The sequence below is a fragment of the Paenibacillus zeirhizosphaerae genome, assembly GCF_030705605.1.
GTDB lineage: Bacteria > Bacillota > Bacilli > Paenibacillales > Paenibacillaceae > Paenibacillus > Paenibacillus zeirhizosphaerae.
On record NZ_JAPCKK010000016.1, the window covers coordinates 230,686 to 288,356 of the forward strand.

46 protein-coding genes, 1 tRNA gene and 1 pseudogene (2 of these 48 only partly in view) are annotated in these 57,671 nt (G+C 51.2%); 14 read left to right on the forward strand and 34 right to left on the reverse strand.

Annotation, left to right across the window (positions count from 1 at the left end):
* Positions 1–284: the end of a glycoside hydrolase family 127 protein gene (locus OIN60_RS10860; protein WP_305754886.1), read on the forward strand. It extends 1,681 nt beyond the left edge of the window; only the last 284 of its 1,965 coding nucleotides appear in the window; its start codon lies beyond the left edge, outside the window; the stop codon is at positions 282–284.
* A gap of 80 nt (positions 285–364) precedes the next feature.
* On the opposite strand, the gene OIN60_RS10865 is transcribed toward OIN60_RS10860, so the two are convergent.
* A complete protein-coding gene (locus tag OIN60_RS10865) occupies positions 365–1,231 on the reverse strand; it encodes a helix-turn-helix transcriptional regulator (protein WP_305754887.1) in 867 nt (288 codons plus the stop codon).
* Positions 1,232–1,374: 143 nt separating this feature from the next.
* On the opposite strand from OIN60_RS10865, the gene fabF reads away from it, so the two are divergent.
* The 4 genes from fabF (at position 1,375) to OIN60_RS10885 (ending at position 5,417) form a co-directional block, all read left to right on the forward strand.
* Positions 1,375–2,619 carry a beta-ketoacyl-ACP synthase II gene (fabF, locus tag OIN60_RS10870; protein ID WP_305754888.1) on the forward strand — a complete coding sequence of 415 codons (1,245 nt, stop codon included), beginning with the start codon at positions 1,375–1,377 and terminating at the stop codon, positions 2,617–2,619.
* A 106-nt stretch (positions 2,620–2,725) separates the two neighbouring features.
* Entirely contained in the window at positions 2,726–3,604 is an 879-nt protein-coding gene (locus OIN60_RS10875) for a carbonic anhydrase (protein WP_305754889.1), read from the forward strand.
* 122 nt (positions 3,605–3,726) lie between these two features.
* Complete coding sequence (locus OIN60_RS10880) at positions 3,727–4,203, forward strand: C40 family peptidase (protein WP_305754890.1); 477 nt, start codon at positions 3,727–3,729, stop codon at positions 4,201–4,203.
* 284 nt (positions 4,204–4,487) lie between these two features.
* Positions 4,488–5,417 (forward strand): aldo/keto reductase, encoded by a 930-nt coding sequence (locus OIN60_RS10885; protein ID WP_305754891.1) that lies wholly within the window; start codon positions 4,488–4,490, stop codon positions 5,415–5,417.
* Positions 5,418–5,561: 144 nt separating this feature from the next.
* Here the strand turns inward: OIN60_RS10885 and OIN60_RS10890 are convergent, their stop codons facing one another.
* Together OIN60_RS10890 and OIN60_RS10895 are read right to left on the reverse strand one after the other, a co-directional pair.
* On the reverse strand, positions 5,562–6,173 hold the full coding sequence (locus OIN60_RS10890) for a TetR/AcrR family transcriptional regulator (RefSeq protein ID WP_305754892.1): 612 nt from the start codon (positions 6,171–6,173) through the stop codon (positions 5,562–5,564).
* Between the two features lie 35 nt (positions 6,174–6,208).
* Complete coding sequence (locus OIN60_RS10895) at positions 6,209–6,631, reverse strand: VOC family protein (protein WP_305755526.1); 423 nt, start codon at positions 6,629–6,631, stop codon at positions 6,209–6,211.
* A 202-nt stretch (positions 6,632–6,833) separates the two neighbouring features.
* Between OIN60_RS10895 and kduI the strand changes: the two genes are divergently transcribed.
* From kduI to kduD, 3 genes are all read left to right on the forward strand, one after another.
* The gene (gene kduI, locus OIN60_RS10900) at positions 6,834–7,667 is read left to right on the forward strand and encodes a 5-dehydro-4-deoxy-D-glucuronate isomerase (protein ID WP_305754893.1); all 834 of its coding nucleotides are present in this window, start codon (positions 6,834–6,836) and stop codon (positions 7,665–7,667) included.
* A 135-nt stretch (positions 7,668–7,802) separates the two neighbouring features.
* Positions 7,803–8,561, forward strand: a complete 759-nt coding sequence (locus OIN60_RS10905; protein WP_305754894.1) for a DeoR/GlpR family DNA-binding transcription regulator — start codon at positions 7,803–7,805, stop codon at positions 8,559–8,561.
* Positions 8,562–8,608: 47 nt separating this feature from the next.
* Positions 8,609–9,361, forward strand: coding sequence for a 2-dehydro-3-deoxy-D-gluconate 5-dehydrogenase KduD (gene kduD / locus OIN60_RS10910; protein WP_305754895.1), 753 nt, complete (start codon positions 8,609–8,611; stop codon positions 9,359–9,361).
* Between the two features lie 94 nt (positions 9,362–9,455).
* On the opposite strand, the gene OIN60_RS10915 is transcribed toward kduD, so the two are convergent.
* From OIN60_RS10915 to OIN60_RS10970, 12 genes and pseudogenes are all read right to left on the reverse strand, one after another.
* Positions 9,456–11,414 (reverse strand): endonuclease/exonuclease/phosphatase family protein, encoded by a 1,959-nt coding sequence (locus tag OIN60_RS10915; protein ID WP_305754896.1) that lies wholly within the window; start codon positions 11,412–11,414, stop codon positions 9,456–9,458.
* Positions 11,415–11,774: 360 nt separating this feature from the next.
* Positions 11,775–12,299, reverse strand: coding sequence for a hypothetical protein (locus OIN60_RS10920; RefSeq protein WP_305754897.1), 525 nt, complete (start codon positions 12,297–12,299; stop codon positions 11,775–11,777).
* A gap of 147 nt (positions 12,300–12,446) precedes the next feature.
* On the reverse strand, positions 12,447–12,854 hold the full coding sequence (gene flgB, locus OIN60_RS10925) for a flagellar basal body rod protein FlgB (RefSeq protein ID WP_305754898.1): 408 nt from the start codon (positions 12,852–12,854) through the stop codon (positions 12,447–12,449).
* A 132-nt stretch (positions 12,855–12,986) separates the two neighbouring features.
* A complete protein-coding gene (locus tag OIN60_RS10930) occupies positions 12,987–13,304 on the reverse strand; it encodes a hypothetical protein (protein WP_305754899.1) in 318 nt (105 codons plus the stop codon).
* Positions 13,305–13,347: 43 nt separating this feature from the next.
* Positions 13,348–13,608, reverse strand: a pseudogene (locus OIN60_RS10935) (MFS transporter); the annotation flags it as partial.
* A gap of 294 nt (positions 13,609–13,902) precedes the next feature.
* Positions 13,903–16,779: a GAP1-N2 domain-containing protein gene (locus OIN60_RS10940; protein ID WP_305754901.1), complete on the reverse strand. Its 2,877-nt coding sequence runs from the start codon at positions 16,777–16,779 to the stop codon at positions 13,903–13,905.
* Entirely contained in the window at positions 16,776–18,041 is a 1,266-nt protein-coding gene (locus OIN60_RS10945; protein ID WP_305754902.1) for a TRAFAC clade GTPase domain-containing protein, read from the reverse strand. Before OIN60_RS10945 ends, OIN60_RS10940 begins: the two co-directional genes overlap by 4 nt.
* A 15-nt stretch (positions 18,042–18,056) precedes the next feature.
* On the reverse strand, positions 18,057–18,698 hold the full coding sequence (locus tag OIN60_RS10950) for a beta-mannanase (RefSeq protein ID WP_305754903.1): 642 nt from the start codon (positions 18,696–18,698) through the stop codon (positions 18,057–18,059).
* A 23-nt stretch (positions 18,699–18,721) separates the two neighbouring features.
* Positions 18,722–20,011 carry a vWA domain-containing protein gene (locus tag OIN60_RS10955; protein ID WP_305754904.1) on the reverse strand — a complete coding sequence of 430 codons (1,290 nt, stop codon included), beginning with the start codon at positions 20,009–20,011 and terminating at the stop codon, positions 18,722–18,724.
* 42 nt (positions 20,012–20,053) lie between these two features.
* Positions 20,054–22,408, reverse strand: coding sequence for a transcription initiation factor TFIID (locus OIN60_RS10960; RefSeq protein ID WP_305754905.1), 2,355 nt, complete (start codon positions 22,406–22,408; stop codon positions 20,054–20,056).
* Between the two features lie 3 nt (positions 22,409–22,411).
* A complete protein-coding gene (locus OIN60_RS10965) occupies positions 22,412–25,801 on the reverse strand; it encodes a tubulin-like doman-containing protein (RefSeq protein WP_305754906.1) in 3,390 nt (1,129 codons plus the stop codon).
* 51 nt (positions 25,802–25,852) lie between these two features.
* Positions 25,853–27,646, reverse strand: a complete 1,794-nt coding sequence (locus OIN60_RS10970; RefSeq protein ID WP_305754907.1) for a vWA domain-containing protein — start codon at positions 27,644–27,646, stop codon at positions 25,853–25,855.
* 370 nt (positions 27,647–28,016) lie between these two features.
* Here OIN60_RS10970 and OIN60_RS10975 point away from each other — a divergent pair, with 370 nt between their 5' ends.
* Positions 28,017–28,946 (forward strand): hypothetical protein, encoded by a 930-nt coding sequence (locus OIN60_RS10975; protein ID WP_305754908.1) that lies wholly within the window; start codon positions 28,017–28,019, stop codon positions 28,944–28,946.
* A gap of 155 nt (positions 28,947–29,101) precedes the next feature.
* Here OIN60_RS10975 and OIN60_RS10980 read toward each other — a convergent pair whose 3' ends face one another.
* Positions 29,102–29,704 carry a TetR/AcrR family transcriptional regulator gene (locus tag OIN60_RS10980; RefSeq protein ID WP_305754909.1) on the reverse strand — a complete coding sequence of 201 codons (603 nt, stop codon included), beginning with the start codon at positions 29,702–29,704 and terminating at the stop codon, positions 29,102–29,104.
* A 169-nt stretch (positions 29,705–29,873) separates the two neighbouring features.
* Between OIN60_RS10980 and OIN60_RS10985 the strand changes: the two genes are divergently transcribed.
* Entirely contained in the window at positions 29,874–30,854 is a 981-nt protein-coding gene (locus OIN60_RS10985; RefSeq protein ID WP_305754910.1) for an NADP-dependent oxidoreductase, read from the forward strand.
* A 77-nt stretch (positions 30,855–30,931) separates the two neighbouring features.
* Here the strand turns inward: OIN60_RS10985 and OIN60_RS10990 are convergent, their stop codons facing one another.
* From OIN60_RS10990 to OIN60_RS11000, 3 genes are all read right to left on the reverse strand, one after another.
* Positions 30,932–31,225, reverse strand: a complete 294-nt coding sequence (locus OIN60_RS10990) for a DUF6509 family protein (RefSeq protein WP_305754911.1) — start codon at positions 31,223–31,225, stop codon at positions 30,932–30,934.
* A 22-nt stretch (positions 31,226–31,247) separates the two neighbouring features.
* A complete protein-coding gene (locus OIN60_RS10995) occupies positions 31,248–33,158 on the reverse strand; it encodes an ATP-dependent DNA helicase (protein WP_305754912.1) in 1,911 nt (636 codons plus the stop codon).
* A gap of 181 nt (positions 33,159–33,339) precedes the next feature.
* Positions 33,340–33,412 (reverse strand) — tRNA-Lys (locus tag OIN60_RS11000).
* Between the two features lie 595 nt (positions 33,413–34,007).
* Between OIN60_RS11000 and OIN60_RS11005 the strand changes: the two genes are divergently transcribed.
* Positions 34,008–34,853, forward strand: a complete 846-nt coding sequence (locus OIN60_RS11005; RefSeq protein WP_305754913.1) for an alpha/beta hydrolase family protein — start codon at positions 34,008–34,010, stop codon at positions 34,851–34,853.
* Here OIN60_RS11005 and OIN60_RS11010 read toward each other — a convergent pair.
* The 6 genes from OIN60_RS11010 to OIN60_RS11035 form a co-directional block, all read right to left on the reverse strand.
* Entirely contained in the window at positions 34,848–35,729 is an 882-nt protein-coding gene (locus tag OIN60_RS11010; RefSeq protein WP_305754914.1) for an ABC transporter permease subunit, read from the reverse strand. The two genes, OIN60_RS11005 and OIN60_RS11010, sit on opposite strands and share 6 nt — an antisense overlap.
* Positions 35,726–36,709 carry an ABC transporter ATP-binding protein gene (locus OIN60_RS11015; RefSeq protein ID WP_305754915.1) on the reverse strand — a complete coding sequence of 328 codons (984 nt, stop codon included), beginning with the start codon at positions 36,707–36,709 and terminating at the stop codon, positions 35,726–35,728. The genes OIN60_RS11010 and OIN60_RS11015 overlap by 4 nt, the downstream gene beginning before the upstream one ends.
* Positions 36,706–37,815, reverse strand: a complete 1,110-nt coding sequence (locus OIN60_RS11020) for a hypothetical protein (RefSeq protein ID WP_305754916.1) — start codon at positions 37,813–37,815, stop codon at positions 36,706–36,708. The genes OIN60_RS11015 and OIN60_RS11020 overlap by 4 nt, the downstream gene beginning before the upstream one ends.
* 26 nt (positions 37,816–37,841) lie before the next feature.
* Positions 37,842–38,360: a sigma-70 family RNA polymerase sigma factor gene (locus OIN60_RS11025; RefSeq protein WP_305754917.1), complete on the reverse strand. Its 519-nt coding sequence runs from the start codon at positions 38,358–38,360 to the stop codon at positions 37,842–37,844.
* 252 nt (positions 38,361–38,612) lie between these two features.
* A complete protein-coding gene (gene modB / locus OIN60_RS11030; RefSeq protein WP_305754918.1) occupies positions 38,613–39,287 on the reverse strand; it encodes a molybdate ABC transporter permease subunit in 675 nt (224 codons plus the stop codon).
* Positions 39,288–39,404: 117 nt separating this feature from the next.
* The gene (locus OIN60_RS11035) at positions 39,405–39,728 is read right to left on the reverse strand and encodes a hypothetical protein (protein ID WP_305754919.1); all 324 of its coding nucleotides are present in this window, start codon (positions 39,726–39,728) and stop codon (positions 39,405–39,407) included.
* Positions 39,729–39,850: 122 nt separating this feature from the next.
* Between OIN60_RS11035 and OIN60_RS11040 the strand changes: the two genes are divergently transcribed.
* A complete protein-coding gene (locus OIN60_RS11040) occupies positions 39,851–41,626 on the forward strand; it encodes an ABC transporter substrate-binding protein (protein WP_305754920.1) in 1,776 nt (591 codons plus the stop codon).
* An 86-nt stretch (positions 41,627–41,712) separates the two neighbouring features.
* Here the strand turns inward: OIN60_RS11040 and OIN60_RS11045 are convergent, their stop codons facing one another.
* The 3 genes from OIN60_RS11045 to OIN60_RS11055 all read right to left on the reverse strand — a co-directional run bounded on the left by OIN60_RS11045 (position 41,713) and on the right by OIN60_RS11055 (position 46,044).
* Positions 41,713–42,690 carry an aldo/keto reductase gene (locus OIN60_RS11045; RefSeq protein ID WP_305754921.1) on the reverse strand — a complete coding sequence of 326 codons (978 nt, stop codon included), beginning with the start codon at positions 42,688–42,690 and terminating at the stop codon, positions 41,713–41,715.
* 164 nt (positions 42,691–42,854) lie between these two features.
* Positions 42,855–43,244, reverse strand: coding sequence for a MerR family transcriptional regulator (locus tag OIN60_RS11050; RefSeq protein ID WP_305754922.1), 390 nt, complete (start codon positions 43,242–43,244; stop codon positions 42,855–42,857).
* Between the two features lie 124 nt (positions 43,245–43,368).
* Entirely contained in the window at positions 43,369–46,044 is a 2,676-nt protein-coding gene (locus tag OIN60_RS11055; RefSeq protein WP_305754923.1) for a YhgE/Pip domain-containing protein, read from the reverse strand.
* Between OIN60_RS11055 and OIN60_RS22620 the strand changes: the two genes are divergently transcribed.
* Positions 46,043–46,165: an MBL fold metallo-hydrolase gene (locus tag OIN60_RS22620; RefSeq protein WP_370872465.1), complete on the forward strand. Its 123-nt coding sequence runs from the start codon at positions 46,043–46,045 to the stop codon at positions 46,163–46,165. The genes OIN60_RS11055 and OIN60_RS22620 overlap by 2 nt on opposite strands.
* Before the next feature lie 124 nt (positions 46,166–46,289).
* Here OIN60_RS22620 and OIN60_RS11060 read toward each other — a convergent pair whose 3' ends face one another.
* Positions 46,290–47,792 (reverse strand): FAD-dependent oxidoreductase, encoded by a 1,503-nt coding sequence (locus OIN60_RS11060; protein ID WP_305754924.1) that lies wholly within the window; start codon positions 47,790–47,792, stop codon positions 46,290–46,292.
* Between the two features lie 221 nt (positions 47,793–48,013).
* Here OIN60_RS11060 and OIN60_RS11065 point away from each other — a divergent pair, with 221 nt between their 5' ends.
* Positions 48,014–48,874, forward strand: a complete 861-nt coding sequence (locus OIN60_RS11065) for a hypothetical protein (RefSeq protein WP_305754925.1) — start codon at positions 48,014–48,016, stop codon at positions 48,872–48,874.
* Here the strand turns inward: OIN60_RS11065 and OIN60_RS11070 are convergent.
* From OIN60_RS11070 to OIN60_RS11090, 5 genes are all read right to left on the reverse strand, one after another.
* Entirely contained in the window at positions 48,861–49,325 is a 465-nt protein-coding gene (locus OIN60_RS11070) for a VOC family protein (protein WP_305754926.1), read from the reverse strand. The two genes, OIN60_RS11065 and OIN60_RS11070, sit on opposite strands and share 14 nt — an antisense overlap.
* Positions 49,326–49,905: 580 nt before the next feature.
* The gene (locus OIN60_RS11075; RefSeq protein ID WP_305754927.1) at positions 49,906–50,808 is read right to left on the reverse strand and encodes a transposase; all 903 of its coding nucleotides are present in this window, start codon (positions 50,806–50,808) and stop codon (positions 49,906–49,908) included.
* Between the two features lie 371 nt (positions 50,809–51,179).
* Complete coding sequence (locus tag OIN60_RS11080) at positions 51,180–53,966, reverse strand: alpha-mannosidase (protein ID WP_305754928.1); 2,787 nt, start codon at positions 53,964–53,966, stop codon at positions 51,180–51,182.
* A gap of 4 nt (positions 53,967–53,970) precedes the next feature.
* On the reverse strand, positions 53,971–57,153 hold the full coding sequence (locus OIN60_RS11085) for an alpha-amylase family protein (protein ID WP_305754929.1): 3,183 nt from the start codon (positions 57,151–57,153) through the stop codon (positions 53,971–53,973).
* On the reverse strand, positions 57,150–57,671 hold the final stretch of the coding sequence (locus tag OIN60_RS11090) for a glycoside hydrolase family 125 protein (RefSeq protein WP_305754930.1). The gene runs 798 nt beyond the window's last position; the window shows 522 of its 1,320 coding nt (coding positions 799–1,320); its start codon lies beyond the right edge, outside the window; the stop codon is at positions 57,150–57,152. Before OIN60_RS11090 ends, OIN60_RS11085 begins: the two co-directional genes overlap by 4 nt.

The following is a 57,671-nucleotide window of genomic DNA, read 5'->3' on the forward strand; positions in this document are numbered from 1 at the left end:
TCGTCTACTGCCTTGAAGAAGTGGACAACGGTGCCAACCTGCAGGATATTGAATTGGCGGTAGGCTCCAAGCTGGAAGCCGTTTACGATGATGAGCTATTCGGAGGATCGGTCGTCATTTGCGGTACGGCAACCCGGTCCGATGCTATTGCGGCAGGTTCGGATGCGCTCTATGCCACAAGCCCTGCGGCGCGGATACCAGTTCAGATCAAAGCCGTTCCGTATTATGCCTGGAGCAACAGGGAGCCGGGAGAAATGACGGTTTGGAGCCGGTACCGCTCATAGACCAAAATGCAGGGAAAAAGCGGGTGTTGGAAATCGTCCACCAACACCCGCTCTTTTAATTGACAAGCAAATCTCCACATCTAAAATGTTTCATCCGCACTCATGTTCCCCTGATCATTCATCAATTTTTGCAGTTTCTCTTCTGTTCTTGCATCCGGTGTATATATACTGCAGCGAAGATCATGTTCACCATAGACCTGAAGAGAAGTAAGCTCGAATACCATCTTCCCTGCCCTCGCATGCCTGAATTCGAGATGAACATCCGGTGCATAGCTGACCCGGCTCTGTTCCCACATCTGTTCAAAAGCCGGATGACGTTGTTTCATCTCCTCCAAAAACTGCTCATACCATTCGTCTTCAACATACTGTCCGTAGTACGAACGAAACATTGCAAGATAACCGTTAGCGAAATGCTCCCAATTCACCGCCAGACGCTTGAATTCCCTGCGGGAGAACAGCAGAGAGATCATATTGCGCTCCTCCCAGGGAATAAGCTCAAAGTCAAGAAATACATAAGCAGCAGCGACATTCCACCCGACAATACGACAGGTGCGATCTGAAATAATCGCCGGACAATAGCGCAGCTCAGTTATGATTTTTTCCAGAGAGGGGGTCATGAGAGGCGCTGCTTGCCTTGTCGGATAAGATAATGTTGACTGCCCTGTATCCAGAGCCAGTGAAAACACATATTTTCGCTCGTCGGCCGTTAACTGGAGCGCTGCAGCTACGCAATCCAAGACAGAAGAAGACACCTTGATATCGCGTCCCTGCTCCAGCCATGTATACCAGGTAGTGCTCACCCCTGCCAGTTGCGCCACCTCTTCCCTGCGCAGCCCTGGAGTTCTCCTTCTCATGCCTGTCGGCAACCCGGCCGCTTCGGGAGAAAGCTTGGCTCGTTGCGCCTTTAGAAAAACGGATAACGCCTGCAGTCTGGTTTGGGAATTCATTCGTATCTCCTCTTTTCAAAGCGATGGTAGGATAATCTGGTACTAATTATACTAGCATAAACGATATCTTGTAATAGGATAATATTCATGACATTCTAACCCTAGCAGCAGAAATTATTCAGCTCCAAGGAGGGTTACTTTTTATGGAAAAAGAAAGAGTTGTCATTACAGGTATGGGCGTCATATCGCCGATGGGCAATGATGTGGAGACGTTCTGGTCCCGTCTTGTGCGTGGAGAATCTGGAATTTCAAAAATAGATACTTTAGACACGTCAAGGCACAAAGTAAAAATTGCGGGCATTGTCCGGGATTTTGATCCGAACGCGCTTTTTGGAGTCAAGGAAGCGCGCAAAATGGACCGTTTTTGCCAGTTCGCTCTGGCGGCCGCAGAAGAAGCTATCCAAAATTCAGGACTTAATCTCGAGGATATCAATCAGGAACGGCTGGGAGTATACGTCGGCTCCGGGGTGGGAGGTATTCAAAGCCTGATGAACCAAGGCAGTGTTCTTGCCGAACGTGGACCGGAACGGGTGAGTCCAGTCCTCGTGCCCATGATAATCTCTAATATGGCAGCCGCCATGATCAGTATCAGATATGGTGCGCTTGGCCCCTCGCTGTCACCGGTGACAGCCTGCTCCATAGGAAATACCGCCATTGGAGAAGCTTTCTTCAATATACAAGCAGGACGTTCGGATCTCATTATTGCAGGCGGATCAGAAGCGGCCTTGACGGATATTGCTATAGCCAGCTTTGCTAATGCGACCGCCCTCTCCACCCATAACGAGGAGCCTGAGCGTGCCAGCCGTCCGTTTGATGCCAGCCGGGACGGTTTCGTCATGGCAGAAGGAGCTGGCATGCTCATTTTGGAATCCCTCACCCATGCACAACGCAGAAACGCTACAATCCTGGCAGAGGTCATCGGTTATGGTGCCAGCTCGGATGCTTATCATATGGTAGCTACTCCACCTGACGGTCGTGGGGCAGCCCGGGCCATGGCAGCGGCATTGTCCGAGGCCGGAATTTCACCGGAGCAGGTTGATGTCGTCAGCGCCCATGCTACGAGTACTGTGATTGGTGACCGTTCGGAAACCGCAGCGCTCAAGCAATTATTCGGAGAACATGCTTACCGCATGCCGGTCACTGCGAACAAATCCATGACTGGCCATATGCTGGGCGCTTCAGGCGCTATAGAAGCGGTTGCATTGGTGAAGTCTCTTCAGGATGGCGTTATCCCGCCAACCATTAATTTAGTGACCCCCGATCCGGAATGCGATCTCGATTATGTGCCGAATCAAGCAAGGTCAGTTGATGTGAAGATCGGAATGTCCAACTCTTTCGGCTTTGGAGGGCATAATTCCGCCATTCTTATCAAAAAATATGTGTCATAATATCATCCAACACTATGGCCGTCCGTCCGCAAGGTGATTCTGAGACGGCCTTTAACAATATACAATTCCACAAGCTATCTACAAATGCAGAAAGAAGGACAAGCCGATGATCAACAAGTTACAACTCGCTTCTACATCTGTGCTTACCCTTATTTTTGTGGCAGGATGTGCTCAGCAACAGTCCAATCAGACTACAAGCAACGGAATAGGCAGTCAAGTTCCCAGTATTCTAACAAGCACTACCTCCCTAGTTCCTCCCGCTCACTGGTCGTATGAAGGGGACACCGGCCCGGAGCATTGGGGCGAGCTAGAAGCAGATTATCTAGCATGCGGCAACGGCACACAACAGTCCCCCATCGATATTAAACATGCCCATCTGACAACCTCCGAAATCCTCAAACCGATAGACATTCATTATGGTAATGCGAAGGCAAGCATTCAAAACAACGGATATACCATTCAAGTCAGCTTGAAGGATAACAGCAATTATATCGTGCTGGACGGTACCAAATTTACACTGACCCAGTTTCATTTCCATCATCCGAGCGAACATCAGATTAACGGACAGAATGCGGATATGGAGCTGCATTTTGTCCATAAGAGTGAGAATAACCGTACTGCTGTGCTTGGCATTTTGATTGAAAATGGCTCTGAACATATGGCGTTCGAAAGCTTCTGGGACAACCTTCCCACAGACGAGACGAAAAAAACGGTTGAACTGGAAAGTGCGATTGACCTCACCTCTTTGCTGCCTGCCAATCTGCAGTCCATCCACTACAGCGGTTCTCTTACAACTCCTCCGTGCACCGAGAATGTAAGCTGGACTGTGCTCGAACACCCGATTGAGATGTCCCAAGAGCAAATTGCTAAATTCGCAGCCATATTCCCGGACAATCATCGTCCGGTACAGCCTCTGGGAGATCGTGAAATAGACTCAGTACTTCTCAAGCTGCATACCTTTTTATCTCGACAGAAGACAGAATGAGATACTCATAGTTGGTCAATATTTCCTCCATACCCATACATCTACTAGGGAATTTCTTATGGAATATGTGCTAATGTACACCTGTAAGACTATTAAATACCAATTTGGAAAGTGAGATGGCAATGAAAAAACTAGTTACTGCTGCTCTAACGTTCTCCATGTTATTCTCTGCAGCCAGCTTTGCAGCACCGGTCCCGGCCTCGGCTCAGGAAACTTATGCAACCAACGGACATAAAATCGTCAATACGGCCAAATCCTATCAGGGTAGAGTTACATACAAGTGGGGCGTCCGCAATCCTGCTCAGTTGATCTTCGATTGCTCCTCCTTTACGCAATTTGTGTTCCAGAAGAACGGAAAAAAGATCCCTTGGGGGTCCAAAGCCCAGGCTAAATGGGGTACACCGGTTAACAGCAAGAGCAGGCTGGCCATCGGTGATCTTGTCATGTTCAGCGTGAACAAGCCCGGTCAAATTGACCATGTGGGCATTTATTCCGGAAACGGCAAATTTATCGGTAACTCGCCGGGTGGCGGGGTTACGATTTCCAGTTTGAAAACAGGTTACTGGGCGAGCCGTTACATCACAGGCCGTCATTACTGATAACGCTCCTATATTGCCGAGGGGATGTCCCAAAAGGTCTTTTGACCTGGGACTCCCCTTTTCATGCTCTGAGGCGCTTCGGAACGAGCCATTTTCCAATTGCTGATGCTGCCCGCTCCAGCAGTTCCTCCCTCGGGATATAATAAAAAAGAAACGTTTGCGGCAAATTTTGCTTCGTATTTCTTATATGGAACCGCTTTCCATCCAGTGATAATATTACTTTTAAGAACACGTTTAGTAGTTATCCGTAAAGAATATTATTGATCCTAGGAGGCGTCAGCATTATGGAATATATTCGGATTGAAGGAACCCATAAATCGGTGTCACGTCTGATTAAAGGCTCCGATTATTTCACCCATGAGGACTACGACACAGCCGCACGGAATCTGGATGCTTTTCTGGAGGCCGGCGGCAATACGATTGATACGGCTTACATCTATACCGGTGGTCAAAGTGAAGAGGTCATCGGCAGATATATGAAGGAAAAGGGAAACCGCGATCAATGGGTCATTCTGACCAAAGGAGCGCACCATGATCAAAACGGACCGCGTGTACACCGCGCAGCCATTGATGCGGATTTGGCCCGCAGTCTAGAGAGGCTGCAGACACCTTCAGTGGAGCTCTACGCGCTGCACCGGGATGACCCCTCCGTACCTGTCGGTGAGATCCTTGAAGCGTTGAACCGTCATATCGAAGCCGGAACTATTGAGGCCATCGGTGCCTCCAACTGGACCTGGCAGCGTCTGCAAGAAGCGAACGAATATGCAGCAGCACACGAACTGCAAGGCTTCTCCTTCAGCAGCCCGAATCTCAGTCTGGCTAAAGCCAACGAGCCCTTCTGGTCCGGCTGTGTCTCCGCTGATCAGGAGACCTGCGATTGGCATGAACGGCAGCAGCTTCCGCTATTATCCTGGTCTTCGCAGGCCCGAGGATTTTTTACCGGACAATTCACGCCGGAACGGCGCGATAACGAGGATTTGGTGCGCGTATTTTACAGTGAGGATAACTGGGAGCGCCTCCGGCGCGCGGAACAGCTTGCTGACCAGAAAAATGCAAGCACGATTCAAATCGCCCTTGCGTACGTGCTTAATCAGCCGTTTCCAGCCTGTGCGGTCATCGGTGCCCGGACCCCGGCAGAGCTGGAATCCTGTGCCGAAGGTGCGGGGATTAAGCTGACACAGGAGGAACTGCAATGGCTGGATCTGCGAAAATAAAAATTTCCCGCCCATCCGGGTTATCAACCGGAACGCTCTGACCACGAATGGTCGAAACCTCCTCGCCGAACAGGAAACCTGTAACATCTGCAGGCAGCATCTGCTTTTGCTCAGATGCTGCCCGGCGAGGAAGGCCTTTTTTGGTCAAACCACATCGGGGGATTGAATTGTACGTTGTTTAATTCCTTCCAAGAATACGGTAAGGACCTTCATGGTTTCATCCAGAGCGGACGGATGCACAGACTCATTTGCAAGCCAGAGCGCTGTCTCATTCAAAGCTCCTGAAATGAAATGCGTCATAGCGTGAAGGGGAACCCCTTGAAAGGAGCCCTGGTTTTGCATGGTATCAAGCTGTTCACGCAATAAACGCATGGAATGCTTGTTATCCATCTCCCTCCAAACTTCCCATCCAAGAATGGCCGGCCCATCGATCAGCATGATTCGCCTGTTACGCTCTTCGACGGCGGACATAATGAATGTACGGCATCCCAGGTAGAGCTGCTGCCACGGATCATCGCTTGTCGAAGCCTCTTGTTCCACCCTCTCGGCAACCTCTCGCTGGACATCTTCAAGAACAATTCGAAACAAATCCTTCTTGCCTCGAAAATGGTGATAGATCGCTCCGCGAGTCAGATTCGCTTCATGAACAATCGACTCCATTGCCACATTCGCATAACCATGCTTGGTAAAATGAGCTCTGGCAATTTCAATCAGTTTTCGTATCGTTTCCGTTGTCTCCGTTCTGCTTCTCCTCACGGTACATAAGCCCCCATTCAAACATTCCCTTGGTTCTACAGCTCTTTAGCATATTGGTTGCTGAATTCATGGGTTGGAGGAATAACGGTAATAACATCGATCAAGACGCCATTGGGATCTGAAGTAATGAAGTGCCGTTGTCCAAAATCCTCGCTCCGAATATCAAGCTCCAGGGGAAGCTTGGCCTCATGAATGAGACGGTTGTACTCGGCATCAACATCGTCTACCTCAAAGTTAAGAATCAGCCCACTTACCCTCGTCCTATACCTGTCGGGAATAGTCGAATGAGCGGAGTCAAGAATAGCCAATTCGAACGGAATGTTATTGCCGGACATTTTCAAGCTGACGTACCAATCCGCTTCGAACACCTTTTCGAACCCAAAATGTTCTACGTAAAATGCGGCTGTTCCAACAACTTGATCTGTTAAAATGACGGGATAAAAACTGGATACTTTCATCATGTCCTCCCCCTTTAATTATGGTATTCACACTTTAACATACAGACAGAATGTATGTAAATGAACAAGTGAACAATCACTGCCTCCGAATTTACTTCCATTAAAATTTTATTTATTCACTTGTCAAATGAACTTATCTGGAGTAATTTAAACTTATATAAACCCTATTTTAACTAATGTGCACACAAAGGAGACGGTAATTATGGAAAACCGCCACGCCTCACATCCCAATGAAGTGAAAGCTTTCGACACTGAACGATTGCGCCACGAGTACGTGATCGAGTCTTTATTCGTTCCCGGCGAGCTAAAGCTGGTGTATTCCCATGTAGACCGTTACATTATCGGAGCGGCTGTTCCGGTTCAGGAAACGATTGAATTGAAAGCGGATTCCAAGACCATTGGAGCAGACACTTTTCTGGAACGCCGCGAAATCGGAATCATCAACATCGGCGGACCCGGCACAATTACCGTGGATGGCAGTGACTACGAGTTGGACACACGAGAGTGTCTATATGTAGGACTTGGAGCCAAGGAAGTGCTGTTCAAAAGCAGCGATTCCGCAAGTCCGGCCAAATTTTATCTGAATTCAACACCTGCCCACAAAACCTATCCGACGGTGAAAACAGGACCATCCGATGCCTTTAATGTTCACCTGGGATCTATTGATCATTCCAATGAGCGCACGATTTACCGCTATATCCATGATAAGGGCATTCAAAGCTGCCAATTGGTTATGGGCATGACTGTACTGGAGCCGGGCAATATGTGGAATACAATGCCGGCCCATACCCACAACCGCCGCTCCGAGGTATATCTGTACTTCAACCTTCCGGAGGATGCTGTCGTATTTCATTTGATGGGAGAACCACAGGAGACCCGCCATCTCGTTATGCGTAATGAGCAGGCTGTCATCTCTCCGAGCTGGTCCATTCACAGCGGCGTAGGCACACATAACTATACATTTATATGGGGAATGGCCGGGGAAAACCAGGTTTTCGAGGATATGGATGGCATAGCCATGAAAGAGTTAAGATAAGAAAAACGTTTATCGATGTAATTCAAAGAAGACAGACCACGTTTAGCGGAAGTTTTTCTTGCGATTCCAGGAAGCTTGTACCAAGAAGTTTATACATTCTAGAATCTTAAGCAAAAAAGAACGGATGAATGCTTTATGAACCCTCTTAGAAGATATGAAATTATTATGGAGGCCCTGCTGCGTGACAAGGAAGTCACAGTAAATGAGCTTAGCGAGCGCCTGAATGTCACCGGCAAGACGATCCGCGAGGATCTTACCAAGCTGGAGGAACAGGGGTTGGTGGTTCGTGTTCACGGTGGAGCCATGCTGGCCAATCGTGAGCAATACGGGGTTCTGCCCGAGCAGGAGTCACAGGTCAAGCATCTTTCCGAGAAAAAGCAGATTGCTGCCGCCGCCTCATCGCTGATCGTCGAGAACGATATTATCGCTCTGGACGGCGGCAGCACGACACTGGAAATTGCGAAGCAGCTCGGACCGGAACCCATCACGGTCATCACCAATGATGTTTATATCATCAGCGAGCTGGCTCCGAAGGATCATATTCGGCTTGTCGTACCCGGCGGTTACCGTATCCGCAATGTGCTTGCAGGTGCGGAAGCGGTGGCCTTCATTCAGGGGCTGAATGTCCGGAAAGCATTCATCTCCTCTACCGCAATTCATCCAGAGAACGGCTTGTCCGTATATACAAGCGATCTGATTGATTTCAAGCGGGCGTTGATCGCGGTCTCTACAGAGGTGTACGCTGTAACGGATCATCATAAATTCGGCCAGACCGCTCTGCGTACGTTTGCCTCCCTGTCGGATCTGACGGCCATGATTACGGACCGGATACCGGATAACCAGTATGGGCAGCGTATCAGGGACACAGGCGTCCGCATTATTAGCTATACCTAATCTCTATCCTATCAACCTGACATCGATTAAAGGAGTGACATCATTTTATGCAATGGTTTCAACTTGAAGGAAAAACGGCGCTCGTAACCGGCAGTTCAGGCGGAATCGGAGAAAGCATCGCGATCGGTCTGGCCGAAGCCGGTGCCGACGTAATTACCGTATCCAGATCAGGCAGTGAGCAAGCGATCTCCGCCATTCGTGATCTGGGCAGACAGGCTTTCGATATCAAGGCCGACCTCGGCGATACCGACGGCATTGAACAGGTGTTCACAGATGCTTTGGGCTTGACGGGCAACATTGATATTCTCGTCAATAACGCGGGCACGATCCGCCGCAATCCGGCAGCAGAGCACAGTCTGCAGGACTGGAACGATGTGATCAATTTGAACCTCAACTCCATTTTCATGCTGTCGCAGTTGACCGGCCGCCATATGATCAGCCGCGGCAGCGGCAAAATTATTAATATCGCCTCCATGCTCTCCTTCCAAGGGGGTATCAACGTCCCGGGATATACCGCGAGCAAGCACGGCATTGCGGGTTTGACAAAAGCGCTGGCCAACGAATGGGCGCAAAAGGGCATCCAGGTTAACGCCATTGCGCCAGGCTACATAGATACGAACAATACGGCACCGATTCTGCAGGACCCTGACCGGACACGTTCCATTACAGAACGTATTCCGGCAGGCCGCTGGGGAACGCCCGAGGATCTGAAAGGACCGGCGGTATTCCTCGCTTCCGCCGCCTCTGATTATATGAACGGGCATGTTCTGTGCGTAGATGGCGGATGGATGGCGCGTTAATTCTCCGAATCATTTTCTATTCTCAGTATTGAAGAAGGATAGACCCCCGCACTCCATGAGTACGGGGGTCACGGTCCTTGCTAAATATTAAGGCTCATAACCTTGAGTTCAACTTCATCCTTTGCTCCGCGTAAGGCTCGTCCGTTATCGTAATGTAAATCCGCTCAGCATTTTCCTGGTAACCGTCGTTAAGCAGCAAGGTAACAAAATATTCGCCCGGCGCAATATCTGCCATGGTAGGTACTTTGCCCTCGCTGTTGTCATCCAATGTCAATTTACCGTCAGGAAGACTTGACACATAGTCCCATTTCTGTGAAGCGGGACCGCCTGGACTTTCATCCTTCTTATAAATCCCGATCCAATCCGTCAGACTTTGGGCACCTTTGTAGCTGACTGTAATCGGTTCGCCATGAGCGAAAACGGTTTTTTCCAGACTAATCGTCGCTTTGTCGATTTCCGGATCTTTCGGCAGCTCCAAGTCATTGTAACTGCGCGGAGTTACGGTGAAAGTCGAAACCACGGCTCTGTGGTCAGATACCCAAGTATCCAATTCTACATCGGATTTGGTAAAGGAATTAGAGTTTCCTCCGACCACCTGCTTCTCTCCATAGACTTGGCTGTCCTTTACAACAACGGGACCGCTATTGTAAACATAATCGATTCGATCATACATTTCCGGGTTCCTCCACTCCGTTCCTTCAACAGCCCAAGTCATGGTAGGCTTTGCTACAGGATCGGGATGGATGGCACGATAGGAATCTTGGAAACCAAGTTCCTCCAGCTTCTTGGATACCGGCCATTCGACAGCTTGACCATTATGGCGATTTTTATTGCCTTCAACCCAATCCAAGTGTGACGGAACGTTGAAATCGCCAGTGAGGAATACCGGCATGCCTTGGGCAGCCAAAGCCGGGAGCTTGTTGAACATACTCTTCATTTCTGTCATATGAAACATATTCTCTTTCTTTAATACTTCTTCGACCGTTTTGCCATCTTGGATATCGTATGGGCCATAAGGAGAAGAAGACAAATGGATATTGCCGATGGCCACTGCCTTGTCCGGCACCACTTCGATCAGATAATAGTCATTCGCTTCATCAACCTCAATGATTGGATATTTGCTGATCAGACTGAGGTCGCTGTTGGCTTTGATGGCTGCATGAAACCCGAGCAATTGCGCTGCTTTGATGACGATATTCCTATCCGTTTCCTGAATACCCGCTACATCAGCTCCGCTTTCACGGATGGCGTTTGCGATATGCTGCGCGGCACCGTCAACACCGTATTTGGATTTGACCGGTCCTTGCCATATATTAAAGCTCATCACGGTCAAATCAACCTCGTCCGGAGTCACATATCCGGGAAGCAGCGCTCTCGCGAAAGATTGCGATTGCAGTCCTTCATGTTTGGAATAGGCCAGAAGTGAAGTGGCTCCATCAGGCACGACGGTACCCGGTTGAAACGAGAACACGGCATCCTCCTGATAAACAGCGGTCGTTACCGTGGCCACTTCCGGTACGCCAGAGAGCAAACCGCTCGCTCCACCCCAATACAATTTATAATTTTGGATGATCTTATGATCTGCAGGCGGTTTAATCGTGACATCACCGGTAATGGTTTTATCGCTGCCTACCACTGCGTCCAGAGACAGACCGGAAGGTGCCGGTAACTCTTCAATGGTAAACGAGGTGCTTGTCGCAACTTGATACCCGTTGTCAATCAAAAAATGAAGGGTATAATCCCCGGGTTTCAAGGAGTTCGTATTGAATGTTAAGGTTCCGCCTCCTGCTCCCGTGTAATGCCAGTCCAGGTAGTCATCCTGATTCGGATCATCATTGGAAGCTTCATATACAGCTATCCAATCTTTTTCATTAAGCGCTCCCGTATAGGTTACCTCAACGCTTTCACCCTGCCAGTAAGCTGACTTGTCCGTAGCCATCGCATAACCAGACGCATAAGCCTCTTGTGCAAATAAACCTGGCGTCGGTATGCCAAGGATAACTGCAAACATGGCACACATTAGACGACTAAATAATGATTTTACTTGAGACACAGTATGTTCCCCTCCCTTTCAGGTCGATACAATGATGTCTTGCCTGCATTATTTTGACAACCTCTTCGGATCTCAAACCATGAATCTTCTTAAGGCGGGAATCCACTGCGAAGACGTTTCGACATGGGCTAGTGACATTCACCTCGATTCTTAGATATCTATTTCAAGCTTAAAGCCGAATTCTCAAATCAATATAAAATACAAGTACATAAATTGTTAATTGTTCCATATTCCCGTGGCCGGTGCGTGGCGTTCATTATTTATACAAGCTGTTCCGTGTTTTAAATCTGGTGTAGCCTTCAGCAGCAAAAAGCCTGCGAACACAGGGCACATGTTCGCAGGCAAATGGTTGCGGCACTTTCATCCGGCAAATACATCCCAGCGGTGCCGAAACTTTTCAAGACGGGGATGAATCGTCTCCGGCTCGGCGGACAAAAGCAGTCTCAGTTGCACGATCCACTCTTCAAAGGCTGAAAAGGAAGCGAACAGATTTGCCATCTCCGGGGTCATATAGAGGAAATACGGGGCCGGATACGCCTCGGTGAGATAACGCAGAGCCGTATCAATCGGTGTGTATTTTTTGCGTTTGCCGTCCCAATTCTGAATGCTGACTGTTGAATAACCGGAATCGAGCTTCCATTCTTCCAGACGTTTTTGCCGTTTATGAAAAGCGCTGACCGGCTCCTTCCACATTCGCCGGACCGTATCCTCATGCAGCGGGTACAGCACCAGCTTGGCAAAAGCGCGTTGCTCAAAAGCTGTGTAAGCGCGCTCCAGCTCAGCATCCGTTACTTCTTCAAAAGAATCATAAAAAATCAGCGTTCCTTTTCGGCTCTCCCCAGGCGGTTCATATCCGTAAGGAACTCTAATGTTTTGTCTAGCCATCCCTTCTCCTCCTCTGCAGCAGTTCTTGCGAAATAACCAGCTATCTATATAGTGTCCTTTTTCAACTCTACTGTAACAAAAACATCTATCGATGAACAAAAAATCCGCGCGAGGCGCGGATCTTCTGGTTTTACATATTCGATTTAACTATTTCAAATCGGAAAGCAGATTTTTCATTTTAGAATAATAGCCGCTCACCCGGTCAACGGTGTAGTTGTATAGCAGTTGGTTCTCCGCCAGCGCAGACATCTCCTTGTCGATGTCCACATTGTTCTGGTTGTTGTTCATCGTCGTGCTCTGATCTTCAACAACCTTAAATTCCACCTGATTGGAGGCGCTCGGCATTGGCAGATGTCTCGGATTGGTACGCTTCAGGGGAAGCTGGCCGCTCGAGCCGCTTTCCAGCTTGCGCTTCAGCTCTTCCTCGAATTCAACGGACTGGGCCTTGTAATAGGGTGTATCTGTATTGGCAATATTGTTCGAAATTACGCGATTTCTCGCATTAAGCGCGGTAAGCAGGGATGCGTGCAGCTCATTAGTATTGGAATGAATCATGATGACATTCTCCTCTTCATTACGAATCAAAAGAGACAAATACAAGTTCTTTATCGGCAGCTTCATCGCAAAAATGAATAGCAAACACCTGTGATCCAGAGGATTTTTAAATTTTTTCAGGTCTTATAAAAATTATCGCGGAAAACCGTACCTTCTCGCACTCCATACCGTAATCAATGCAAGCACCAGCAGCAGCAGCAGCACCCCTGGAAAAGCCTGCACGCCAACAAGCTCTACCAAAATACCGCCCACAATTCCGCCACCAGCAATGGCCAGGTTCCATACCGTCGTATTGATTGGCATCACGGTATCCACCGCCTCTTCTCCGCTTGCTTCGGCAAGTGCAGTCTGCAGCAGGGTGGCAGCGCCGCCGAAGGTAAGTCCCCATAACGCCACCGAGACAAAAACTACCGGAGCGGAGGTGCCGCCGACCCACAGTGCAACGGACACAAGTGCGAAGCCTACGGTCAATATACATGCCTACGATCCAGATGGAGATAAGCGCCGTTGTCCCAAAGACCAGCAGGACCAGATCCGTTCGACCTGCAAGCCCTGAACGCTCAAGAAATGGAGCAATATACGTATACAAAATATTGTGAGCCAGCATCCAGGTTAATACGACAAATAAGATGGGACGTATGCCCGGCAGCATGAATACCCGGCCGACCGACATCCTTTGACCTGCCGGCTGACCCGGATAATCCGGCACCTTCCACAGCACCCACACAAGCAATCCAAGTGTTAAAAGAGACATGAGTCCGAATACCCAGCGCCAGCCAGGGAAGGTGTCCCGGAATACTTGTGGTTTGCACCACACCCTCCGGTGATGATGAATATCTTGACACAATATGGTCCTCCTTGGGTTGAATGGAACGGAAATTGAAAAGCAACGAGCCTTTTTTGCTGCGGCCCACGGTTGGGATGACACACCAAAGAGAAGCAGCCCGATGTTTATGATGCGCTCAGCAAATAAAGGCGGGGACAGCCTATGGACTCATGAAGTCCTGGCTGCCTCCGCCTTTTCTTTTGGTGTTCTTAACGAATTCCCCTAGTGCTCGCCGGCAGTTTCTTCTTCAGAATCAGCCGCTGAAGTGATCGGATACTCCCCCCCGTCCACTTCAACCGTGCTCCCTTTCTGAATGGGATAGTTCTCATTGATCGTAACCAGTACCTTGTAAGGATAGGCAGGCTCGTTGTTCTCCTGTGTGCCATTTACAGTCCCGCCAGACTGGGTATCCCCCTGCACTCCATTCGCAGACCCGGTTTCGCTTCCCGACAGGGTGCCTTCTCCGTCCCCGGCCGGAGCATCCGACGGCGCCGGCTCAAGCGTAAAATCTGTGAATTCGTGCTTATTCCCCTCCGGGTCCGTAATGCGGATCAACTCAGGTTGAAACGTCTCCTGCCGCACGACATCCGGGAAAGCAAACAAAAGCTTTAATCCCCCTTCAGATGTACCTTCTTGCCGTGCGGGCAAAGTTACTTGCACTGGGGCAGCCTCCTCTTGCTGCTGCGGCGGCTCCGCATCCGTTGTGGAATTGGCAGGTACATTAGCCTGGGGTGTTTCCGGGGGTTTCTCCGGGCTTAGTACTCCTGAAGCCAGCGTTACGACTCCTGCTACAAGAGCCGTAATAATAACCAATACCAACAGCGCTCTGCCTTTGCGTAATTTGCGCAGCGTTCGCATAAGCGGTGAAGCGGTTAGCCGTTTCGCCTTATTGTAGAAGGCCAGGAAAGGACCCTCAGCCTGCTCGAAATAGCGCCGCCAAACCGATTTTCTGTGCAGCCCTTCCCTTCCTTCCTCCTTGAAGAAAGCCATCAGGCTCTTCTGATACTCCGCATGGAAGCCGGTGCGCGGGCTGCTAAATTCGGTATGCTGCTCAGTCCAGCGAATAAAGCGGTAGACCAATTCCATATTTCCCGCCCAGTTCCATACATCCTTCATCAGCCCGGTATAATTCAGCACGCTGCTCCCCTGCTCCGACAGCTCCATGTAGGCGGGGAGCAAGCGGGCAAAATTTTCTTTTTGCAGCTCAACGGGCAGCCAGCGCACGGCCCAGCTCCGCACATGCTCTCGCTCCTGCTCTGACAGCTCCATAAGCAGGGAAGGCGCCGGATTTTCATCAGCGAACCAATCGTAAGCAGCCACAAACTCGACAGCCAGCGACTGCAGCCTGCTGGGAAGCTTGGCTACCCATGGCCCAAGATCGGGGCGAGTACAGAAGCTCAACTGCCTTAGTTGGGCAGGAGCGATCTCTTGAAGCTTGATCTCCGTCAGCAGGAAGCGTTCCCCCGCTTCATAGAGCCTCTCCAGCATAGCTTCTTCACCGGGAGTGCCGAGTCTTTCATGCAGCATGGACAGCACGCTCTGTTGAAAATGTACCGCCGCTTCCTGCCGCAGTGACATGGAGCTCAACCGTTCTGTTATCGCCGTTTCGGCAAGCTTCTGGAAATCCGAATGCTTCAACAGCTCCGGCTGAATTCTTCCCCAATCCCGGATAAGGTCCAGCATGTCCTGTACATCCGTAGCCCTTGTAAACTTTTCATTGGCATAAGGAAGGAACAATGTATTCATCAATGTACCGGTGCTGAGTACCTTATGTAAAAATGCACCGCAGAGCGTCGGACTGCTGTCGATAATCTGATAGACCGGCGCCACCCCGTCCGTTCTTTTGACGGAATACATATTGTTCAGAGAACGGATAAGATACTCGATCAGCTTGCCGCCGATGTACGAGGAATCCGCATTATAATAATCCTTGAAGCATTTGACCACATCCGGGTCAGGCAGCGCACCTTCCTTGACGGCGTCGAATTCACGGTCGAACGAAGCCAGAAAGAGGTCGTTCAGCCTCATCCGCCGCCGCATCGCTTCAGGTCCGGTAAGGTACTCATTAAGCCCCCGCAGCATCTCCGCTTTATTGCGCTGATACCACTCAAGCTTGCCCTGCTCCATCCTGTAGAACACGCTCAGCTCATCGTATGCCTGCACGCTGAACGCCCGTCCGAATTCCATGCCGTTCATCATCTGATCCGCAATCTTGAAAAATGCTTCGGGAGATTCTCCACCTTTTACAAACTCCCAGATCAATTCCAAGAAAGGCTTGTCTGTCTCTTCAGTCTCAATATTCAGAATACGGCCCTGAGGAAGGTCAAATACAAATTCCTTCTCGATGCTGCGGTCTCCAGGCCGCAGTCCGCCTTGCGTCACAAAGGTCAAATGAATCCCCTTCTTGCTCGCTGGCTCGGCCGCATAAGTCAGAAATCCAAGTTTTTTTCTAAAAGCGTACGGAATCACACTATACAACACGGATAACAGCTTTTTCGCGGCCGCAGATGTTGCACCTGCCGGTACGTTCAGGGTGACATACATCTTTTTGCGTCCGGACAGAGACATCATCACCGCATACAGCAGCTTTTTGAACGTCTGCTCATCGATTTGCAGTTCAGACAGCACAGATTCCGGTGTGAGTGAAGGATAGATTTTTGCCGCTGGCAGTCGGTCCAGCTCAGGCAGCTCCATCCCTTGTTCCATGTCGTAGGAGTCTTCGAATGCCGTATTCAGCCACAGTTTGTAATCGGAGCTCCCTTCTCCGTATCCGGCAGGAATAATAAAGTTATGCGTAAAGAATGCGCTTCTCAGCCCGGTAAAATCCGAGGCCTTATACAGGCTGCGCCCCAGTATGACATCCCCGTTCTCTGCCCGCACCAGATGAATAGCCTCCGGATAGGCCTGCTCATCCTTCTCCCCATGCGAAGCCAGCTCGGCAGGCGCATCATATACACATAAGGGATGCAGCACTTTCTTGATCCAATTGTTCTCCAGCCCCCGCGATTTGGCGATCGTATCAAACCCTTCAGTAGAGCGGAAGATGCCCTGCCGTTCACGGGTATACATCTGCTGCTGGATGGGCTTCAAACTGCTCAATGCAATTCTCTCCCCTCAATATACTTCAGCTTATACAGCAGCCAGATGAACGGCTCATCCACCCGGATCGGGCTAACCAGTCCCTGCAACTTCTGGTCCACCGGATTGCTGCCAAGCGCGGATACGGCGAAGTAAGCGGTATTGGAAAAATAGACATCCATCGTGCCTTTGAACGGCCTGTCCACCTTTTCGATAAAACGCCTAATCTCACCATCAATATTGGCGACCTCCGTCAGATCCAGATAGTTACGGTGCTCCTTCGGGTTGAAAACATTGCTGTTGCTCTTGATATAGGTACCTTCCTCATCGGCAAGAGCCGTAAGCATATCGCTTTTGGTCAACACTACTGCAGTTGGAATAGCTGTTTTCGTTTTATCCTGATAAGCAATAAAATCCCCGAACAGCGTCAGCACCACATCACGAGGCTCATCATACTGGGATACAAACTCTCCGGGCTTGTCACCAACACTCAGCTTGATGCGCTCACGGATGGAGCGAATCTGCAGCGGATCGACCATGAATAAGATACCCGCCGAATTTTTAATATGCTGGCCATGCAGACCCAGATAGTCCTGATCCACCATACCTTCGCCGGCCACGTCAAAAAAGACCAGGGTCAGCGGTGCCTTCTCCTCATCCTTGAATACAAACTGGAAGATGAATGGCTCCTGCATTTTCTCCTTTTGCGTGGAGGAGAGCAGGTCACCGCGCTCAAAGAGCGGCTCCTCGTACAGGGTGCGGAACTTGCGGCTGATCTCTGCGTTCAGCGGCATACACGCAGCGCCGAAATGGTCGGCGGTATAGTGCTGTAGCGTATGAATCAATGAAGTCATATAGACCGATTTGCCCGCCTGCGAAGCCCCGATAATCGAAATGATGTTGCTCGGCACTTTGCCGGCGGTAACGGGCAATTCATTGTGGCAGTGCGGACACAGACGGCGCCGGGTCAGCTCCCCATAGCGGTCCGTCAGGCCGATCAATACATGGTCGGAATACATGCGGTACTCCTCCGGCACATCATGGGGATGAATAATCGCCTCCATTTCGTACACCTGATCCAGTCCGAACCGCTCCCGATATTTGTTCAGCAGTTCATCCTCTCCAAGCGCAAAATCCTCATCATCCTCGCGATGATGCGTGGCGCGGAAGACCACCTCTTCCGGTGAAAATTTGCTGAAGCAATACGGACAGACAATATCGTAGAACAGCGGCCTTGGCTCAGGCTGCGGCTTCTTTTTGAAAAATTGTTGAAAAAAGCCCATCACTTATTCCTCCTCTCATTCGGGAATCAGCTCGAACGTGCTCCCATACTTGCGACCGTCGGTGAAAAAAAGACGCACATACTCGCTAGCGCCCACTTCAATAGGCGGGAGCGCATTTCGCCCGGCCGCAAACGGTCTCGTGAACGGATAGACGGTTCCGTCCTCCTTGTCAAGTGGATACCCGCCCTCCTTCTTCACATAACAGAGCGCTTCCTTGGGAATCGGTATCTCTGCAGTGACAGTGATGCGGACGGTTTTGCGGCGACTGAATAGCCCCTTTTTGTGATCCACCGTGTAACGGATTTTAGCTTTACCGGTGCTGATTTCCGCGCTATTTGCCCCGTCACTCTGCCGAACAAGCATCATTTGCCCTTCCTCCATTATACTCGCATACACGGTATAGCGGAGACGGCCGATACCTTCAATCCGGTCCTGATAGCTGCCGAGCGCCTTGTATTCTTCACGGGTAAACAGCTTCAGTTCCCCGCTGATCGCTGAAGGAGGGGAGCCATCTGCCGGCTCCGCCTCCTGCTTCGCAATATATACCGCCTGCACGCCTTCCGGCCAGCGCCAGCGGAGCACCACATGATGGTCGTCCAGCCTGCAGGACAGCTCGGAAATGATAGGCATTCCCGGCTGCGCTTCTCTATACTGCATAACCTCTGCCCCCATTTCCGTCCCTAAAATCCTTTACTGCGGCTGTTCCGGTGCGCATCCTCAAACCCTTCTCCTCTTCTGCCAGGCCGAGTGGATACGCCGGTGTCCTTGGCAGCAGATGATTTGCGGTGGTCACGAATCGGCAGCACAAACGAAAAAAGTGCGATAATGCCTGCCAGCAGCAATGCAGCAAGGAAACGGACAACCGGATCCAGCCAGATGGAGCCCCGCAGCCCATTCTCCAGCAGGAGACCCGCCAGCAGCCCCGCAGGGACACCGCCAATGGCGAAGTTGCGCGCCAAATAGCGGTTATCGAACATTAACCCGAGCGCAAGCCCGATCAGCGCCCCGATGATCGCCAAGGCCACTGTACGGTACACGGCCAGATAAGTGCTCTCCGCATACATGCCTGTGCGTTCCGTTACCAGCGTCCGGTCGCCAAGGCTGTTGTAAATCTCTCCGAAAACGAGCGAAAGCTGGCCTGCATCCGTTACGTCATAGTAGATTCCTCCGGTCATCTGTGCAATCGCCTGCAGCAGTCCAACCCCACCCGAATCCGTGATGCTGAGGCCGACGGTATTGACTTCAATCTGCCGCTCGATATAAGGGGCCAGAGCACTCGCCGTATCCAGGTCGCTGTAGCCGTCGGACAACAGAATGACCATGGCACCGTTGTCGTCATTTCCTTGATCTTGGATCTGATCCAGCGTTTCACTCAAAGCAAGTCCGATATTGGTTCCCGCATCTGTGTTTGGAATCTGATCCAGCTTGTCGTACACGGCCTGCTTGTCGACATCCGTCGCCACCGGTGTAAAAGGCTGCAGCACCTGAGACTCATCCCCGAATAGGATTACGGACACCCGTTTGTTCCCGTCCATTTGGCTAATCATGTGTTTAGCCGCCGTGATCCGGTCATTGTTCGGATCGTTTTCTGTCATACTGCCCGAGTTGTCTATGACCAGCACCAAATCGTTAACCTTTTTGGCCCCCGCCGGATTGATTTGATACCCTAATTCCAAGACTGATCCTGCCGCAAACAGCATAGCCAGCGTAGCCGGCACCAGCAATCTCCACGATAAGCCTGAATAGCGCTGCTTCCATGAAATCCCGTTCAACTGCGGATTGATCAGCTCGGCGATCAGACAAAACACCCCGATGCACAATGCCATAATTCCGAAATACGCTCCGATGACCAGCCAATGCGGCCACTCGTCAAGAAAGCGCAGCAGCAGAATCTCCCCGATCACAAACCCTACCGCGCCTCCAATAAGGCTGAACAGCAGCAGGATTATATTTAATTTTCTCTGCATCATAACCCCCAACCCCTTCTCTTTTAGCTCCAGCTTCGTACTTGCTTAGCGCATTTCAGGAAGCTGCTCCACAGCGATCCCGTGCAGCTCGTACCCATTCGCGGTATACGTTTCATAATACGTTTTTCCGTTCCTGTACACCATCAAATCTTCCGTATGAAAACCACCCATCAATTGCAGCTTCTCTACTCCACTGCTGCGCTTTTCGTGTACGAAGCCAGTCTTGTATAAGCGGGATGTGTCATCTACGCCCAGGGCGTAAGGCAGAAATTCACCTTCATAATCACCGAAAAAGTACCGTTCCTCGTACCTGTGCTCATGTGTATAATCCAGCAGCCTTACATGAATCACCGCATTCTCTTCAAGTGTACGATAGAGTCGCTTAAACAGCTCATCCTGCGGCACGATTTGGCGGTTGTTATAATCCGAGGCGACGTTGGCGCGTCGCAGCAGTTCTTCCTCGAACGTCTGCTTAAACGGCTCCGCACTCAGGATCAGGCTGCGGCAGGTAAGGAGCAATCGATCTACCAAGCCCTCCATTCCGTTATGAAGCAGCTCTGCAGCCGGTCCCATAAATCGATCCTCGAAGAACACCTGCCTACCCCGCCTCGTCTCCGTCTCCGTCATGATCGCTGCAGTCACATGTTCATAATACTCGAACAGATTCTGTCCAGTATACTGATCAGCCAGCCGAATGCTGTCTTCAGAAGCCGTTCGCAGTTCCAGCTTCACCTGCTCCAGCTCCGCAGCCAGCACTTGGGTCTGCCTGTGGAACTGCTCCAACACAGCCTCACAGCGGCGGAGAATCTCAAGCTCTGTATAAAGCCGCAGCATGTTCAGCTTGTGACTGTAGACCGTTTCCGTCAAATAACGGATCAAGCTGCGCGTATTATGCTTATCCAGCAGCGGCAAACGCTGAAATGGCTGATCCTCGACGGAGGCGGCATACAGAGCTTCCAGCTCCGCGCCGCTAACGGCAAGATCACGAGCCATATCACGGATGAGGCTGCGCAGGGCGCTGAGCACACTGCCAGCCTCCTGCTCATCCGTCCATTCCAGCAGCTCATAGATACCTGCATCTCCGGCGGCGGCTGATAGAGATACCTTACTGCGCAGCCATGATTCCGTATCAAAGGACCGAAGCCGATCAGCGGCTTCCTCCTCAAAATTTTGTCTAAAGAACATGCGGCAGCCCTCTCCAAACAACGCTTTCTCCGCCTCCTGCAGCGTCATTCTCTTCAGAGAACCGTAACCCACGCCGGAAGTCATGAGGCCGGTCATATCCCCGATTGCGGACCGGTCCGGCAGCAGACTGTCCAGCAAAGCCGTCCGGTCAGAAGCATCCAAGCCGAAATACGCCAGCTTCTCGCGCATGCTCCAATCCCTACTGCTCTTCAGGCGCTCCAGAAGCTGTACATAGAAATGATACAGCACCGTCAGGGCAATCGATTCGTTCGGTCTCTTCACACGTGAAAATCCTGCCGACACATATCCCGCCCGGCCTGATCCGGTCATAATGTTATTCTTGAAAGAGGTGTTGTTATACCCGCCATCCTGCGGCCGGTACTGCTCCGCTGTCCTGCTGCGGTTCTTGAGGAGCTGGATGTGGCAAATCATTTCGCAATTCTGGCGCAGCTCATCCTGCACGATCATTCCCCGCTCGTCCTTATCCGAAAGCAGGTAGACCAGATCGAATAGCGGAGCCGGGGCATGCTCTACCTGAATCGCCAGCCGCTCCTCTGTCATATGCAAGGGGGCGGAGAATGTGAATTCCGGACTCTGCATCCATTCGAGCTCACGGAGGAAGGCGACGTTAATAGCGCTGCTGTAGCCATACTGTTCTTCAGGGCTCTCCTCCATCAAGGTGTACAGATCTGTTTGCACTGACTTGAAGGATTGGCCAAGGATATAATCCGCCAACAACGTGATTTCAGCTACGACAGCGTTAAGCGCATCATCAGCGCAAGTAATCACAGACAAGTGTACCCGTTCAAAGGAAGAGTACAGCTTCCCGTATTCCGCTAGCTGCCGGCCGGCCTTCCGCAGAACCGCATTCAGTTGCACGAGCTGCTCTTCATTGTTATAAAAAGCCCGGTGCAGCCCGCTTCTCTTCGTCTTGTTATCCAATTCCTCAAGCGGCGGAATGACATGTCCGAAAGCACCACCGGATGTACGCAACGCTTCAGCCTGTGCAGCAACATGAATGTAGGCAACACCGGCGCTATTGTCCCATTTGCGGCTGTTGATTTCCATCACCGTTTTGAGCGCCATGCCGCACCGGCCTCCGATAAAGAGAAACACAGCGGGGTAATGGATGCTGCTGCGTCCGTCCCCACTGCCGATCAGTTGATCTTCCGCGCTGGCATAGGCCTCCGCAAACTGTCTCAGTTTCTCACTCATGGCTTACTTCAGCCTTCTGCGGATATCGTTAAGCTTACCCGCCATTTCTCTATAGAAGGTGTACAGCTCCTCGCCATTGGCCAGCTCAACCCGCTCATACTGCAGTTGATCGCGCCCTTCTGTGAACGTTGCGGCCAGTTCCTCAAGCCTTGCCAGGAGAGCGGTGATATCCTCCGAAGCGGTCATTTCGGTATCGCGGCGTGTAGCTTTGCGAAGAAGCATGGCACGGCTTTTCTCGTCCAGTGCGCGGAAATGACTGAACACCTCGTATTCAACATAGCTGCGGCTTTTCAGCACATTGGCAAACGGCTCCCAAGCCTCCTCCTCCGGGTCACGGTCATATACATACAGCGCGCCTTTTTTGGTGATGGTGCTCGTATACAGTGCTTCGATGAATTGATCCAGCCATTTCTCCTCATCCTGGAACTTATCCAGCACAGCACCAAGCTCGGCCACTTTGGCCTGGATACCCTCGCGTTTCGCCAATTCGTCACGTACAACGCGTGACATTCCCGGCGAACGGATCAGGTTCTCCTGCGCCATCTCTTCGTTGATGCTGCCAAAGATATCCTTCACATATTCAGTCTCAAGTCCTTCGGTCAGTAACCCTTTCAGCGAATCGAAGGCGCGCTTCACTTCACCAAGGTTCGGCTTGGAATCATTGAGACGCATATCATAACCCGCAAGTATGGCCTTGAGGTCGAGCGGACGTGTCTTCACCACTTCATATCTGCTGCTTGTATTCTGGTCGTCGCCTTTCAGACGGATGATGCCTGCGATAGAAGCACGGGCAAATTCTTCCCGCACACGCGCATTATATTCCTTAACACGCGGATTGACGTAAATATCCCCCCACGACTTTTCCGGGATCGGGGATGGCAGGAATGTCCAGTTGTTCTGGGCAGTCTGCACAAGATGGCGGCCGATGCCTTCCCTGTCGAGAATCGTTTTTTCATAGCTTTCTTCATATACCTTGAGCGGCGTATATACGAACAGTGGCACACCGTTGCGTGTATTCAGCCAGAAAATGCGGTTTTTGACCTCGCTCTCCTTGATCGTAAAGTGAGACTTGCCGACCGCGTTGTTCTGGTAGTTGCGGATTCCCTTCAGGATGCCAGGTGCCTGAACCGGAACGGATACGAAGCCCCAGGAAGGAAAATACAGATTGCCGGAGCTGTTGCTAAGGTGGAAGACCGGTACCGCATCCTCGTCCAGCCGATTGGCAATATGCCGTTCCACGAACTTCTCAACCGCCTCATCCTGACCGTACTTCATCATGAGGAAATCCTCCATGGAACGGGTGATGAGGTCACCGAATTTATCGGTCAGGAAATCGGAAATGGAGCTTACGATATCAATCTCCTGCTCCTTTACCCATTGGTTGGAATGGGTCAGCAGCTCCTGGGTGAAATCACGGATCAGGTCATCACCGTCACGCTTTTCCATCATATTGGAAACCACCGCCGCGATATCCGGCACGCTGACTAAATTCCAGTAGTATGTTTTGTTGCCCTTATGATCGGTCTGCTCCTCACCGTTAATGAGAATATCTCCGTTCTTGGAGAAGATGGCGCTCAGAGCGTTCAGAATCTCGGAATATACATTATAAATACGGCTGTTTTCCTGATTCAGCAGCTCATACAAATCTTCATAAAACTCGATCAACTGCTCCGTGCGCTCCACATCGGCGCGCAGCCAGTACTCATTGATTTTGGCTTCAATATAAGCATTTTTCTTCTTGTCCTTGGAGACAAAGGCGCTCTTCGCGTCGCCCATTTTGTCATTGGCCTGCTCGCGTGCGGCTTCGATATCCCTTGGAATCCGGTGCAGACTCTCGCGCAGCGTCTCAATGTAAGACAGCAGCATCTTCAGCAGGCAGAAGCCTTTCTCCGTATAAATGAGACGGGATACATAGAATGGCCCCTGCTCCGGATGCAGGAACATGCGCCGGATCTGATCTGTGAACTGGCCGACAATCTCCCCGGGAAGCTGCTTCTTCGCCTTGATGTATTCCTCACGGGCACGGGTCAAGAAGTTTTGCTCCAGCTCGGTGTCCATGTTTACGACCTGCATCTTCACCACATTGCTATAGCTGAGTCTTTCGCTGTTCTCATAGCCAGGCAGCGGCTCAGGAACGCGAGATTCGAAATTTTTGATCATGCTGTCGAGATCTACGCCAAGCTTACGTGCAAACTTCTCCACTTCCTCCTGTCCGGGAACCTTCTCAAACATCTTCTCCATCTTGCCGAACAAGCGATAAGCGAGGTAGGTCGTCATTTCCTCCACAGGCAGGACGGCGGACGAAGCACCGATAATGTTGTATTCATAGTTGGCCGGATACGCCCGGTTCATCTGTGCAATGTTAGTGCGGATATTGCTGATGTAGTCATGAATGGCGAACTCCTCGCCGGACTGCTTTTCTTCGCTGGCCATGAAGTTGGTAATATTCTCAGCCGTCACGTTCATGCAGTAATCATAAGCGTTCTCCAGCAGCTTGCCTTCTGTGTTCGTAGCCGAGATCAAGTGACAAAGGTTAAACGGCGGCAAGGGCGAGTTCACCGTCAAAATACTCCCGTACTGCTGCTTGAATCGTTCGCCGCGACTGTCCACGTTCATCCAGTAGTCCAGCTCCTTCAATGCGGCATACCCATTCTTCTTGATATATTCGCGCGTATGCTCGCTCAGGCTTTTGTTCGCCAGATTGACATCAGGCGTGAATAAATAACCAAGGGTGTTCACCCGGTCAATGCCCGCAGAGCCGTAATCCCGTTCGATAATGCCTCTTACGATATACGAAATATCCAGGAACGTGCCGCTGCCGGTCCCACCGGATAGTCCGGAGAGCAGGAATACCATCAATTTTTTGTTCGTGCCGACTGACAGTGTCTTGATCTTCTTGTCGATGCTCTGTACAACCTGGTTAATCTTGGTGAACAGCAGCAGCCGTCCGGCCTGACGCACACCGGCGGCACCGTTCATGCCGTCGGTAATGCTCAGCTCCGGCGACAGCCATTCGGTTATGTACGGCTCCAGGATACTGCGGTTTTGCAGCAGACCGCCGATTTCCGCATTGGACAGCAGCACGAATTCATTAATTGGGTCGAGACCGATGCCCTTGTACTTTTTGTTCCGGTCCTGTTCATTGGTTTCAAAGGCGAGGAATTCGACATTGTCCGGTTTATCGGACTTTTTCTTGGATACCGGGTCCTCCGGCAGCTTGAAGCGGCGGTTGATCTGATATTTCAGGCGCAGCAGGGCATCGATGCCCGTGCCGCCCAGACCGATGATCAAAATCGGATTGTCAATCGTGTCTACCCGGATCTTCTCGCTGACGATGCCGCCGCCAAGCGAGACGTCCAATTGCTGGATATGCTCTCTGACTACTGGTTTCATATTTCTACCCCCTGGATAACTTTATAATTGAATGATTGGATCATGATTGGATCAACTGTTCACCGACAGATACTCAAGGAAAATAGTTTTGCCTGCGCTTCCGAGCGGGATCGATAGCCTGTCGCCATTCTTCAGTTCGACTCCGCGGGATGCATCAACGGCTCTGCCTGATTTCTCCAAGGTCAAATCGCTCGTGCTGCGTACCGTCAAACGGTCGCCGCTGGCTGGTGTAAAGACAACCTTCTCCGTTTCAGCGAATTCAGGAGCCAACTGCATGAGCTGGTGCAGATTAAATTTGCCGCGGAAGCCGCTCAGCTTCCTGTACTGCGGATACGATTTCTCGCCTGTATTTTCATCTCTGACCTCCACGACCATTTGCCCCACGAAGCCTCTGCTCGCTTTCTTGAAATACTTCCAGATGAAAAAAGCCGCAGCCAGCAAGATAAGAACAACAAGTCCGATCAGCACCGCCGGAAGCACCATACTTGTCTTCCCGGCAGCAGCCACAGCTCCAGCTGACGACGAGCTTCCTGGTCCAGCCGCCCCCGCCCGGATCGTCACCGGAACCGTTTCGCGGAAGAAGCTTTCCTCTTCAGCCCTAACCTTCAATTCATAATTGTGATCCTCTGGAATCTTGAAGGTTCCGCTGAAGGAGCCGCTCTGATGATCCAGCTCCATTGTGTCCGTCTTGCCGGTGTCCAGGTCCGTAATGTTCAGCACTGCGTTCATGCCCTCATATAAGCTGGTGTCCTGTAGCTGCTGTCCTCCGCTGGTGAGGTAGGCATTGATATTGATGTTGTCACCCTTTGCATAGTCTTGATCGGGAATCGCACTCAGCGAAAGCCCGAGATCGTAGTTGAATACCAGATTGATATCAATTTTATCCTGATCGACGCCTTTAATCTGGAGCTTCCAATCTCCTGCCTGCGGCTTCAGCATTTTGATAAGTGAGTAGCTCTTCGACTTGGAGAGCAGAATATCATCCGCCGGAAGCTTTCTCGTATTGCCGTCAGGATCGACAAGCCGCGCATCAATAGGCTGAGAAGACATGATGGAAATATTGGCTTCCAGCACATTCTCGTTCGGCACGTTCACCGTGACATCCTGATAATCCCCGTTCCCAGTGATAGGCTGCAAAGGAACGACGTTCAAATCCAGACTGCTGGCGAAAATCTCGCTCAATATCCCCGGCAGGTCGTCCGCGTTACTCGTAATGAACGACTTCCCGCCCGTCTCTTCGGCTATGTTCGCCAGTGACTCCTTGTTCAGCTTGCCGTCGGCATTCAAGCCGATCGTATAGATCGGAATGCCGTTCTGCTTCGCTTCCGCAATCGCCTGCTCCATATCCTTTTGTGAGTTTGTCTCGGTGCGGCCTGTGCTTTCATTCAAATCGTTATTGCCGTCAGCCAGCATAACGATCATAGGAGCGTGACTTGGTTCCGCCCCGTCCTGCAGCAGATTAACCGCTTCTTTAATCCCGACAGACGTATCCGTATACGCGCCGCGATTCAGACCGTCGATAAATTCTTTCAGCTCATTTTTGTCTTCCTGCGATTTTACAGTCAGCAGCGCTTTCTCCCGCTGGATCACGTCTGTATAAGCTACAATGCCTACTTTATTGTCCTGCTCGGACAGCATGTCGATGAACATTTTCATCGCTTCGTTGCCGATCTTAGCTGGATCACTCGTATTCATCGAATTGCTGACATCCACCGCCAGCACCGCATCCACCTGCGAAGCGGAGCTTGCGGCAGAGGCCTTGAATGGGTTCATTCCTGACACGCTCGCCGCTAGGATCAGCAACGTCAGCAATCTGCAAAACGTATGCCTGAATCGACTTTTCATCTCTGTACCCCTTTACCCATAGTTCTATAGTTGTACTATGATTTTCTTAAATTCTGATGAAATAAAAATGAAATTTAGCTGAAAAGTACCCTCCCTCTGACGGATAACTTCCTGTAAGCATACCGACATTTTACCATCCAAGCACGGCAATGATATAATTATAGCGTAATCAATACCGCAAAATATGAAAAAAATGACACCAAATCGCTTGGAAAGGAAAACATATGATCTCTTACGGATGTCTTGCCGTTTTGTTTCTTTTTGTCATGATTAAGCTGCTAACCTACTATTTTCATAAAAGAAAGGCACCTTCCCTCGATCAAATCGACACCGAGCTGCTGAGCGCTTTGAACCGGAGGAGTGAGCAATCATGATGAACCCGAAGCAGCCTGTCCGCTTCCGTCCGTTTGTCAGGACACGCCATGCCTACCAGAAGCTGCGGATTTGCAAGCGCTGTGGCGGCTTCACCGCTTTGTGGGAGGAGCAATGCTCAGTCTGCGGGAGAAAGACGCTCGTCTCTGTACAGGATATGGCCGCCCGCAAAACCGCCCGTTATTTCGGCAAAGATCTGTTTATCGGCATAGTGATTGCTGTAGCAGCCATCTATTTCAGTATCCCGGCGAAGCAGACCCTGCTCGTATCCGCCATCTCCTTGGTGCTGCTGATTCTGCTCTGGCTCATGCAGCGCCATTTGAAGCCCTACGAGCTGCGGCACCAGCAACGGCGGCTGTTCAAATACCGCTTTGAGGATATCGAAGACGGCTTAACCCGCAACCGCGCCGAAGCGGTTGCCCGAAGGCAGAGCGACGAGCTGCTGTGTTACGAAATGCTGCGCGAGATCGGTGTATTGCTCAGGGACGACCGGATGAAGCTGCAGCAGATTGCTTTACTTCAATCCTTTGTGCTGCGGCGCGACATGGATCTGATTCTGGATGCTCTGCTGCTGAAGAGCTATGAGCCGCTGCTTGTCGAATATATCGGCGAAATCGCCAAAATCAAGCGGGAACTAGTTAAGGAGAAAACACTCCGTTATGTCACCTTCTACGAGAACAGGATTCTGGACATGCCACAGGGCGAGCAAATTCTAATCTCCGTGGCCAGTGCTGCCGTGCGCTTGAAGAAATATGTGGTGACATATTCCAATTTTATTTACAAATACGTCCGCAAGCTGCCAGAAGACCGCTTTCTGCGGCTGCACAAGATGATCATGGCTAACCCGTATGAGCCCTTCGGCGATCTTGCCGATGAAGTAAAGGACATTTACCGTATGCGTTATGAGCATAGGAACGGAATTTCTTGAACGAAGACCTGCAACGAAGGCCTGCGGCCTTCAAGCTTTAGACGTACTAAGAGAGGCTTTCCCCTGCAAAAAAAGACAGGATCTTGCAAAAAAATGATTAAAGTGCAAAAAAACGTTGCGCGCTGCCATATAAGCGTGTAACGTTTTTTTGCATTTTAGGTATAGTGGGCTTTGTTACCCAAATTTTTTTTGCTCCGATTGGGTAGTTCATCTGACTGCAGTTGAAGACGTTCCAGCAGCTGCCAAAATTGTTCAACCATGACCGATACCGGAAAAGGCATCGAGCGAGTAATCCACCATTCCAACAGCCCCACTCCCGCTGAAATTAAAAATTGCACCGTAATGTCCTTGTTCAACTCCTTATCAAGGCCAATTGAATCCAAGTGGTCATTCAGGCTTTGTTGAATCACCGTCTCCATACGGTCGCGGAACACCGTGTTCCCCTTACTTGTTAGCATCACATAATAGAAAGAAGCATGCTGCTCCAAATGTTCAAATGTGCGCAGCAGCGCGGTTTTGGAAGTAAAAACCATCCCCTCCTCCGGCATGCAACTGCGTAGCAGCTGATTGAATTGAACTTCCATGCATTGGTCCCGCAGATCGTATTTGTCCGTGAAATGCAAATACACCGTCCCGCGATTAACATTCGCTTCTTCCGCAATTTGGTTGATCGTAATACTTTCAAAATCCTTTTCCGACATCAGCTTCATAAAAGCGTCCATAATCGCTTGCCTCGATTTTTGAATACGTCTGTCCATAGCGCTCTCCCCTTTTATCCAAAAAATGAACATTTCGAAGCCCGCTGTTGAAAAATCAACAACCACGCTTGTTTTAACCATTGAACACCATCAATTTCCCTGATACATTCACTATATAAAACATATGTTGAAAAAACAACATATGATCAATTTAATAGGAGGCATTATCATGAAAGCTATAGCTTTGACAAGCTTTGGAATCCCCGGAACGCTGGATGAACTGGAAGTGCCAGTTCCCGTTCTCACCGACACACAGGTTCTCGTCGAAATGCGCGCCTCTTCCATCAACCCTGCAGATATTCAATTGCGCAGCGGTGCGATCCTCAAGAGTCCGATGGCTGATAAATTTCCGGTACAATTGCCGCTCATTCTCGGTATTGATGTGGCCGGTGTCGTAAAAGAAGTTGGCGCTAAGGCGCGTCATTTCAAACCGGGGGATCGCGTTATGGGTATGGTTCCGATGGGGTCCTATATGGATTATGTTGCGGTGGAGGAAGATCATCTGGCCGTTATCCCGGAGAGTCTTTCCTTCGCAGAGGCCGGCGCCGCGCCGACGGTTGCCCTGACAGCTTGGCAAGCGCTGTTCGAGCATGGCCACCTTCAACCGGGACAACGTATCCTTGTGCAGGCCGGAGCCGGAGGCGTGGGTCATGCGGCAGTCCAATTGGCCAAGCAGCATGGAGCATATGTTATCGCAACCGCGAGGAACTATAATCATGATTTCGTCAAAGGACTCGGTGCAGACGAGGTGATCGACTACACGAAAGTCGACTTTGCTGCCCAAATAACCGAGCCTGTCGATATCGTGCTGGATTCTGCCAAGGACACAGCCACTTTCGGTACCGGGCTGCCGGGAGAAATCGGAGAAAAGAACTACTCAGTGATCAAGGATGGCGGCACTTATGTTTCAGTCGTGGCATTTGCGATCAATCAACGTCCGCAGGTCCGAGGCATTGATGCACGTTTCTTCCAGGCAGTACCCAACCGGGCCGATTTTGAAGCCATTGTGCGCAGCATGCAAGAGGGCAAGCTGAATATCCATATCGAGGAGACCTATCCCTTTACTGCTCAAGGCCTGCTGCAGGCGTACCGTAAAAGCGAAGCGCAGCAAAAACGGGGGAAAGTCGTGATAGCGAAAAACATGCGGTAAGCATGTCTGCGAATGCAAAAATTAAAAACCGGGCCGGACAAGGGTCTTAACCTTATCCGGCCCGGCTGTTCTTGGTTTTACTCCTCGGCTTCCGCCAAATGCTCGCTGCAGAATGCGTCCACTTCGGCAAGTTCATCCTCTTCAAGGTCAAATTCGAGATAACGGTCCGTCGATCGCTCATACAGCTCATACTTTACAATGCGCGTTCTGTCCTCTTCCACACTGTAAATCACCCTTAAATACACACCATTCGCGCTATACAGCTCATCTTCTTCGTCTACCTCAAGCTCCAGCATATATTCATACCGTGTCCCGGCAATGATGCCGAACGGATCTTTCACTGTTTCTACTGTGAATGATGTAATCTCCACTCTTATCTTCCTCTCCGGCGGATTAAGGCAAAATCTTGCTGATTTGCTCCCTTACCCGTTCTTCCTTTAATTCCGCCCCCATGATTGATACAGTGCCCTGATCCTCACGGGAACGGATCAAACGGCCGATGCCCTGCCGCAGCCGCAGCAGCATATACGGCATATCTACTTCCGCAAACGCATCCGCCGCTTCCGCCCTGCGTGATGCAAACAACGGGTCATCCGGTGGAAACGGCAGCGACCAGATGATAACATGCGACAAGGACGGCCCTGGAATGTCCAGCCCTTCCCACAGAGTTACCGCGCAGAGCACACTGGCTTCATCGTTCTGGAACAAGGAGATCAGATGGCTGATTTCAGCCGAACCCTCGTACAGAAAACGAAACTGCTCGAAGCCCGCTGTCTGCGCTGCCCCTTTTCTAAACTGCTCCAATTCTTCCTGGGACGGAAAGAGAATCAAAGCTCTTCCACCGCTTTCCTGAAGAAAATCCAATGCAAGCTTTATTTTCTCACCCGGCTTCTCTACCGGGTACAAGACATTCTTCATCTGCTCGGCATAATCATAAGGAGAAGCAACGGAGAAGGACAGGTAGTCCTCCAGCCCCAATATTTCCGCCATGTAACCAAAGGAGCCTTGTACCGATAACGTAGCCGAGGAGAACACAACCGGCATTTGCTTGGCAAACACACGTTCCGCCATAATTTCCTTTACGCCTTTCGGCATAATGACCAAGGTCAATTCGTCGCCGTCTTCCCTTACCCAGGAAATCAGCTTATCCGGCTGACGGAACAAAGCCAGTGCCTTTTGCATCATCTCAAGATGCTCTTCGACGATCTTGAGCTGGTAATCGTCCAGCGTAAACAAGCCGCCCTCGAACACGAGCTCTTCTTCAATTGTGGACAGCATATCACCAAAACGATTGATTTCACGCAGCAGCCCGTCGTTCACCTCGAATTTCCTCCGGTTCGAACCCGGCACCGGTAAGCTCATTTGCTCCAGCAACAGGAACACCTTCTCGCTCTGCATGATGGAATCTTCAATTGTAACTGCCAGGGATTCGCGAATCTCCCCCTCCAGCAATCGGACGATAATGCTTTCGTACAAGGTGTGCTTCAACTGGTATGTGAGCGCGTTCTGCGCGGCCGTCTCCAGAAGATGCCCTTCGTCAAACACGACAGAGCTGTGCTCAGGGAGAAGCGGCAGTTGCCCCTCCCGCTTTCTGGATTCGAACGTCCAGATATGCTCCATATAGAAGTCATGCGAACAGATAATCAGATCCGCAGCCCGGCGGTAATGATCCCGCGAGATCGTTTGACCGCAGCGGTGACGCTGGCTGCAGACGAGACAGTCCTGGAACACATCCCAGCCCAGCTTATTCCACTGCCCATCAGACAATTGCGGATAATCTTTGCGGTTACCATAGGGATGAAACGATTGCATCGTCTCCGGGAAATGGACAAATTCCGGAAGCCCTTCATAAATTTCACGGTACAGTTCCCCATCTTCCAAGCCTGTCCGCGCATCATCCAATTTATTCAGGCAAATATACTGATCCTGGGATTTGCCCATACGCGCATCAATGGTCAGCTCCAGATGCCGGGCCAGCTTGGCGATATCGCCTTCAGGCTTAACCAACTGTTCAATCAGCGACTCGTCCGCGCAGGCAATGATGGCCGGCTTGCGTGTGTAACGCGCATAAGCGATGGCGTAGAGCAGGTAGACGAGTGTCTTCCCCGTTCCCACCCCCGCTTCGGCAAAAATCGTCTTCTTCTCGGCGTACGCCCGTTCGAGCTGGAACGCCATATAAATCTGCTCATCCCGAACCTCAAATCCGGCTTCGGGCAATATCTCATAGAACACGTCAGCGATCCAATCCGAGGCCTGCTGCATAAACGGCCGAGAAGGATCAAAGGTAAAAGGATAGGTTGTCAATTACGGCTGTGCCTCCACATCTTTCTGAAATATCACGTTTTATTTACAAAGCTTCGTCCGCGCCAAAAAGAACCCCCTGCCTATAAGGCTAGGGGGAAATTTTGAGCGCAGATCCTCTGCTATGATCGTTTGCATCATCTCTTGTTCAGACCAGTTCTGATCTACTAATGTGAATCCATGATGGATTGTCAGGGACTCGAACCCTGGACCGCCTGATTAAGAGTCAGATGCTCTACCAACTGAGCTAACAATCCGTAATATTATTTACTTTTCTTACTTTACTCCTACTCCTTACAAAAATCAAGAAAAACTTTAATTGAAATATATCCATCTGCACCATAAAAATCCCAAAAAAGTCAATAAAGATGCGGGCTATCTGCTAGGGAAAACACATTTCCCAAGCCTCGCTCGTGCCAAAAGAACCCCCGGCCTTTAAGGAGGGGGAGAAATCAAGTACATGTCCTCTGCCATAATCGTATGTCTTATCTCCTCGTACGATTTATGGATTTTTTTAATCATATGTTATCATTGTTATCACATCCGGTCGTTTTTTCCCTGTATGTATAGATCAAGTGCCTTGATACCCCTTCTTGCCAGCTTAATAAAAAGTACTAATACATAAATACCTACTCCAATAAAGATCAAGTATACCAAGATCGGAATTATCGACAAAAATTCAAAATACGTCATAAGCACACCCCTTTAAGGTTAATTCCAAGCCAGCCCCTTTCAGCCTCTTTTCCTACATTTTCAAACTTTAACCTCCGATACAGCATTTTTTAGAGCGCTGTTATGCATGATAATATTGTAATATAACCACAACCTTTATATAAAGGAAGGAACCTACATATGTATCATCTCACCTATTTGTCAGACGGGTTGCGCGTAAAAGGATATATGTGCCTACCCTATGGCTGGAGGTTACCTATATCACAGGTACAGGAATGGCTGCAGAACCATTACGGGATACAAGATCTTGAAGCAACCGAGCTGGCCTGTCCGGTTCATGTAACGTGCACAGAACTGCCGGAAGGAAAATGGCCGGTGTTGATTTACTGCCGCGGCGGGATCGGACGAGTGGGACAAGTCAAAACAACGTGGCTAGAGGACTTTTCCATTCATGATCATATTATTTTCGCACCTTCCTACCGTGGCAGCGAAGGTGGTGAAGGAAGGGATCAATTTGGGGGAAGTGATATTGAGGATGTAATCAGCGCCTATCAATTTATGGCCGGGCTGCCTTTTGTCGACGACCAGCGTATTTCTGTTATGGGGTTTTCCAGAGGCTCGATCAATGCAACAGCCGCCACAGTGCGGCTGTTGCATATGTACAAGCTGGTATTATGGGGCGGTGTTTCGGACCTGGCCCAAACCTATGAGGAGCGGATTGACCTCCGCCGGATGATGAAGCGGGTGATCGGCGGCTCAACCGGCAAGCTTCCGCAAGCCTATGAGCTGAGATCACCGATAGCCCACGTGCAGGAAATTCACTGCCCGGTGCTGATCATGCACGGGACTGAGGATGCGCAGGTCGACTACAGCCACGGAAAAAATATGTTCAGGCGTCTGCATGAAGCAGGAAAAGATGTGACGTTTCACACTTTTACAGGATACGGGCATCATCTGCCCCCTTCCATGCATGCCTTGGCGATCCGGAACATGTTTGCATGGCTGCAGGAACCTAATAAACTATAAATCTTTGCGGATGAAGCGGCGCATCCCTAGCCAAAAGAGAACAGCCGTGTACAATGCCGCATACACCAAAAACGCTGTCGACGGAATTTCCCCGATACCAAAAGGTCCGTCCGAGCCCATCGGGAGGAGTCCGTTAATATCCTCGAAGCTGAACAACACGGCCTGCATTTTCCTTTGCAGCCCGTCGGCAGGCATGATCAGGGACAAGACACCTGTTATATTGTTCAGGGTCTGCATGGGACCTGGCTCCAGGCCCACAGAGCCGATGATTTTGCCGATCATGCCGCCGAGCCATCCAGCACCATAAAGCATCGTCATTACGACACCGTTCGCAATGGAGGGCAGATAGCCTGATCCAAACATAGATACGGTCACGAGCAAGGGAACGACCGAAGCAAAGAGCAAGAACGCCTGCACCAGCACTACCGGATCACGCGGGATCGAAGCATGCATACCGGTGATCCACAAGATCAAACTGTACAATATCAGCGCATACACCAAACCAAGTGAAACATAGCCTAGCCAGCGGCCCGTATACCATTTCCACCTTGGAATCGGCCGCGGCAGCATCGCCTGCATGACTCCCTGCTCCGCCTCGCCTGCAATTGCGGAAAATGAGCTGAAAATCGCCAAAAAGGCAAGCACAAAGCACGCGAAGAAAAATCCGAGCATCAAAATAAACATCCCAAGCACAAATTCCTGGATTATAGCTTCATTACCCGAACCGCTCGTAATCACCTTAGAGGCAGGATCATCTCCAATCGCACCGGCAATAAACCAGAAGCCCAACAGGAATACAGCTGTCAGCAGAAGCGTCAGCAAAAGAACCCGTTTGCGCAGCAGCTCCTTCCAAGTCATGGTCCAAATGATCCTCATTCCTGTTCCCCCCTGTGATCCAATCCTGCAACAGCTTCCATGAACCATTCTTCAAGCCGTTCACGAATTTTGGTGACTTCATACAGTGTCATGCCCTGCCCGATCAGCAGTGTATTGATCCAGCCGGCCTGTTCTTCGTTTTCCAGCTCTGCTTCAAGCCAAACAGTATCGTCCAGACTGTCTTCACCGACAACGCCGCCTTCGTCCTGCTCATCGGCAAGCACCCGAAAGCTGAGACCTGTCGTATCCATGAGCCAGGACAGCAAAAAAGGCGAAAATCCGCCGACTTTAAAACGCCAGCAGACTCGCTTCTGAAGCACTTCGGCTACCCGTCCATGACGGAGAACCTGTCCGTTATTTAAGAGTGCCATTCTGTCACATAATACTTCTACATCCTCAAGCAGATGGGAGTTCAAAAAAATCGTTTTCCCCTGCTGCTTCAGCTCTTCAAGTATATTCCGCACATGCATTCGTCCGACAGGGTCCATGGCTGATGACGGCTCGTCCAGAAAAATGATGGCCGGATCATTCACGAGCGCGCAAGCCAGTCCGAGCCGCTGCTGCATGCCTTTGGAATAATGCTTAACACGGTCCTTCCCCCGCTGGCCCACACCGACCATGTGCAGCAGCTCAGGAACTCTCTGTTCTATCACCTGCTTGTCCAAGCCGCATAATTGTCCATGCAGCCGGACGACCTCTTCTCCGGTAAGCCATTCCTGATACCTGTACAGCTCGGGAAGATACCCGATTTGCCGCTTCGCTTCAAGCGTACCGATGGGGGCGCCCATCAGGCTTGCTTCCCCAGCCGTCGGATGAATGAGCCCGACCAGCATCTTTACGAACGTGCTTTTCCCTGCCCCATTGGGTCCGAGGAAGCCAAAGGCTTCCCCTTTCCCTACGGTGATGGTGACGTTGCGGCAGCCGCGCCCGTTGCTGTATTCCTTGGTCAATCCTTTAGCGTCGATTGCCGGACCACTCATGCCCCCACCAACTCCTTAAGCTTGTTCATGAATTCAGCTTCCGTTTCATAAGCGCTTCCGCCTTCAAAGTAGAACAACTGCCCATCTTTGATCCAGATCGCAGTGCGGTCTGTCACGGTGTCGTACTGTCTCTGTTCAACGAGAACCTTAGTTCCACCAAGCGTAATCTCGTTTGCTTTGGCATCTTGACCAACCACATACGGCATGGGGATCGAGCCGGACAGAATGCCGCTCCGCTGCAGTTGCTCTTTCAGGTCGGAAGGCAGAATAGGGAGTTGAAGAACAGCATCCACTGCTTCTTTTACATCAACGGACGGATCCACCATAATTTCAGGCGCCTGCTGCTGTGTCAGGGATGCCCACTGCTGCTCGTCGGACCCCAAGTCGTAAATGATGCTTTCATGCATACTGAAGGTCACTTCTTTACCATCCATGGTATCGGGCAGCAGTTCCGTCGCCCCTACACGCTGCATGGCCTGATTCAGTTCATCCACATTCAGCTTCATTGTAATAGTTCTCGAAGGAGTAATGTAGACGGTCTCTTTGCTGCCTGTGAGGTCAGGCGACAGAAGCTGGTATTCCGGCAGCTTGGATACTGCCTGTTCACGTGTAAATTCCCCTTGGACATTTCCGCTTTCGGTGCTGAACTGGCCGAACATATTATCTTTGCTGGCCGACTCGCCCGGAACCATCTGATTAAACATGTTTTCAAGCGAGTCCCCGTCAACTCTGGTAATCTCCTGTACCTTGAATTGGTGCAAAATAGCGGCAAGCGCGTTATTTCCCATAGGTGTGGCGAGTACAGTACCGAAAATGACGACTGCCGCTGCGGCGGCTGCCCACTTCCGACCTTTGCCTGCCCGTCGGCGGGAAGACTTAACCGGAGCCGGAGCTTCAACTTTCAGTTGAGGTGATGAATCATGAACTGCGGCAGAAGCCGCTGGGGCCGCAATCATGTCAGCAAGCTTCGATCCGTTTTCTTTGCCAGCGCTCCCCCATGTCTCCCATTTGGCGTTCACCGGCTCTGCGGCCAATTGCTCTTGCAGCCTTTTCCAGGCTTCGTGTGTAGTTTTGTCCGCTTCTGAATGCCGCGGTTTAGTAGTCATATCATTTCAATCCTTCCGAATGTGAGTTAGTCCTGCCGGGCCATAGCCTTGGCAGCTGTCGTCTGCAGCTTGCGTGTCGCTCTTTGCAGCAGACTACCGATCAGTGGCTGCCTGACATTAAGCTCCTCCGCAATCTCCGCGTAGCTGTAGCCCGAGTAGCGAAGAAGCAGCGCCTGACGGTCCCTTTCAGGAAGCCTGTTCAGCCAAGCTTGAACTTCTTCCTTATCCATCTGTCGCATCAGCGCCTCTTCACCGGATTCGGGAACGGCTTCTCCCTCGAACATCATCTCCTGCTTGTTTTGCAGCTTTCTCTCTCTTGCTTTCTTCTCTAAATAATCGTATCCGATTCTTGTCAATACCCGGTGCAGCCATGCTCCCATGGTTGCCGGGTTGTCCGGCGGGTTCCTGTACAGCCTCAGGAATACCTCCTGTGCCAGATCATCGGCTGCGGCTTCATCGCGCACCAGCGCTGCCAGTTTTCTGCGTACGGTTGGATAATGCTCATAAAATATGTTGCGGAATGCTGAGGATTCCGGAATACTCATTGTAAAATTGCCTCCTTTCAGCTGCAGCTATTAGGAAGACGAACCCTTTTCCTCTTTTGTAGCATAAACAAGAGAATTTTTTAGATTCGTCATTTTTAAATTATATAGCAGGGCTTTGTCATGTTGTCACCTTCCACCGGCATCCATTGGTTTGACAACAATAAAAAAAGGCAATCCTTAAGACATTGTAAATGACTTAAGAGACTGCCCCGTTATCCATAACATTTTTCTTGAGTTTTTCTCGATGTTCTCTTACAGGTTTTTCTTGGTTTTATTACCCGTCAACAACAGCAGCAGGAAAGAAATCAGGACAATCACGCCTGTCCAAGCCCAGGCCAACGTATAGTTCCCCGTATCAACCGCGACATAAATCGCCGTGGGAACGGTCTGGGTCTTTCCCGGAATGTTGCCCGCGATCATCAGTGTAGCCCCGAACTCTCCCAAGGCTCTGGCTATTCCCAAAATATAAGCCGTCATGAGTGATCTGGCGCAAAGCGGAAGCGTCACGTACCTGAACACCTGCCACTCACTTGCACCAGCGGACCTGGCCGCCTCCTCAAGCGATTCGTCAACAGAGGCAAACGCGTTCTTCATCGTCTGGTAGACGAGCGGAAACGCAACAACCACGGAAGCGATGACCCCTGCCGACCAGGTGAAGATGACCGGAGTGGCAAACAGCCGCTCAATGAGCTGACCTGTCCAGCTTTTGCGGCCCAGCATGACCAATAGTATAAAACCAACAACCGTAGGGGGGAGTACGAGCGGAAGCATGAAGAGTGTTTCCACCCACACTTTACCATGGAAAGAGCGCCGTGCCATCCAAAATGCCAATAGGGTCCCAAGGATAAGCACGATGATGCTGGAAACAAATGAAATTTGCAGTGAAAGCCTAACAGGAGACCAAAAATCAACCCCATGGATAGTCATGTCATTCCTCGCCTATGTATAATGGTTCATTATATCGGAGCCTCTTTCCCGCTGTAAAGCCAATAGATCGGCCGGCAGATGGGGCCCCGCTGATGGCTCTGTCTGCCGGTCTGTCTGTTAAATGAACAGAAAAGGAAGCAGAAATAAGAAAGCAATCGCCGCCCAAGGCGCAAAGTTTCGATAGGGACTATAGTAGCCCTGATAGGGATAGCCGTAGTCAAAAGCCTTGATCTTCACAGCGGGTGTCTTTTTGCGTCGTTGCTTTCCCTTGGAGACAGACGATTTCATAGGCGCCACGGGCGCTCCGCCGAATACGAGTCCGTTCTCTGTCACCTCACTCAGCGTCCCGGTCATATAAGAGCCGTCGTGTAAGACCACACATACGTTTCTGCCGATATGCTGTCTGCACACATCCTTTTCCAGCGGGTAAATCATCTGCACGATACTCCCCCCTCTCACTCATTTGTTACAATGTATTCCCACCTATTTTTGATGGTACCGGGCGAGCGCGGAGATGATATGATGTACTATATATTTTGTTGCTTACAGCCGGAGGAAACCTGATGAACTTGATGGAACAGCATTATATGAAAATTTTGAAAATGTGTGGAAACCTAACCGGTCAAGACCAGGAGCATCCTGTTACGGTGCAACGGCTGGCGGAAGAGCTGTGCTGTACGCCCAGGAATGTTAAGTTCATTTTGCGCAAATTGGAGGAGACGGATTACATCCGCTGGAAAGCGGGCAAAGGACGCGGCTGTACCTCCCGCATAACACTGCTACGCGGATTGGACGAATTGGTCGAGGGACAATTCAGGGCCTATCTCCAGGACGGAAAGGTCAGGGAAGCCGTGGAGCTGATGCTGAACCCTGCCCTCTCTCCTTTTTTACAGGATAAGCTGCGGAACATGCTGGACCGGGAATTTGGCCTGCAGACCCTGGAGCAGGATGCGGCAGGTCCGGAGATTCTGCGCATAACCTATAATCGGCAGTTGAACATTATGGACCCTGCCAGAGTATTTACAGCTATTGAAACTAGTCTGCTGGGCCAGCTATGCAATACGCTGATCGTCTATGATTCGGCCACCCGCGGTTTTCTTTCGTCCTTGTCACACACTTGGGAGTATCAAGAGGAGGATCAAAGCTGGGTCTTCTATCTGCGCAAGGATGTCCACTTTCATCATGGCCGTACATTGGCTGCCGAGGACGTTGTGTTCACCTTCAACCGGCTGCGGGGGCATCATTCTCCGGCCCTGTGGCAGTTTGCGGATGTTGAATGCGTGGAAGCACGTGGAAGATGGACCGTCATCTTTTACCTGCGCAGGCCAAATACCTTTTTTCTGCATTCGGTGGCCTCGGTCCATATGTCTATCCTTCCTGTAGGCACTAATCTGAACGAGCATCCTGTGATCGGCACCGGTCCATTCCGTATTGCTGAACAAACAGAGCATCTGATCGTGCTTGAAGCATTCAGTGACCATTTCAGGGAACGGCCGCTGCTTGACCGTGTTGAACTGTTGTTTGTACCCAATGAGCGGTCCAATGTCCGCAATTATTCGCTTCCCCAGACTAACACACCTGTGGCGGAGGAGCAGCAGGCATCATCAGAGCTGGACTATGCCGTGACCGGCTGCCGGTATCTGCTGTTCAACATGACGAGGAAGGGGATTCAACAGCAGCATCCGTTCCGTGAGGCGATGCGCATTCTGTACAATCAGCATGCCCTGATCCGTGAATTGAGGGGCAATCGTCTTCTGGCAGCGAGCAGCCTTCTCCCGGAAAAAAGCCGCATTTTGCCGATCCCGGATAGACCGCTTGACGAGATTGCGCCTCTGCTGAATAAAGCGGGTTATACAGGTGAGGCATTGAGCCTGTATTTCCTGCCCAAGAAGGACGAGACCGACGAAGCGCATTGGCTGCAGCAGCGCTGTGCCTCCGTCGGCGTGGAGCTTACCCTTCATCCTATACACCGGATTGACCCTCTGATGTTCCGGAAGGAGGCGGATATGATTCTGGCTGAAGAAGTGCTGGAAACCGATGTGGAATGGGGATTGATCAATTTCTACCTGAACCCGGAAAATTACCTGAACCTGCTGCTGCAGGACGAACAAAAGAAGACAGTAAGTGCCCTGCTTGGCGGCTTCAGCGAAATGCATTCGGAAGAACGGGAGGAACGGATTGATCAATTGGAGCATAGGGTTCGTCAGGAATACTGGCTGCTGCACGGCTGTCATGTGAACAAAAAAAGCCGCCTACATCCTTCGCTGCGCGGTCTCCAGGTGGAATCGTTCGGCTTTGTCGATATTTCAAAAATATGGATCAAGCCCTCCTCCGTATAAACTACTGCACAAAAAAGGAGTACCTAACGGCGGATTCATCATACTAACCGCTTGGGGTACTCCTTTTGTATGTTCAAGCTGTCGTATTACCAGGCATAGGCTTCCGGCGCCGGTTTGCCGGGACCGGGAAATATCTCGTCAAGCTGCTTGAGTACATCCTCATTCAGCTTCACTTCAGGAACTCGGAGAGAGTCCTCCAGTTGGTCTAAAGTCCGCGGTCCGATGATCGGCGCAGTTACGGCTGAATGGGACAGCACCCATGCCAGCGCGACAACATCTTCCTTCTCCCCGATCTCACTGCATAGGGCCGCGAACTGCTCCAAACGACTCCGATTCTCCTCAATCCGCTCCTGCGAGCGAGCGCTGCGTGCGCCTGTACCGGAAAGCGCATTGCGCCCGAGCAGCCCGCCTGCCAGCGGACTCCAGGGAATGACGCCCAGCCCGAGCGCTTCCGCCGCTGGTAGCACCTCCAGTTCAGCGGTTCGCTGCATGAGATTATATAAATGCTGTTCGGAGACCAATCCCAGAAAATGACGCGCTTTGGCCTCTGCTTGGGCCACGGCGATATGCCAGCCGGCAAAGTTGCTGGAGCCGATATACCCCACCTGTCCCCGCTGTACTGCGTTTTCGAACATGCCCCACAGCTCATCCCACGATACGTTACGGTCCACATGATGCATCTGGTACAGCTCGATATGATCGGTCTGCAGACGCTTCAGCGAGCTTTCCAGATGACGGCGGATTTTATAGGCGGATAATCCTCGGTCGCCATTGGGGCCGTCCGCCTCTTCATTCATATCACCGTACACCTTGGTAGCAAGCACGACCTTCTCACGCCTACCGCCACCCTGCTTGAACCAGCGGCCGATAATTTCCTCTGTCCAGCCCCTGTTCGACTGACCACCGTACACGTTCGCAGTATCAAAGAAGTTGATGCCTGCATCCAGCGCTGCGTCCATAATTTTGAACGCTTCCTTCTCCTCTGTCTCAGGCCCGAAATTCATCGTTCCCAGACACAGCTGGCTGACCTTCAATCCCGACTTGCCCAAGTAAGAATGCTGCATATCCAGCCTCCCGCCCTTTCATAAGAAATAGGATTTGGCAAAAATGCGAAAACTGAAGCGCTCCAGTTGAGGCTTGTGTTATTCCATGAGGTGAGAACGCTGTCAACCATTATTTTACCTGTTTTTTCTTGTCTTTGAAACTCCTTTTGCTGCTGAAGAATTGCTTATGATTCGGAAACTCCGCCAGTGGTGGTTGTCAGTAACCGACGGGCTCTCATTTGTTCGATGCGTTGGTCCAACCGCTGCTGTACGGCAGTGAGGGATTGAATTTGCTGGGCGATTTCTTCATAAGCCCCAAGCATTTCTTCACAGACCCCGTCATCGTCGGAATAAGCATCATAAGTATCATGGCATTTCAAAATTTCAAGAATTTCCTTTGTTGACATCCCAAGCTCCAAATAAATCTGGATTGTCTTGATGCGCTTGACATCGGCCTCGTCGAATTCCCGATAGTCGTTGTCAAGCCGTTTTGCAGCAAGCAGCTTTTTCTGTTCATAATACCGGATCGAGCGGGCGCTTACCCCCGTCACTTTGGAAAGCTGGCTTATTTTCAAGGGAAGAGTCTCCTTTCAGCGAATTGTTCTTTTCCTGTTTTTTCAAAACCATCATATCACACGTTTTCACCTTAATTTCAAACCGCCTTGTCTTGTTCACAAAAAATAATCTCATCATAGAGAATTACGGAATAAGCCCCGTCTTTTTCGCCTTTTCGGCCATCCGTTTCGTGTATTTGCCAAGCGGCTTTTTCAGGATCAGGCCAACGGCAAAACAGATGGCGAGGAACAGGATCAGCATCAGCACATCCTTAATGGCCGTGCGCGGCAGAATGCCCCCAACCGTTTCACGCAGCAGACTGACGGCATACGTAAACGGCACGATTGGATTCAGCATCTGGAAAAAGGCCGTGCTGGTGCTGACCGGGAACGTTCCTCCTGAGCTCGAAAACTGCAGCACCAGGAAAATAACCGCCAGCCCTTTGCCGATGTTGCCAAACACCGAGACTAAGGTATAGGTAATGGCAACAAAAACAAGGCTGATTAACACCGACGACAATACGAACAGCGCTTTGGCATGTACGTAGGTTCCCAGCAAAAACAAATCTCCCAGCGATACACTTAACGCCTGAAAAATGCCGATGGTCGCAAAGGTCAGATAACGCCCAAAGTATACCTGATAGCTTTTGTAGATCCCTTGCGTATCTTCGACATCAACCTTGAACAGGGAAACAAGCAGCATGGCGCCGACCCAGATGGACAATGTAGTATAAAACGGCGACATCGCCGAGCCATAGTTCGGTATCGGATACAGCCGTTGCTCCTTCAGCTCCACCGGGCTGCCGAGGAAATCGCTCTCCTTCTGCACGTCTCCTTTCAGCAGCGAGATGAATTGGCCGAGATCGTTCTGCGCTCTGTACTGCCGGATTGCAGCCGCTGCGCGGCTGATAGAGCTCTCAGCGCCGGGAAGATCCTCACGCACAAAACCCGCCACCTGATGGATCGCGTCCTCCACCTCGGGAAACTTATTTTCTATCAAATCTGCAAGCCGTTCAAACTGCGCCTCCGCCTGCGGCAGATCGTTGCGCACGAAATCGGCAGCCTTATGGATTTTCTGCTTCACACCAGGCAGATCTTTATTCACAAAATCGGCCGCCTGATTCACGGCTAAAGTGAACTTGTCCATGTTGCCCTGGATGGTGGCGGCCGCTTCATGAAGCCTGTTCCGTACGGCAGGCAGGTCCTTCTGCAGCAGGGTCAGTTCCTTCTGTCCGAATTCGGCGGCCTGCTGCGCATCAGCGAGAATGGTGCCGATATTCGGCAGTTGCTCCTCTGCCGTCTTCAGCACATTGGCGGCATTCACAGCGCTGGTCCGCAACTGCTGTAATGCATCCTGGACAGCCGGAACGATTTCCGTATCATAGCGGGATAAAATATCCCCGGTCGCATCATCGATCTCTCCGGCCAGCTTGTCGGCGTTATCCAGCAGATCAGATGCCGGTTTTTTCCCCTGTTGCAAAGCTTGGCCTATGCTCGTCATGACAGTGGACAGGCGTCCGAAACGATCCTGCACCTGATCTATACGCGAAATGGCCGTGTTCAACGCCTGATTCGGCAGATAGGAGTTCAGCTCGGCCAGCAGCCCGGATATTCGCCCCAGTACCGCCGCTGCCGTATCGATGCGTCCGCTCACCCGGCTCAGCAGAGCGGCGGCGGCATCCGGATCAAAATCCGTGCCTCTGATGATGTCCGTAAGCTGGCTGACTTCACCGGCAATTTGCTGCACAAGGATCAGATCCTCTTTAATAATCGGTGCCAGCGAGTCAAACGCCCCCCGATGGTCTGTCAGAAAGTCTGATAAGCTGTCCGCAAACTGACCACCGCTTGCCGCCACCTGCTCCAGCTTTGGCAATGCTTCCTGTGCGGCCGCGATAACGTCAAGCGCCGTTTGCAGATCCTTCAGCGCCGTGCTCAGCGTATCCTCCACTTTGCCGAAATTTTGGTCCAGCTCTACAATCCGGTTTGCGGCGGTTTGAATCTCGGGCAGCCGCTGCTGGACCAGCAGCACACCCTTGGCTGCTTCATCAAGCAGCGGCAGATTTTCCTCAATCTTCAGTACAAGCTGTCCTGCTTCGTTAATTTCGGGAATACGGTTCCGCAGGGCCAATATTTTCTGCCCCTGCTGTTTGATCGCAGGCAGCTTCGCCTCCAGCTCCAACGCCTGATTGCCAAGCATCTCGATATCCGGCAGCCTGTCGTTCAGCTCCAGCACCTGGTTTTCGATATTTCTAATGGTCGGCAGTTCCTCTTCAAGCTTGATGTCGGCCGCCTTGAGCTTGCTCAATACGGCCTCGCTTGCCGATTCGATAAAATTGCTGCTGATTTGATTGGTCAGCGAGGTTGCGCCGGAGGATGTAATTTTCGTTGCGACCGCATTCAGTTTCTCATTGACCGAATACAAAATTTGTGGTTTCTGCGGATTTACAGTCAATATGCTGGCAATCTTGCTGGAAAAATCCTGCGGAATCAGCAGGCTGGCATAATAATCCCCCTCCTCTATCCCTCTTCTGGCTTCCTCACGATCAACAAATGTCCAGCCGAGCTTCGTATTGCTTTTCAAGCTGTTGATCACTTCATCTCCGATATTGATCTTCGTGCCGTTAACCTCCGCCCCCAGATCCTCGCTTGTAACGGCCACCTTGATCCCGGAGGTATTCGCATACGGGTCCCACATCGCCTTCAGATTCACCCATGCATACACAGAAGGCAAGAAAATAATGGCGATAACCAGCAGCACACCTGTGGACACCTTGAATACATTTTTCCAGTCATTTATGTAAATGCGCCAAATATTTCTCATGCAAAGCACCCTCTTTAGATGTATTTACGCAGCAAATGCACCTGGCAAGCTACTCCGTTCCTTTCTTAACCATATTATCTTAACCCATTCGCACCCTGACCATATCGGAAGTTTACCGTAAATGCTTGAATATACAGCTACTCAAAACGGCAAAGCCCGTTAAATCCTTGATTTTCTCAAGGAATCTAACGGGCTTTTTCTGTTTCATTGCTTATTTTGCAGAACCCCTGGTTGCCGATACCACATCAATGGTTCAACACAATATCGTAATCTTTCTGCAGGTAAGCATGAATTCGTTTAAAATCATCTGGGGTCAGTTCCTGCAGCCGCTTGTCCTGCTCCCGCCCCAGTATAATTCCGAGCGTCTGTGCAGCAAGGGCCGTATTGGGCATGATTCGGGCGCTGCCGTAAGCCTTGATGGAGGCACCGACGTTTTTACCGACAACAAGCACGTTGTCATAACCCTTAAGCTCGAAGGAACGAAGCGGCATGCCGTAACGGTCGGTCTTGCCAAAGCCGATTCCCTTCGGTATCTTTTGGGTGCCTTGCAGATCGATCGAATAACCGCCGATACTTACATTATCCCAGAACATGCGGCTATTTTTGACGTCATCGTACTGCAGCACATATTCCGTCTCATACCGGTTATAATCACGGATGTACAAGTACTCTGGAAAACCGTTAAGCTCCGCCTTCGCAAAGCCCGGAATGTTCTCACGGAGAAACTCGAGCACAAATGGCGCTTCCTCCCTCCCCTTGCGTACAGCCTCCTGAACCGACGCGGGGTCGGCGGGGTCCACTCCGTAGATCAGCAGCGCGTTCATAATGACTTCCCCGTGCTTCTGATCCACAGTATTCATGCCCCTAAGCACCAGTTGTGGATCCTGCGGCTTGTATTGGCTCATAATATTGCTGAAGCCTGTGGCAATGTTCCAGTCTACATATGTATTAGGACCGTATTTCTCCTGCACATTCGTTAGCGGATAATCCTCCAGTACAGCCTGATGCAAAGCTCCCCAGTTAACCTTCTTGAATCTGAGCATGAGTGTGGCCGCCATATAATCAGGCTCCTCGTGATCTCCGTTGTACAGACTCTCCATTCCGGGGATACGCGTTGCCCCCAGCTTGCCGGTCAGTGCCGCGAAATCGGTATTCTCCACCCAGTAATTAGCCTGAACCTTATGTATCGTTGCGTCCGGCATTTTATAAGTCAGCATGGTTAAGGTTTTGCCCTGCTCCAAAGCGTTCGATTCCACAGATTGAATCTCAATCCCGCTTTGCATAGGAATTCCCTGCACCATCTTGTTGTAATACTCGTCGAATTCAGCCGCCGTGCGAATCGTTCCCCTCTTGTAACCGTCAAATAAGGGCTTGATATCACCTTGTACCAGGCTCTGTTTGTTCTTGTCATTTGGCTCGTCCAGAAACTGCATCTGCGCCAGCGTAAGCTCGCCGCCCGGCTTGCTGCGGGGGTCAAGAATCAGCACACGCAGTCCATGGTTACGCGCTTCTCTGGCGAGCAGCACCCCCTGGATCTCGCTGCCGATGACTACAACATCATACTTGTCGCATCCCTCATCACATGGCTCAAGAGGACTTGCATGACTTTCATTTGCCAACGGTTCAGGAGGACTGACGCTGACTTCATTTACCGTCTTCTCTGTTGGGGATGGGACCACCCATAATGTGAGCAGTATGGCAGCAATTACTGCACAAATGCCACCCACGGCATATTTCCATCTTTTCATGGTTCTTTCCGACTTCCCTTCAAATGCAGTTCGAGCAATCGATATTTTTTGCAATCTCCCAACTTCCGCATGGTAGCACAGACCTATATGTTTTTCAACAGTACTGACTTCACGCTAAACCGGTAAAACTATTCTTGATGATGTATAACAGATGAAGCCAACAGCTATCTATGCTACACTGAGGGAACGAGATAAGATGTGAAAGGACGGAACCTATAACCATGACCTATGCTTTCAGGATTGAACCTGCGTATTACATAAGCTTCGAGAATGAAGACGAACTGCTTGACAAATGCAAGACATGGGGCCTGCTTTCAGACAAAGCCACCAAGCTTAAAACCTTCTATTATAAGGGCAACGGCCTGAACATTCCTTGTGAGCTGCTTGGATATGTCGATGATCTGACGGCGGTTATCCAACTGGATAACGGACAGAAACATTGCATCCATCCCTCATATCTGAAAGAAATGCAGGCCTCCGCCTACAACATCAAAACCACGAGAAGTGAGCAGACTGGAGACGACGAATCATCTGTTGCCGGGAAATCCAATACTGACAAGTCCGAAGCTGTTGAAGCTCAGAGACTGGAAAGATGGTCAGCAGATGCCTCCGATTCTGGCATCATTGATGCGGATATCCCTGCGGAGATGCCCAAGAGAGAGCCGGACGACAGCCCGCTCAAGAGCGATCCGGAGGGACTGGTCGATGAAAACGATGCACCTGAAGACAAGGTCAACCGTAACGGATCGGCGAAGTCCAAAAGTGCCAAGGATAAGACACCCAAGCTTGATCTGCCCGAGGACAAGGTCCTCATGATGGCTGTTGTCAAGGAATTCACCACCATTCCCAACCATTTCTCGGATAATGATGATGAGGTCATCATTTATGAGCATGTGAAGATCCTTGAGCCTGAGATGATGGAGATCGGTGCAGCCTGGTCAAGCAACAGCGCCACGATGAAGAAGCATGAGCTGGCTGAAGGAGACGTCCTCACCTTTGATGCCAAAATCATCAAGAAGAAGCTTGTCAAACACCCGGTTCCATACAAAATCAATAGTCCTTCCAAAATTAAGAAGGAATAGCCTTATTACCGAGTTGTTCCGCCAAACCGATTAGAAGTCCTTCTTTTCCACGAATGTAGCAGAGCCGATACGAATCCTCGTACTGAACCACTTCGCCAACGAGCTGAGCACCATGCTTAGTGAGTCTGGACACCATTTCGTCAATGTCTTCAACGGTGAACATGACGCGTAGATAACCGAGGGCATTTACGGGAGCAGTTCGGTGATCTGATATAGTAGGTGGGGTAAGAAATCGCGAAAGTTCAAGTCGGCTGTGGCCATCTGGGGTAACCATCATAGCAATCTCTACACACTGTGAACCCAGCCCGGTTACGCGACCAGCCCATTCGCCTTCGACAGTAGCTCGTCCTTCGAGCTTCAAGCCAATCTCCTCGAAGAAAGAGATTGCGTCATCAAGGGATTCTACAACGATGCCAACATTGTCCATTCTTAGTAATTTGTTTTCTGCCATAGTTTTATCTCCTTATGCGTACAAATTTATTACCTGATCATCTTCGTGTTTATTCTATCAAAAACTACTAATTCCTTCCACATGATTAACATCTTGCCACAGTTCATAATAACAAAGATAAGTCACAATATAGTAAAATGTAAAAACAAGGAATGTGAACTCGCTGCCCGGGGGCTTTGCACGATTATCCCGTTTGATCAGGTACAGAAAAACAGAAACCCGGGAACCGAAATATACTTTAGGCACGCTAAAGAAAATAACGGATCCAATGAGGCACGAAATGCCTGTTGTTACGTTGTTCAGGACAATTGAATGGGTCTATTATTTTTTTGATCGTGCCTTATGGAGAAGCAGACCGGTTCGAGATCATGAGACGATCTTAGGAGAAAGCAGAGCGTTTAGGTGATGTGAAACCGGACCGAAAGAGAAGGCGGGAGAAAAGCAAGGCACCGAAAAAATAAAAAGACCCTGGTCCTCGTTGCCGCTTGAACCCGAATGCTTCCGATGTCCTCGTTCATGCTGACCCACACCGGTCAAGCCACGCACCTCATGCTCACCTCTCCTCGTTCAAGCACTGCGATCAGGCAGCAGCCGCAAGAGGCTGCACCGGTTGGCGCGCGATCAGCCGACAGTAGGTAATCGCCGGAATCGCCACACCGATGTACAGCAACTTCTGCTGCATCGTTCCTTCCGCTCCGGACAGGTGCAGTCGGCGGCGTCCAGTGTACTCGTTGAGGTACGCCTGCAGATGCTTTGGTCCCAAGGCTACATACGTACTCTTCAGCGATTTCCACGCCTCTCTCACCACTTTCCGCAAAGGTGCATACAGCCGATAGGCTTGAGGGAACAACTGTACCGCCGATGCACGGACATCTACCTGTTCGTTGATGAACGCAGCGAGTTCGTGACGATTCGCTCTTTGCCCATCTCCCTTCTTCTGCGGGACCAGGCGGATTTTGACCTGCTCCAGCTCGCCCGACTCGGTGACCATGCACCCGGCTACGACCGCCGAAGCATATGGATGAGGAAAGTGTGGGCGGGACGGATTACGCCCATACTGGTCGCTGTTCACCTTCACGTCTCCACAGAGCAGCTCCCGGGCATCGAACTCACCGATGGCATGGCGGATTTTTTGCAGCATCAACCAGGCGGTTTTGTAGGTGACCTGGATCACCTGGCTCAGCCGCATCGCCGAGATGCCGTCGGGGAGCAGGAACAATTCCAGCGCCTGGAACCACTTGGTCAGAGGGAGATGGGTTCGTTCAAAAATCGTGCCGACCAAAGCCGACGTTTGATGCGCGCACTTTGCGCACTCGAACAAAGGGACACGTCGGGAAGTCAGACGACTGCAGCAGGTGTGAGCGCAACGCGGGCAGACAAAGCCGTTCGGCCACTTCATCGCGATCAATGCCTCCATGCAGGCCTGCTCGTTGTGATAACGACTGCTAAAGGATTGAAGTTCCGTTTCCGCTTGGACTTCCATGTCTGCTCGCCCCCAAATCCATAATCTACGAACATAAGTTCTTTTTCTCATTATACCAAACGTATGTTCTTGTTTCAAGCCGAAAATCCCACTTGAGCTGCCTCTTTTTCTTATCTCTTTTCTCTCTATTCCTTTAGACCCCCAACCTCAACCCTGCATTCTGAACAAAAGGGATAATCGTGCAAAGCTGTATGGAGAGGCACCAGGCAACGGACACCAGACACCACACCCTAAAGACACCCATCTCACTCTGGATATGACCTAATTTCAATGACAAAACGTCCTTAATAAGAAGACGCTTCCCAAACCACTTTCTCAATGGAATGGGAAGCGTCTGTTTTGTTGAATCTGACATAGCAGAAACAAGTTGTCTACCCTCTAGGCACACCCACCGTCACGATTTCGCAGGGGCCAACCTGAACAGACCATTCTTGAGCAGACGATGCATCATCTGCACCGTTCAGCATCATACGGTTTTCGTCGTCTATCCGCTCCTCCAGAATATTACTCCAGTAAGCCTCCACGGAGAACAGTGCCCCGGCCGCAGAAGAAGCAGCACCACAGCTCAGCTCAGTCTGATGACCGCTCATATTGTACCAGCGCAGCATAAGATCACCTGAATCCGGGTTCACCTTGAGCGAAGAGAATGCCAGTCCTGCTCCGCTCCATGCCACTACTGCCGTGTCCGGCACCCAAGCGCCTGCATGAATCCCGGTCTGCTCCGCCGTCCATGGAATCTGGAATTGATAGGCTTCCGCATAGGCTCCATTTGTTATCCCGTCCCCATTATGCGGGATGATCTCCAGACGAACCGTGTGCTCACCAAAACACTGGGCCTCCGGTGTCGGAAACAACCCCCAATCGCCAAGCTCTCCCACCGCACGAAGCAGAGTTACCGCAATGGTATTTCGTCCATCCTGCAATACTTCATATTCATTCAACCCCAGGTTTGCCACCGTCAAACCGGCAGCGGTGTCGCTTACATCGACAAAGGCCTGCTGATGCTGCGTATTGCTCGGATTTTCCCATTCAGGTGCCGACTTATTATCACGGACCACGACCTCGAACATGGAATCCACCTTGTGCGTCGTTGATACAATATCTGTCGGAAACAAAACCCGCAGACGGTGGTCCTTGGCCCCATTATTAAAGGAAGCTTCTACAACCACTCCCTTGCCACCGCGGCTTAAGGACACCACCGTCCGAATGATCAGCGGAACGGTATGCTTGGAACGCTGTGCGGTCCGCTGTGGGTAATAAATCAGCTCTCTCTGCTCCCGATCCAATACCTCGTCAGCGGATGCGGGGATTTCCCAGTGATGAATAATTTCATAGGCTGCTCTGTACGGTGTGTCCTCCAGCACCCGAATCTCGGCACGAAGCTCACGCGTGGTCAGGGCTTCCGTTGCATCCGGCTGTTTGAACATGTACTCATTGCCGATGTCGCCCACATTTTCATAAATCCCAAGCTCCTTATAGCTTCGTCCGGTCTGTTTGTCGGTCACCGTGAACGAACCGTTATCCGAGATGTCCACCTTTAGCCATTCATTCTCCATCCCCCGCTTGCCCGCAAGCAACGAAGACGAAGCAGCCGAGGACGTAGTTGCAGTTTCACTCTTGCGCACCCATGCATACGTTCGAAGACCCAGCGCTGGCACGCTCTCCGCTTCAAAAGTAATCCGTACACGTCGGCAACTGTAAGGCTGACGGAAACGGTCGTCCGGCAGATCATAGCCAAATTGCAGGCCCAGATCCTCTACCGTACAGGCCACTTCCTTGCCTTCGCTGTCCACCAGTATACGTCCGGACAGATCCAGCTCTTGCATACGCCGGGTCGTCTCGGCAAGCGGCAGCCCTTCACGGAAATAAAGGCGGGCCGCGTCCAACTCCAGACTGACCACATCACTGCGTTCCCACCCGGAGGTGTTAAAGACTACAAACGGACAGGCATCCTTTCCCCACCGTTCAAATCCTGTGGTGTCCACCTCATCGGCAATGCGGCGTGCACTATCTGCTATAATCGTTTCTGCCACATGGCGGCTCTTATCGAATCTGGTGACCATCTCCCGGTGCACCTCATCGACACTGCAGCCACATATACTGTCATGCGGATGATTTTGCATCAGCGTTTTCCAGGCATAGGTGAAGCGATCATGCGGGTATTCCTGTCCGAGCAGATGAGCCAGGGAAGCCAGCGGTTCCGCTACCTTTTCCAGCAAAGCTTGACCTGCCTGGTTCATCTGCTTCAGATATACGCGGGCTGAGGCGGTATTCACCAGCGTTCCCCAGCCGTCCGTGCGCTGACTGCGCAGCTCGCCCTTCACCTTGGACAATTCACGATCCAGGGACTGCTCTACCGCAGCGAGATAATCCGCAAAGTTGGAATGAACAAACTCGACATCCGGGAACAGCTGCTGTGCCGTGCGAATCGCTTCCGGCAAATCCAGCTGAATCGGCTGGTGATCACAGCCGTTCATATACAGCAGCTCGCGGGTTGATGCGTATTTCTCGGCATCTGCCAGCTTGCGCTCCCAATACTTGCGGGCCTCCTCCGCATCCGCCGGGATCTCATTGCCGTTGGAGTACCAGTTGGCAAACAGAATCCCCAGCACCCGTGAACCGTCAGGTCCTTCCCACAGCAGCTCTGAGAAACTGGACTCATAACTTCCGTCCGATACGGTATTATTGAAGCCCGTCGGTTTCACCCCGCGCCCAAAAAACACATTATCGATGCCCGCTTGCCGCATTAGCTGCGGTGTCTGTCCCACCAAGCCAAAGGTGTCAGGATAATAACCGATTTTGGAAGGTGTCCCGTAGCGCTTCGCATCTCTGTGCCCCACCTGCATATTCCGCACATTCGCTTCACCGCTCGTAAGAAAAGCATCCTGCAGAATATACCAAGGACCGATGACAATCCGGCCATCCCGAATGTGCTTCATCAAGCGTTCCTTCTGATCCGGCCGCACCTGCAGATAATCTTCAATAATGATGGTCTGTCCGTCGAGATAAAAGCTTTTGAAATCCGGTCCCTGATCCAGTCGCTCCAGCAGCGAGTCCAGCAGGCTGACCAGACGCATATGGTGCTTCTCGTAAGGAAGGTACCATTCCCGGTCCCAATGCGTGTGTGAAATAATGTGCGCTCTTTTGGAATGGCTCATGAGCCTACTTCACCTCTCTCCCATGTAGTGTAATCTCAACTTCTTCAGGACGATATAGCGCCAAGAGCTGGCCGTCCACATCGGTGGCAAACAGAACAGAGCGGTTCTTTTCCAGCAAAAATTCATAGGATATGCCTGTAACCTTATCTCTGACATGTACTTGAACAGACACAGCATATTCGGACACAAAAATGTACAGATTGCCGGCTGCAAACGCAAGCTTCCGGCCATATACGCCCGCGCATTCTCCTCCCGCAAGCCACTCCAGTTCACTTGTTACCCCTGCGAGTTCGGCAGCATAACGATACAGAGCAGCCAGCGGCTCCTCCCGCCCGTTCAACTCGACAGGCAGCGGGCTCCAGAGAATGCTTCCCTTACCGAACGGCACATGCATCACCCCTGCAGGCTGGCCGTCATTCCGCTCCTGTATCCGTTCCTCCTTGGCTACCTCGGCAATCCGGCGCCGGCCATAGGTCAAACGATGCAGTGTGCCTTGAATGTCCAATACTTCTTCACGTTGTACATTGCCCAGCCTGCGTTCACCCAGTATGCCGTCAGCCCGGTCCGTCATGCGCCAGTAAGCGTCCAGACCAAGCGGTCCCGTCACCAGCAAATGGCAGCCTGCGTGCTGCACCAGTTGAAGCAGCTGCTCCAATGCACCACTATCCAAATTATGCGGACTTGGCACCATGATCAGCTTCGGAGGCTGGGACTGCAAAGAGTCCAGATGGTATTCGGATGCACCACGGAACGGAAGCTTGAGCTCATAGGCCATGACCCGGGTCAATCGCGTCGTCCCCTCATATGCCAATGTGCGGTTAGAGAAATCGTTGGAATACGGGAATACGACAGCAATATCTTCCAGATTGCGGTCCGTGAATAAATGAGCGATTTGCTGCATAAAACGTCCAAAATCATAAGACACAGCCGCTTCCGGCTTCTCCGTACCGTCTGCACGCAAGGCACCAATATGCGATTCATTGGCATTGTCCATATAGAAATTCGTGTTCCATATCCACTGCACGGCTCCCGCGCCTCCGGCAGCGAATGCATACGCATACTTACGCTCCAGCAAGCAATGCAGCTCTTCTTCTGTGCGCTTGGCACGCCCCTCCGGCGTCTCCACGTACATAATGCCAGTCTCCTGCACAAGACAAGGCTTATCCGGCGTTTTGGCAAAAATGCTGTCCCACACCAGATCATCATTCAGCCACCAGGAATGCACCGTCGTATAATCCACTTCCTGCTGATAAAAGAACGGTGAAGGCCGCTGCGCTCCGAGCGCCTCGTCCTGCCCGACGGTAACGAGCTGCTGCGGACACAAATCCTTGATCACATCTACCAGCTGCTTCGCCCAGACATTGTGCATATCCATGGAAAACAGGCAGTAATCCAGCCATCTGGTGCCTTTCTTGGCCTGGTGCATATCCTGCACATCAAAGTTGATCTCCTCCGCCTCCGGAATGACCGCAGCCGCAAAATCCGGGAGCTGCTGCGGCGACATATTCCATGCCTCCTGCAGCGCTTCAACCGTACCATGCCGCTGTTCCAGCCAGGCCACAAAAGCTGCCTGCTCATACACATCCCGTGCCGAACGCGGGCCATTGGAGAAAATACGAGCAGGATCAAACATGGACGGCTCATTGATCAGATCCCAGTCGACATTCGTCGTATGCTGATGGCGGCTCACGATGCTGCGAATGAACCGTTTTTGCGCCTCTACGCTCTGCGGATCCAGGTAAGGATTGACTCCTTCCCACGTCTCCGGCGTAAACGAGAAAAAGGTGAACGTAACCTGCAGCCCGTGACGTTTGGCCGTTAGCAGGAAGGCATCAATCGCACGTTGAACCTCCTCGGACACATGGCCGTCGACCTGCATGATATTCCGGTACGCCGTCCATATCCCCGTCCGAATCCAGTTAATGCCTGCGCGGGCCATCTGCTCCATATCACGGTCCCACACATCCGGGTTCGGCAAAAACAGAAACTTGCGCGCCACATCCGAGGCCATATAGGTCATACCCACAACAGGCATGGCACGATCGCCCCTCATAAAATAATCCCGGCCGCGTGTCAGGAGCTCTCCTTCAGACAGCAGAACAGCATCCTGTCCCCAGAAGCCCTGGCGCAGCAAACGAGTCTCACCGCTTGGCCCCTGTGCACGGCAGAAGATTCGATACAGCCCGTTTTGTACGTGAAAAGGTAATGGAATTCGCTCAAACCGCTGCTCTCCGGTCACATCGGCACAAAGCGTATGCTCCCATACCAACTCAACGGAGCCCTGCTGACTCTGAGCTTCACGCTCGATACACAATTCAAAGGTCCAGGTCTCAGGCTGTCTGCGCCGCTCCTCCCCTCGCTGCAAAATCTGCGTTTGCAGCGTCAATACAGGCCGCTCCCCAAGCTCATAGGAAGCATAGTTAGACTTAAGCGACATTTCCGTCACGCCGTTCGCGCAGAATTCCGCCCATTTCAGCAGCTCCGCAGCGCCTCCCTTCTCCCAGAAAGAAGCCGTCAGTGGCTGATTCACGAACATCCATCGTGAGCCCATAAAGGAGCCGCGTGAATTTTCCCACAGCACGACCGGGGCTGCGATATGCCTGCCATCCTTACTCACGCCGGTAAGCAACGGATAAATCTGGGTGCTCATCGGTCCTGCAGAGCCCATCTGATGCGGTAAATCACTGCTTTTCGTCGTATGGGGCACCAGATTCCAGGTATCTGCCCGCTCTAGCAGCTCTTCCTGTCCTGCGAGCAGAGGAATGGTCTCGGAGGCATACAACGCTGTTACCTTAGCAGCCGTTACCTTTAACACCTCATGAATATATAACTCCTGATGATAGGCGGTTTGCTCCGCCTCGACCACCCATTGCTGTTCCTCGCGGCGCACCGGACGTTTGAAAGGAGCTCCGCCGACACTCAGCAGGCTTCCTCCCCTTTTCAGATAAGCTGCAATTGCGGTCCAGGACGGTTTGGGAAAATAAGGCGCATGCAGATTGACAAAGCAGTCTCCTGCCGACATGCCCTCCAGAGCCTCATTCAGCTCCTCCGCCCGTGCTACCCGAATCTCCCCATGCCCATCTCCATGATCTCCCCATGTGCCTACGTCAGGCAGCACGGACATGACCGGAAATTCCCCATCACAGAAAATAAGAGTGCGCCTGCTCACAGCGCTTGTCCAGCTCATAACAGACCTTCCTTCATCGCCTTATATACGAGCTGCGAGAACAGACTGTTGGACCAGGCGAACCATTTGCGGGTGAAGACGGACGGATCGTCGGCGTGAAAGCCTTCATGCATGTAACCTGTGCCGCCATCCGTCGCTTCCAGCAGTCGAATCATCTCCAGCTTCTCTTCAGCGGACTGTGCTGTCAGGCCCTGCATAGACAACCCCATATGCCAGATATAATCCGGCGGTGTATGCGGGCTGCCGAGCCCCTTCGCCACTTTTCCTTCATAATAGAAGGAATTCTCTTTACTGAGCGCAAAACGTCTCGTGTTCTGATAAATCGGATCCTCCGCTGTCGTATAACCCAGATAAGGAATCGATATTAGTCCGGGGGTGCCCGCATCATCCATCAGGCAGTAGTTGCCGAAGCCATCCGTCTCATAAGCGTACATCGGGCCAAATTCCGGATGACGGTAGATCCCGTAAAGCTGAATCCCGTGCACGACCTCTTCCTCCAGAGCCTTAAGCTCCTGCAA

Excerpts from the sequence above, each read along its gene's own strand:
- OIN60_RS10865 (WP_305754887.1), bottom strand. The coding sequence starts at position 1,231 with ATGAATTCCCAAACCAGACTGCAGGCGTTATCCGTTTTTCTAAAGGCG.
- fabF (WP_305754888.1), top strand. The coding sequence starts at position 1,375 with ATGGAAAAAGAAAGAGTTGTCATTACAGGTATGGGCGTCATATCGCCG.
- OIN60_RS10875 (WP_305754889.1), top strand. The coding sequence starts at position 2,726 with ATGATCAACAAGTTACAACTCGCTTCTACATCTGTGCTTACCCTTATT.
- OIN60_RS10880 (WP_305754890.1), top strand. The coding sequence starts at position 3,727 with ATGAAAAAACTAGTTACTGCTGCTCTAACGTTCTCCATGTTATTCTCT.
- OIN60_RS10885 (WP_305754891.1), top strand. The coding sequence starts at position 4,488 with ATGGAATATATTCGGATTGAAGGAACCCATAAATCGGTGTCACGTCTG.
- OIN60_RS10895 (WP_305755526.1), bottom strand. The coding sequence starts at position 6,631 with ATGAAAGTATCCAGTTTTTATCCCGTCATTTTAACAGATCAAGTTGTT.
- kduI (WP_305754893.1), top strand. The coding sequence starts at position 6,834 with ATGGAAAACCGCCACGCCTCACATCCCAATGAAGTGAAAGCTTTCGAC.
- OIN60_RS10905 (WP_305754894.1), top strand. The coding sequence starts at position 7,803 with ATGAACCCTCTTAGAAGATATGAAATTATTATGGAGGCCCTGCTGCGT.
- kduD (WP_305754895.1), top strand. The coding sequence starts at position 8,609 with ATGCAATGGTTTCAACTTGAAGGAAAAACGGCGCTCGTAACCGGCAGT.
- OIN60_RS10920 (WP_305754897.1), bottom strand. The coding sequence starts at position 12,299 with ATGGCTAGACAAAACATTAGAGTTCCTTACGGATATGAACCGCCTGGG.
- flgB (WP_305754898.1), bottom strand. The coding sequence starts at position 12,854 with ATGATTCATTCCAATACTAATGAGCTGCACGCATCCCTGCTTACCGCG.
- OIN60_RS10945 (WP_305754902.1), bottom strand. The coding sequence starts at position 18,041 with ATGGGCTTTTTTCAACAATTTTTCAAAAAGAAGCCGCAGCCTGAGCCA.
- OIN60_RS10950 (WP_305754903.1), bottom strand. The coding sequence starts at position 18,698 with ATGCAGTATAGAGAAGCGCAGCCGGGAATGCCTATCATTTCCGAGCTG.
- OIN60_RS10955 (WP_305754904.1), bottom strand. The coding sequence starts at position 20,011 with ATGATGCAGAGAAAATTAAATATAATCCTGCTGCTGTTCAGCCTTATT.
- OIN60_RS10960 (WP_305754905.1), bottom strand. The coding sequence starts at position 22,408 with ATGAGTGAGAAACTGAGACAGTTTGCGGAGGCCTATGCCAGCGCGGAA.
- OIN60_RS10965 (WP_305754906.1), bottom strand. The coding sequence starts at position 25,801 with ATGAAACCAGTAGTCAGAGAGCATATCCAGCAATTGGACGTCTCGCTT.
- OIN60_RS10970 (WP_305754907.1), bottom strand. The coding sequence starts at position 27,646 with ATGAAAAGTCGATTCAGGCATACGTTTTGCAGATTGCTGACGTTGCTG.
- OIN60_RS10975 (WP_305754908.1), top strand. The coding sequence starts at position 28,017 with ATGATGAACCCGAAGCAGCCTGTCCGCTTCCGTCCGTTTGTCAGGACA.
- OIN60_RS10980 (WP_305754909.1), bottom strand. The coding sequence starts at position 29,704 with ATGGACAGACGTATTCAAAAATCGAGGCAAGCGATTATGGACGCTTTT.
- OIN60_RS10985 (WP_305754910.1), top strand. The coding sequence starts at position 29,874 with ATGAAAGCTATAGCTTTGACAAGCTTTGGAATCCCCGGAACGCTGGAT.
- OIN60_RS11005 (WP_305754913.1), top strand. The coding sequence starts at position 34,008 with ATGTATCATCTCACCTATTTGTCAGACGGGTTGCGCGTAAAAGGATAT.
- OIN60_RS11010 (WP_305754914.1), bottom strand. The coding sequence starts at position 35,729 with ATGAGGATCATTTGGACCATGACTTGGAAGGAGCTGCTGCGCAAACGG.
- OIN60_RS11015 (WP_305754915.1), bottom strand. The coding sequence starts at position 36,709 with ATGAGTGGTCCGGCAATCGACGCTAAAGGATTGACCAAGGAATACAGC.
- OIN60_RS11020 (WP_305754916.1), bottom strand. The coding sequence starts at position 37,815 with ATGACTACTAAACCGCGGCATTCAGAAGCGGACAAAACTACACACGAA.
- OIN60_RS11025 (WP_305754917.1), bottom strand. The coding sequence starts at position 38,360 with ATGAGTATTCCGGAATCCTCAGCATTCCGCAACATATTTTATGAGCAT.
- modB (WP_305754918.1), bottom strand. The coding sequence starts at position 39,287 with ATGACTATCCATGGGGTTGATTTTTGGTCTCCTGTTAGGCTTTCACTG.
- OIN60_RS11040 (WP_305754920.1), top strand. The coding sequence starts at position 39,851 with ATGAACTTGATGGAACAGCATTATATGAAAATTTTGAAAATGTGTGGA.
- OIN60_RS11045 (WP_305754921.1), bottom strand. The coding sequence starts at position 42,690 with ATGCAGCATTCTTACTTGGGCAAGTCGGGATTGAAGGTCAGCCAGCTG.
- OIN60_RS22620 (WP_370872465.1), top strand. The coding sequence starts at position 46,043 with ATGCAAAGCACCCTCTTTAGATGTATTTACGCAGCAAATGCACCTGGC.
- OIN60_RS11055 (WP_305754923.1), bottom strand. The coding sequence starts at position 46,044 with ATGAGAAATATTTGGCGCATTTACATAAATGACTGGAAAAATGTATTC.
- OIN60_RS11060 (WP_305754924.1), bottom strand. The coding sequence starts at position 47,792 with ATGAAAAGATGGAAATATGCCGTGGGTGGCATTTGTGCAGTAATTGCT.
- OIN60_RS11065 (WP_305754925.1), top strand. The coding sequence starts at position 48,014 with ATGACCTATGCTTTCAGGATTGAACCTGCGTATTACATAAGCTTCGAG.
- OIN60_RS11070 (WP_305754926.1), bottom strand. The coding sequence starts at position 49,325 with ATGGCAGAAAACAAATTACTAAGAATGGACAATGTTGGCATCGTTGTA.
- OIN60_RS11075 (WP_305754927.1), bottom strand. The coding sequence starts at position 50,808 with ATGGAAGTCCAAGCGGAAACGGAACTTCAATCCTTTAGCAGTCGTTAT.
- OIN60_RS11080 (WP_305754928.1), bottom strand. The coding sequence starts at position 53,966 with ATGAGCCATTCCAAAAGAGCGCACATTATTTCACACACGCATTGGGAC.
- OIN60_RS11085 (WP_305754929.1), bottom strand. The coding sequence starts at position 57,153 with ATGAGCTGGACAAGCGCTGTGAGCAGGCGCACTCTTATTTTCTGTGAT.